General features: G+C 56.5%; 39 protein-coding genes, 2 tRNA genes and 1 rRNA gene. 24 read left to right on the top strand and 18 right to left on the bottom strand.

The window, feature by feature from the left end; all coding sequences use genetic code 11:
• The 4 genes from rrf to C1A08_RS05995 form a co-directional block, all read left to right on the top strand.
• A 5S ribosomal RNA gene (gene rrf / locus C1A08_RS05980) occupies nt 1-93 on the top strand; the annotation flags it as partial.
• Nucleotides 94-1,156: 1,063 nt separating this feature from the next.
• Entirely contained in the window at nt 1,157-1,339 is a 183-nt protein-coding gene (locus C1A08_RS05985) for a YtxH domain-containing protein (protein WP_055205672.1), read from the top strand.
• A 13-nt stretch (nt 1,340-1,352) separates the two neighbouring features.
• Nucleotides 1,353-1,724 carry a hypothetical protein gene (locus tag C1A08_RS05990; RefSeq protein ID WP_055205673.1) on the top strand — a complete coding sequence of 124 codons (372 nt, stop codon included), beginning with the start codon at nt 1,353-1,355 and terminating at the stop codon, nt 1,722-1,724.
• Entirely contained in the window at nt 1,717-2,019 is a 303-nt protein-coding gene (locus C1A08_RS05995; RefSeq protein WP_101572086.1) for a hypothetical protein, read from the top strand. Before C1A08_RS05990 ends, C1A08_RS05995 begins: the two co-directional genes overlap by 8 nt.
• A gap of 224 nt (nt 2,020-2,243) precedes the next feature.
• Here the strand turns inward: C1A08_RS05995 and C1A08_RS06000 are convergent, their stop codons facing one another.
• Complete coding sequence (locus C1A08_RS06000) at nt 2,244-3,254, bottom strand: hypothetical protein (RefSeq protein WP_101572088.1); 1,011 nt, start codon at nt 3,252-3,254, stop codon at nt 2,244-2,246.
• 452 nt (nt 3,255-3,706) lie between these two features.
• Here C1A08_RS06000 and C1A08_RS06005 point away from each other — a divergent pair, with 452 nt between their 5' ends.
• Nucleotides 3,707-4,813: a BF3164 family lipoprotein gene (locus C1A08_RS06005; RefSeq protein WP_145996526.1), complete on the top strand. Its 1,107-nt coding sequence runs from the start codon at nt 3,707-3,709 to the stop codon at nt 4,811-4,813.
• 144 nt (nt 4,814-4,957) lie between these two features.
• Here C1A08_RS06005 and C1A08_RS06010 read toward each other — a convergent pair.
• Nucleotides 4,958-5,031, bottom strand: a tRNA-Met gene (locus tag C1A08_RS06010).
• A gap of 173 nt (nt 5,032-5,204) precedes the next feature.
• Here C1A08_RS06010 and C1A08_RS06015 point away from each other — a divergent pair.
• Nucleotides 5,205-6,335 carry an alkaline phosphatase gene (locus C1A08_RS06015; protein ID WP_101572092.1) on the top strand — a complete coding sequence of 377 codons (1,131 nt, stop codon included), beginning with the start codon at nt 5,205-5,207 and terminating at the stop codon, nt 6,333-6,335.
• A 62-nt stretch (nt 6,336-6,397) separates the two neighbouring features.
• Here C1A08_RS06015 and C1A08_RS06020 read toward each other — a convergent pair whose 3' ends face one another.
• The 3 genes from C1A08_RS06020 to C1A08_RS06030 form a co-directional block, all read right to left on the bottom strand.
• A complete protein-coding gene (locus C1A08_RS06020) occupies nt 6,398-8,659 on the bottom strand; it encodes a heavy metal translocating P-type ATPase (protein WP_101572094.1) in 2,262 nt (753 codons plus the stop codon).
• 110 nt (nt 8,660-8,769) lie between these two features.
• Nucleotides 8,770-9,867, bottom strand: coding sequence for an NAD(P)H-dependent flavin oxidoreductase (locus C1A08_RS06025; protein WP_055205679.1), 1,098 nt, complete (start codon nt 9,865-9,867; stop codon nt 8,770-8,772).
• A 171-nt stretch (nt 9,868-10,038) separates the two neighbouring features.
• Nucleotides 10,039-10,872, bottom strand: coding sequence for a GIN domain-containing protein (locus tag C1A08_RS06030; protein ID WP_101572097.1), 834 nt, complete (start codon nt 10,870-10,872; stop codon nt 10,039-10,041).
• 186 nt (nt 10,873-11,058) lie between these two features.
• Between C1A08_RS06030 and pdxA the strand changes: the two genes are divergently transcribed.
• From pdxA to C1A08_RS06065, 7 genes are all read left to right on the top strand, one after another.
• Nucleotides 11,059-12,153, top strand: coding sequence for a 4-hydroxythreonine-4-phosphate dehydrogenase PdxA (gene pdxA / locus C1A08_RS06035; RefSeq protein ID WP_101572099.1), 1,095 nt, complete (start codon nt 11,059-11,061; stop codon nt 12,151-12,153).
• Between the two features lie 53 nt (nt 12,154-12,206).
• Nucleotides 12,207-14,150, top strand: coding sequence for a threonine--tRNA ligase (thrS, locus tag C1A08_RS06040; RefSeq protein WP_101572393.1), 1,944 nt, complete (start codon nt 12,207-12,209; stop codon nt 14,148-14,150).
• Nucleotides 14,151-14,286: 136 nt separating this feature from the next.
• Entirely contained in the window at nt 14,287-14,823 is a 537-nt protein-coding gene (gene infC, locus C1A08_RS06045) for a translation initiation factor IF-3 (RefSeq protein WP_055205682.1), read from the top strand.
• Between the two features lie 103 nt (nt 14,824-14,926).
• Complete coding sequence (locus C1A08_RS06050) at nt 14,927-15,709, top strand: hypothetical protein (protein ID WP_145996527.1); 783 nt, start codon at nt 14,927-14,929, stop codon at nt 15,707-15,709.
• Nucleotides 15,710-15,748: 39 nt separating this feature from the next.
• A complete protein-coding gene (locus C1A08_RS06055; RefSeq protein ID WP_101572103.1) occupies nt 15,749-16,798 on the top strand; it encodes a hypothetical protein in 1,050 nt (349 codons plus the stop codon).
• A gap of 51 nt (nt 16,799-16,849) precedes the next feature.
• Nucleotides 16,850-18,607: a beta-L-arabinofuranosidase domain-containing protein gene (locus C1A08_RS06060; RefSeq protein ID WP_101572105.1), complete on the top strand. Its 1,758-nt coding sequence runs from the start codon at nt 16,850-16,852 to the stop codon at nt 18,605-18,607.
• A gap of 19 nt (nt 18,608-18,626) precedes the next feature.
• A complete protein-coding gene (locus tag C1A08_RS06065) occupies nt 18,627-18,833 on the top strand; it encodes a heavy-metal-associated domain-containing protein (RefSeq protein WP_055205686.1) in 207 nt (68 codons plus the stop codon).
• 67 nt (nt 18,834-18,900) lie between these two features.
• Here C1A08_RS06065 and C1A08_RS06070 read toward each other — a convergent pair whose 3' ends face one another.
• The 5 genes from C1A08_RS06070 to C1A08_RS06090 form a co-directional block, all read right to left on the bottom strand.
• Nucleotides 18,901-20,430, bottom strand: a complete 1,530-nt coding sequence (locus C1A08_RS06070; RefSeq protein WP_101572106.1) for a DUF4832 domain-containing protein — start codon at nt 20,428-20,430, stop codon at nt 18,901-18,903.
• A gap of 108 nt (nt 20,431-20,538) precedes the next feature.
• Entirely contained in the window at nt 20,539-21,696 is a 1,158-nt protein-coding gene (locus tag C1A08_RS06075; protein ID WP_101572396.1) for an MFS transporter, read from the bottom strand.
• Between the two features lie 153 nt (nt 21,697-21,849).
• On the bottom strand, nt 21,850-22,845 hold the full coding sequence (locus C1A08_RS06080) for a cation diffusion facilitator family transporter (RefSeq protein ID WP_055205688.1): 996 nt from the start codon (nt 22,843-22,845) through the stop codon (nt 21,850-21,852).
• Between the two features lie 135 nt (nt 22,846-22,980).
• A complete protein-coding gene (locus C1A08_RS06085; protein WP_101572108.1) occupies nt 22,981-24,366 on the bottom strand; it encodes a cytochrome-c peroxidase in 1,386 nt (461 codons plus the stop codon).
• A 111-nt stretch (nt 24,367-24,477) separates the two neighbouring features.
• A complete protein-coding gene (locus C1A08_RS06090; RefSeq protein WP_180951532.1) occupies nt 24,478-26,790 on the bottom strand; it encodes a glycosyl hydrolase family 28-related protein in 2,313 nt (770 codons plus the stop codon).
• A gap of 402 nt (nt 26,791-27,192) precedes the next feature.
• Here C1A08_RS06090 and C1A08_RS06095 point away from each other — a divergent pair, with 402 nt between their 5' ends.
• The 5 genes from C1A08_RS06095 (at nt 27,193) to C1A08_RS06115 (ending at nt 33,904) form a co-directional block, all read left to right on the top strand.
• Nucleotides 27,193-27,447, top strand: a complete 255-nt coding sequence (locus C1A08_RS06095) for a hypothetical protein (RefSeq protein ID WP_055205691.1) — start codon at nt 27,193-27,195, stop codon at nt 27,445-27,447.
• A gap of 276 nt (nt 27,448-27,723) precedes the next feature.
• Nucleotides 27,724-30,768 carry a protein translocase subunit SecDF gene (secDF, locus tag C1A08_RS06100; RefSeq protein ID WP_101572113.1) on the top strand — a complete coding sequence of 1,015 codons (3,045 nt, stop codon included), beginning with the start codon at nt 27,724-27,726 and terminating at the stop codon, nt 30,766-30,768.
• 88 nt (nt 30,769-30,856) lie between these two features.
• Nucleotides 30,857-31,645, top strand: a complete 789-nt coding sequence (gene cdaA, locus C1A08_RS06105; protein WP_055205792.1) for a diadenylate cyclase CdaA — start codon at nt 30,857-30,859, stop codon at nt 31,643-31,645.
• A 28-nt stretch (nt 31,646-31,673) separates the two neighbouring features.
• A complete protein-coding gene (locus tag C1A08_RS06110; RefSeq protein WP_055205693.1) occupies nt 31,674-33,401 on the top strand; it encodes a hypothetical protein in 1,728 nt (575 codons plus the stop codon).
• A 17-nt stretch (nt 33,402-33,418) separates the two neighbouring features.
• A complete protein-coding gene (locus C1A08_RS06115; RefSeq protein WP_101572116.1) occupies nt 33,419-33,904 on the top strand; it encodes a copper resistance protein NlpE N-terminal domain-containing protein in 486 nt (161 codons plus the stop codon).
• A gap of 48 nt (nt 33,905-33,952) precedes the next feature.
• On the opposite strand, the gene C1A08_RS06120 is transcribed toward C1A08_RS06115, so the two are convergent.
• Nucleotides 33,953-34,798 (bottom strand): phospholipase A, encoded by an 846-nt coding sequence (locus C1A08_RS06120; RefSeq protein ID WP_055205795.1) that lies wholly within the window; start codon nt 34,796-34,798, stop codon nt 33,953-33,955.
• Between the two features lie 377 nt (nt 34,799-35,175).
• Here C1A08_RS06120 and C1A08_RS06130 point away from each other — a divergent pair, with 377 nt between their 5' ends.
• Nucleotides 35,176-36,060: a helix-turn-helix domain-containing protein gene (locus C1A08_RS06130; RefSeq protein ID WP_101572120.1), complete on the top strand. Its 885-nt coding sequence runs from the start codon at nt 35,176-35,178 to the stop codon at nt 36,058-36,060.
• 91 nt (nt 36,061-36,151) lie between these two features.
• Here C1A08_RS06130 and C1A08_RS06135 read toward each other — a convergent pair whose 3' ends face one another.
• From C1A08_RS06135 to C1A08_RS06160, 6 genes are all read right to left on the bottom strand, one after another.
• Complete coding sequence (locus tag C1A08_RS06135; RefSeq protein ID WP_216645976.1) at nt 36,152-37,522, bottom strand: glucoamylase family protein; 1,371 nt, start codon at nt 37,520-37,522, stop codon at nt 36,152-36,154.
• An 82-nt stretch (nt 37,523-37,604) separates the two neighbouring features.
• Nucleotides 37,605-39,248 (bottom strand): hypothetical protein, encoded by a 1,644-nt coding sequence (locus C1A08_RS06140; protein WP_172970808.1) that lies wholly within the window; start codon nt 39,246-39,248, stop codon nt 37,605-37,607.
• A gap of 33 nt (nt 39,249-39,281) precedes the next feature.
• Complete coding sequence (locus C1A08_RS06145) at nt 39,282-41,561, bottom strand: glycoside hydrolase family 3 N-terminal domain-containing protein (RefSeq protein ID WP_228385815.1); 2,280 nt, start codon at nt 41,559-41,561, stop codon at nt 39,282-39,284.
• Between the two features lie 5 nt (nt 41,562-41,566).
• Entirely contained in the window at nt 41,567-43,189 is a 1,623-nt protein-coding gene (locus C1A08_RS06150; RefSeq protein WP_101572126.1) for a glucoamylase family protein, read from the bottom strand.
• 10 nt (nt 43,190-43,199) lie between these two features.
• Nucleotides 43,200-44,846: a RagB/SusD family nutrient uptake outer membrane protein gene (locus C1A08_RS06155; RefSeq protein WP_055205698.1), complete on the bottom strand. Its 1,647-nt coding sequence runs from the start codon at nt 44,844-44,846 to the stop codon at nt 43,200-43,202.
• 20 nt (nt 44,847-44,866) lie between these two features.
• Nucleotides 44,867-47,911 carry a SusC/RagA family TonB-linked outer membrane protein gene (locus C1A08_RS06160; protein ID WP_101572128.1) on the bottom strand — a complete coding sequence of 1,015 codons (3,045 nt, stop codon included), beginning with the start codon at nt 47,909-47,911 and terminating at the stop codon, nt 44,867-44,869.
• A 191-nt stretch (nt 47,912-48,102) separates the two neighbouring features.
• Between C1A08_RS06160 and C1A08_RS06165 the strand changes: the two genes are divergently transcribed.
• On the top strand, nt 48,103-49,941 hold the full coding sequence (locus C1A08_RS06165; RefSeq protein ID WP_101572400.1) for an outer membrane protein assembly factor BamB family protein: 1,839 nt from the start codon (nt 48,103-48,105) through the stop codon (nt 49,939-49,941).
• A gap of 84 nt (nt 49,942-50,025) precedes the next feature.
• Here C1A08_RS06165 and rbr read toward each other — a convergent pair whose 3' ends face one another.
• Complete coding sequence (gene rbr, locus C1A08_RS06170) at nt 50,026-50,604, bottom strand: rubrerythrin (protein WP_101572130.1); 579 nt, start codon at nt 50,602-50,604, stop codon at nt 50,026-50,028.
• Nucleotides 50,605-51,386: 782 nt separating this feature from the next.
• Between rbr and C1A08_RS06180 the strand changes: the two genes are divergently transcribed.
• From C1A08_RS06180 to mgtE, 4 genes are all read left to right on the top strand, one after another.
• Nucleotides 51,387-53,291 (top strand): class II glutamine amidotransferase, encoded by a 1,905-nt coding sequence (locus C1A08_RS06180; RefSeq protein ID WP_101572134.1) that lies wholly within the window; start codon nt 51,387-51,389, stop codon nt 53,289-53,291.
• Nucleotides 53,292-53,367: 76 nt separating this feature from the next.
• Nucleotides 53,368-55,512, top strand: coding sequence for a cytochrome c biogenesis protein CcdA (locus C1A08_RS06185; protein WP_101572402.1), 2,145 nt, complete (start codon nt 53,368-53,370; stop codon nt 55,510-55,512).
• Nucleotides 55,513-55,692: 180 nt separating this feature from the next.
• Nucleotides 55,693-55,766, top strand: a tRNA-Ile gene (locus C1A08_RS06190).
• A gap of 396 nt (nt 55,767-56,162) precedes the next feature.
• Complete coding sequence (mgtE, locus tag C1A08_RS06195; protein ID WP_153498338.1) at nt 56,163-57,548, top strand: magnesium transporter; 1,386 nt, start codon at nt 56,163-56,165, stop codon at nt 57,546-57,548.
• The last annotated feature ends 123 nt before the right edge of the window (nt 57,549-57,671 follow it).

A 57,671-nucleotide genomic window follows, 5' to 3' on the forward strand; every position in this document is an offset into this window, starting at 1 on the left:
GGTTCCACCTCTTCCCATTCCGAACAGAGAAGTTAAGCCCGTTCACGCCGATGGTACTGCAGTAACATGTGGGAGAGTAGGTAGCCGCCTCCTTAGAGTCCTCCGAGCATTCGGGGGACTCTTTTTTTATGCGGCAAAAGGGTTGAATCAAGGGGCCATCGGTGACCGATACTACTTGTCCGTTTTTGAAGGTTACTCGTATAACGGGCGCTTCGTCTCGTTCGAACGAAAAATGGTTTGAGGATCGGAGTGTTGTACGGAATCCCGGGCTTGCAGGTTTCCAATAGCTGAATTTATTTCGGCGAACAAACAAATACTATAAATCATTGGTTATTTGCATATTGGTCGGAATGGACGTTCTCATTAAATAAGAACGCACATTTAATCGTAGAAATTGGCTGCGTTAAAAAAGTTAGTTCCGGAATTTATGGCAATGGCAGTAACCGGTTGGTTCGTAATTGGATCTAATGTTTGTAAAGTTTGTGCAAAACTTGTTCCCCTGCCTGTACTTCCATAGTTTGCAGCACTTATGGGTACATTTGAATTGATACTGACCATCGCCCCCATCGCCCTAAGAACCGCATTTTGTTGTCCCGACTCTGCCGTGTTCAGACTCGTGGAATTTTGTCGCAAGCTTAAAGACGAATATCCGTTATTCATTAATGTCGTTTTGTCTTCGATGATTCGTGCATTATCCCCGGTCCTATGCTTTCGAGCCGGTTGGTAGATGCGACGTAATACCAGTCTCCGCCGATTACCGCGCTTTTCTCGTCTTCTTCCATGTAGCTACCATGGCAAATTTTTCAAGGTTCAGTTTTTTTAGCATGGTCGATTGTCTTTAGGTTTGCTTTGGGGGATATTCGCAATTTATACGAAAATAATAATATCATTAAAATAGCAATATCGGCTCTGTTTTTTTAGGGGGAAGGAGTTGTGCGGATGATGCGTGTCTGGGGCCCGGATTTGTAAATTTCCTTATGGCGGGGGGAGCGGTATTTCTGAGAAAGCTCCGTTTTTATTTTTGGCCGGATTGCCGGAAAGTCCGCAATTTTTCCGTGAAATGGGAATTGTGGTTTGTTTTTTGTTAAAACCGAATACGGAACACTGTAATCCGGTATTTCAGAAATTATTTTTCAAACCTTAAAAAATTAAAATCATGAAAGGTCAATGCTTTTTTTCGTTTCTGGGCGGAGCTGCCATCGGTGCGGTCGTAGCCCTGCTGCTGGCTCCCGATTCGGGGCAGAACACGCGTCACAAAATCGTCGATAAGATCAAACACGGCGAGCAGAAGGTAAAGGATGCCGTAGAGGAGGAATTGTACGCCCACAAACAACAGTAAATCCGCCGTAGGTATGGAAAACAACGACAGGGGCCGGATCGGACAGGCGACTCGGGATGTGAAGGATTATGCGGCGCTCTATGCGGATCGTCTGCGGCTCGGCCTGATCGAGAATCTTTCGACCTTTTTCAACGCGCTGTTCGGCGTGGTCGTCCTGATTGTTTTGCTGTGGATCGCCGCGATGTTCTTTGCCGTGGCCCTGACGTGGGTGATCGGCATGTTAATCGGGTCGATGCTCGGCGCCATACTGTTGATGGGAGGGCTGTTCGTCGTGCTGGCGGCGATCGTATATGCGGTACGCCGCAGGCTGATCGTCGATCAGATGGCCAGGATGTTCGGCAAAATGGTGTATGACATGCGTAAAAAACATTCGGACGATGAGTAAAGTACATTATCAGCGGATCCGTTCGCTGCAGGACGTCAAGATCGAACGCTTGCGCGTGGAAAATGAATTGGACGCGGTCGAACGGAGGTTGCGGGACGATTACCGCGGGATCTCGAAGATGTTCTCGGTGGGCTACCTGATGGAGCAGATCACCGGGAAGGCCAACCTGATCTATAACATCGTGCAATGGAGTATGTCCGGGTATAACTTCGTCCATTCGATGATCGACAAGTACAAAGCCATGAATGCCGAACGCTCCGGTAAAAATTCCGGGGAGACTGAAAACGACTCCTGACCGGAAATCTGCCGGAAGAAAATAAGCGTAGAACGGCTGCAATTGTTTGCGGCTGCTCCACGCTTTTGGAAACGCTCCGAAAGAGCGTTTCCGAATTTATTTTAGCATATAAAAAGGTTCGGAAATTCTCCGAACCTTTTTATGTATATCTCCCGACGGTGAAAAATCGGGATACGGGCCGCTTGCCGGTATGGATGTTCGAAAGCGGATGTAACTTCTTATTGTTATTTGTCCCGGTTCGAAAGATATTCTTTTACTACATTGTAATAATCGTCCGGTTTTTCTCCGTTGGGATAGCGTTTGTGGGCCGTTTTGCTCTCTTTGGTGTCGGCAATTCCCCAGAAGATCGCATCGCACGTGTCGTCGTATGAGCCGAAGATGCAGTATTCGGACGCTTCGCCTGCCCAGGCTACTTTCTCTTTCCATTGATCCAGCGTGCTGCGTTTCCAGTCTGCGGGAGCCACTCCTTCGTTCGGGCAGACGAACCGCACCGTGTTATCCGAACTCGAAGAGCGGTTGCGGTAACCCCATCCGTCCGAAGCGACGAAATCCATCGGGGAGTTGACCTGGCAGGTGCCGATCCGGAATTTAGCCAGGTAGTCTTTCTCGTTGTCCGGCGCGGCGTCGTACATTTCCCGGAAGTTTTCGCCCATGTAGAAAACCACCAGCATCGGCCGGTCGTCTCCGTAGCCGTATTTGCGGTAAACATCCTTCTGGGCCCAGTTTTCCCAGATGCGTTTGGCGATGCCGTTCCAGTAGGCCAACGTGTGGGCCGCCGGGTTGCCGATGAACATGATGAACTGCATCCCCAGTTCGTTGCACACCGTTTCGATGGTTTCGAGCTGGTACTTGGTATCCACGTCCCACAGGGCGTTTTCGTTGGGCTGGCATCCCGGCCAGCTCGCGGGAACGGTCGCCCATTGGCTGGGATTGGTCAGGTCGATGATCACGTTGTTGATGCCGGCCTGTTGGATCGTGGAAAGGATCGCGCGGGCCTGGTCGATGTTTTTGTAATCGTGATCGGTGATCCACTTGTCGCCTACCTTGAACTTGATGACTCCTTCGTTCGCGCTGCGGCAGCAAATCAGGATATGGGTCATCGGGACGGGGCCTTCGGTTACGGAGGTCGAGTCGGTGCCGGAATTAGAACCGGCATTGCCTTTGGACGGGTTTTCGGCGCATCCGAACCAGGCCAGGGTTGCCGCCAGAAGGCAGCATGTCAAGAAACGTTTCATAATAATGTGGGGTTAGTTGGTAATGATACGAGTTTTGTAAATGGTTGTCGGTACGTTCGATTCAGCGAGTTTTTTGAGACTTTTTTCGGAGTGTCATCTTCCGTGTTTGATACAAATATAACGATTCATTCGGGAATCGAATCCATTTTATATAAGGAAAATGAATTCGGTTTCGATTTCGGAATCGGCGATCTTGTCGATAGTCATGCTGAATTAGGAGTATGAAAAGAATAAAAATGCGATGAGAATTGAACTTTAAATAGTAAATTTGGATAAAATATCTTCGCTGATGAGGATTTAATATAGGAAAAAATTAGGTTGAGCCGGTGTTCCGTTGCGGATCACGTAGTTTTGTGGAATATGTCGTTCCAAATGCACATGGTACGGTCGGGGTAAGTGTTCCAAATAATTGTTGATTTGTAAATAAGAGCGGAGTTTTAATAGGATTGGGTATGAATAAACGATGTGTTGTTTCGGTCGTAGCGTTTTCTTTTTTTGTTTCAGCCTGCCGACAGGTTGTCGTTCCTTCGGCGGATTACATGATTCTGGACGAGGTCGCATATGTCGATACGTTTCCGCAAACTTTTACGATCGGCCAGGGGACGCTTTTCGATCCGGATGTAATCGGGGTATCGAGTATTGTTATTCGGGATTCATTGCTGCTCATTTCCACATCCGATAATAAGGGGTACTGGTCGCTTGTCTCATTGCCCGAATATAAGCATTTGGGGAAATATTTGATGAAGGGAAACGGACCCAACGAACTGTTGTCTTCGCCTTGGGTGAAGCAGCAAAATTTTCTGAAAGAGCAAGGCCGGCTCAAAGCTATTATATACAGTTTTCCGACAGGGAAATCCTATAAAATGGACTTATCTGAAACGATAAAAAACAAGGCGCTTCGTATGAGAATGATGCAAGATTCTTTTCCTCGGAATCTGACGGCGTTTATCGTATTGGACAGTACGACTTTTTTATGTAAAGAGATTAATGAAGAGCATACCCGACAAATAAGATACATTCTGCATAAAGGAGAAAAAACGATTCCGGAGAATCTCGAAAAGTTAAATTTTTCTTCCGTGCGTGCGGGAGAAGATTTTAATATTCTGTCGACGGCAACGAAATGCAATGCCGACGGTAGCCGGATTGTCGAAGCTCCTAACAGATTAAATCAGATTAACGTATATTCTCCGGACGGCTCTTTCGGGAAAACGATTTGTGTCGGCAGACAGTTGGATCGTATCGGCGACGTGCAAGATCTCGATCCCCAAAGCAGAAAGCGCACTTATATGGATCTGGTCGCATTCCCTGATTTTTTCGGCGCTTTGTACCTGGGTGAGAAAAGAGAAAATATCGGAAAGGAGATGTCGAAAAAGCCGGTGATTCAGTTTTTCGACTGGGATGGGAATCCATTGGCCGAAGTGAAATTGGATCGGTTTGTTTCTGCGTATGCCGTCGATTTGATCAACGGGGATTTGTATGCGCTGAATTATAATATGGAGGAGATGTATAAATATGATTTTAAAGAAATTCTGGAGAAATTGAATAAGCGGAGCGATTAGGTGTGACTGTTTGATTTGATAGCATCGATATCCGTCGATAAAGCGAAGCGGATGTCGCATCGCTTTATGGGTATGTGTGTAACTCGCGATTTTACTAAGTTGATAAACGAAAAAGGTTATGACGGAAGTCATAACCTTTTATAGTAGCGGGACGGGGACTTGAACCCCGGACCTCATGATTATGAATCATGCGCTCTAACCAGCTGAGCTATCCCGCCGTCATTCGGCGTTTGCGAGTGCAAAAGTAGCAAATATTTCGTTTCGCACAAATTATCCGTCCGCATTTTTTGCTCGAAAATCATTTTAACGGGAACTTAACCGCTACCTTCGGGTAAAAATCGTATCTTTGTTAAGCGAAAAACAGATTTTGTCAACTTAAAAATAGAAGAAGATGAAAAAAATTGTCTTGGGACTGCTTGTCGTATGGATGGCCGCATTGACGGCGGATTTGTCGGCCAAATCCGGACCGGGCCCGAAAAAAAGCGGAAAATGCGCGGTAAAGAATGTGATTTACATGATTGGCGACGGGATGGGATTGTCGCAAGTGTCGATGATGATGCTTGAGAACGGCTACCGGCCCACGGCGTTCGACCGCAGCGGGAACATCGCCCTGATTAAGACCTATTCGGCGAACAACCGCGTAACCGATTCGGCCGCTGCCGGGACCGCTCTGGCATCGGGGAACAAAACCGATAACGGTATGCTCGGAATGGGGCCCGACGGGCAGATTTTCAAATCGATTATGGAGCGGGCCAAAGAGGAGGGATACCAGACCGGTTTGGTCGTAACCGTCTACCTACAACATGCGACTCCGGGCGCTTTCTTCGCACACGTGCCCAGCCGCGGCGATCTGGACGTAATTTCCGAGCAGTTCGTCGAAAGCGGCGTGGACGTTGCGTTGGGCGGCGGCAAGAAGTTCCTGCAGGAAGGACAGAAGGACGGCAAGCCGCTGATCGACGCGCTGAAAACGAAGGACTACCGCGTCGTGTACGATATGAACGAACTGAACGGGGTGGACCGCGGCAAGGTGGTCGGACTGTTCGCCGACGAGTACATGCCGACGGTGATGAAGGGCCGCGACGAAAACTACCTGTGCAATGCGACCAAAAAGGCGCTCGAAATCCTGTCGAACAATGCGGCCGGCTCCAAAAAGGGTTTCATGGTGATGATCGAAGGATCGCAGATCGATTCGGAAGGGCACGCCAACAATGCGGAAGGCATCCTGGCCGAGACGCGCGATTTCGAACGGGCTGTCGGCGCTGCGATGGATTTTGCCGACACCCATCCCGGCACGCTGGTCGTCGTGACGGCAGATCACGAAACTTCCGGACTGTCGATCACGAGCAACAAGACCGATTTCACGCTCTCCGAAAGCGGGATCGGATACCAGTTCGGCACGACCGGACATACCGGTACGTTGGTGCCCGTTTACCTGTACGGCGCGTGCGCCGACCGGATCAACGGGATCATGGACAACACCGACCTGCCGAAAGAAATCGCAGCGTTGATGCGGCTGAAATAGTACCTGCGGATTTTATCCGATATGCAGAACGCTCTCCCCGACCGGGGAGAGCGTTCTGTGTTTTAATCGGCGCGAACGTTGTTCGGGCGGCCGGACGAAAGAGGCGGCGTTCCTGTGGACATCCATTTCAGACGCAGGCTGTTGGCGACTACCGATACGGAACTGAACGCCATGGCGGCTCCGGCCAGCATCGGATTCATCAGGATGCCGTACAGCGGGTAGAGCACGCCGGCCGCGATCGGGATGCCGATCAGGTTGTAAATAAACGCCCAGAACAGGTTCTGCCGGATCAGCCGGACGGTTTTGCGCGACAGAACGTAGGCTTTCGGCAGCAGCAGCAAGTCGGAATTCATCAGCGTGACCATCGCGACGTCCATTGCGATGTCGGTGCCGTGCCCCATTGCGATGCTGACGTCGGCGCGAGCCAGCGCTTGCGAGTCGTTGATGCCGTCGCCGACCATCGCTACGCGCTTACCTTCCCGCTGCAATTGCTGGATGTATTTGTCTTTGTCGTCGGGCAACACTTCGGCCCGGTAATGGCGGATGCCGAGCCGTTCGGCCAGCGCGGCCGCTGTCTTACGGCTGTCTCCGGTCAGCATGGCGATGTCGATGTGCAGCCTGCGCAGTTGGTCGAGGGCGGGCGGCGTGGTCGCTTTCAGCGTATCGTTGATAACGATGACGGCCAGCAGTCGGTCGGCCGTGCCGAAATAGACGATGCTTGCGCCAGTCTGCTGGGCCGTTTCGATCCGCACGTCCGTTTCTTCGGCCGGCGCGGCGCCTTGTTCGGCCATCAGGTTGCGGCTGCCGAGCCAGTAGTCCGCGTTGCCGGCCGTAAAACGGATTCCACGCCCGGTCAGACTGACGAACGAGGTCACTTCGCAGGGTTGCGCTTCGTGTGCCGACAGGTAGTTTACGATGGCGCTGGCCAGCGGATGTTCGGATTTCATTTCGGCGGCGCAGATCATGTTTCGGTACTCCGGCAGGTCGGGGCCTGCGGCGATCCAGTCGACGACCGAAGGGCGCCCTTCGGTCAGCGTACCGGTCTTGTCCATGACGACGGTATCGATCCGGCACAGTTGTTCGAGGGCCGTCGCGTCCTTGATTAGGATCTGGTTCTCGGCTCCTTTGCCGATGCCGACCATCAGCGCGGTCGGCGTAGCCAGTCCCAGCGCGCAGGGACAGGCGATGACCAGCACCGAGACGGCCGATAGCAGGGCATACGAAAAATAGTCCATGCCGCCGATGGCTAGCCACAGCGCGAAGGTCAGCAGCGCGATGCCGATGACCGTCGGCACGAAAACCGCGGCGATCCGGTCGGCGATGCGCTGCACGGGGGCTTTGCTGCCCTGGGCTTGTTGTACCATGCGGATGATCCGGGCCAGCAGCGTGTCGCTGCCGACTCCGGTGGTTTCGAGAACGAACGTCCCGCGCGAATTGATCGTGCCGGCCACCACTTTGTCCCCGGCCTCTTTGCCGACGGGCAGCGGTTCGCCGGTGATCATGCTTTCGTCTACGTACGACGATCCGTCGCGAACGACGCCGTCCACCGGGATTTTTTCGCCCGGGCGTACCGAAACCCGGTCGCCCACCTGCAATGCGGAGATCGGAACGTCCTCTTCGTGATCGCCCCTCACGAGCCGGGCGGTGGTCGGCTGCAGGCCGATCAGTCTTTTAATGGCGGACGATGTGTTGCTTTTGGCGCGTTCCTCGAGCAGTTTGCCGACCAGCACGAATGCGATGATTACGCAGGCGGCTTCGTAATAGACGTGCGGTTCGAGTCCGCGCCGGAGCCAGAACTGCGGGTAAACGGTGTTGAACAGGCTGAACAGGAAAGCGATCGACGTGCTGAGGGCCACCAGCGTATCCATGTTGGCCTGCCGGTGGCGCAGTTGTTTCCATCCGTTGACGAAAAAGCCGCGCCCGAAAAAAAACAATACCGGCAGCGACAGTACGAGCATGATCCAGTTGCCGTAAGGCATGTGCATGAACAGCATGGCGATCACGACGATCGGCAGCGAGAACAGCCACGCTCCGATCGTGCCGTACCGCAGGCGCAGGTAGCGGTTGCGTTCGGCCTGCTGCTGTTTGACCTCTCCGCCCTGTTCGTCGATGATCAGGTCGTATCCCGAAGCCTGGACGGCGGCGCGGATTTGCTGCGGCGTGATCTGCGATTCGTCGAATCCGACCGACAGCCGGTTGGATGCGAAATTCACCGATGCGTCGGTGACTCCGGGCAGTTTCCGCACGGTTTGTTCGACGCTCATGGCGCAGGACGCGCAGCTCATTTCCAGTACCGGGTAATTTTTGCGAACGGTTTCCTTCATAACTTAAATTTCGATTAATCGACAGGTATCAAACAAAAACGATACCCAAAGATAGGAAATATCTCCGAATACCGTTTTGAAAACAGGCGGCCGCCCGTCCCTGTCTGGCGTTATACCGACAGCGGGCCGCGTTTGCGGCGCAGTTCCGCCGCGCGGAACTCGGCCTGTAGCGAAGCGATCGTTTCGCGGACGCTCGTGATCTTTTTGGACAGGAACGCATTGGCTCCTGCGAAAGCGTATCCGCGGGACAGGTTGCCTTTGGCCGCATTGTACAGCGCCATGATAATGCAGTAGGGACTTTTGGTGTAGTCGCAGGTCTTGATGCAGTGGAACGGACATTTCTTCGGACGGGTCAGCCCTTCGCGCACCCGGCGGATGAACTCCCCGGCGATCGCGCGCCCCGGCATTCCTACCGGGCTGGCGATGATTTCGATGTCTTCCTCGCGGGAATTGATATAAGTGTCCTTGAACGCCTGCGACGCGTCGCATTCTTCGGTCGTCACGAACTTGCTGCCGAGCTGCACCCCGTCGGCGCCGAGTTCCATGATCCGGTAGATGTCTTCGCCGGTATAGAGTCCTCCGGCGGCGATCACCGGGATGCGGCGGCCGTAGAGCTTTTCGAAATGCCGCGCTTCGGCGACCACTTCCGGAACGATGTGTTCCAGCGAGTAGTTGGCGTCGTCGATCTGGTTGTTTTTATAGCCGAGGTGACCGCCCGCTTTCGGACCTTCGACGACGATGGCGTCGGGCAGGTAGTCGTAGTTCGCTTTCCATTTTTCGCAGATGATCTTCGCCGCGCGGGCCGAAGAGACGATGGGCACCAGTTTCGTGGTGCTCTCCCGCTGTAAGTAGGACGGCAGGTCGAGCGGCAGTCCCGCGCCGGAGAAGATGATATCGGCCTTCTCCGCGATCGATGTTTTGACCATGTCCGAGAAGTTGCTCAGCGCGACCATGACGTTGACCCCGATCACGCCGCGCGTTTTTGCGCGCGCCTTGCGGATCTCTTCTTTGAGACCCATTATGCTGTTCGTCAGATAGTCTTTCGAGAATTTCGGGTACAGCAGGCCCATTCCGGCGCACGAGATCACTCCGACGCCTCCTTCGTTGGCTACGGCCGAGGCCAGTCCCGAGAGGGAAATGCCTACTCCCATACCGCCTTGGATGATAGGCAGTTTGATGGTAAGATCTCCGATTTTAAAGGATTTCATTCATTCAGGTTTAGAATTACGTCGCAAATATAATTTATTTATGACGTGTTCCGTCAAAATAAATTGTAAATATACGATGTCTAAATGCAAAAAAGACGAAGCCGCCCAACTCAAGGGGCGGCCCGTCCAACAAAACAAAACTAATCCTAATCTAATTATGCAGTTGACTTGTCAGAGTGCTTTTTTTATCGACGATGCGGAAGAGATGGTGATGCTCCGGATCGTCGGGTCTCCTTTGTAAGTGATGCTGGAGGCGCTGTTTCCGTTGGCCGTCAGGTCTCCCAGTACGGTTCCGGTGTTTACTTTCGACGCCGAGGACGCTTCGATCCGGCAATCCCGCGAACTGAGTTGCTGCCCGTCGAAATTCGAAGCTCCGCTGGCCTTGATGTCGGCGATCCCGGCGTTGCCGGCCATGCGGATGCGCGAGGCCCCGGAGATATCGCAGAACAGGTTGCCGCTGAACTCCCGGATATCGGCTTTCGAGGCCCCGTTCAGGATGCCGTTCAATTCCCGGCAGTTGATCGCGGCGTCGGTCATCCGGCTGGCTCCGCTGCATTGCAGGTTTACCTCTCCGGTGACCGCGATCTCCGGCCCGTTGAGTTTGGCCGCTCCGTTCAGTTCGATCTGCAGGGCGTTGCTTTCGAAACCGCCGCTGCAAACGATGCTGGCCGCTCCCGACCCGTGAATGAATTCGGGGTGCGGCAGATAGATTCTGGCGCGGCAAACCAGGTTGTTTTCGAAACGGAGCGGAGCGTTCGTCCTGAATCCGACCGTGACTACGCCCCGACCGTCCAACTCGAACAGCAGGATATCCTCGTATTCGGCGTTGACCTCTACGACGGCATACGTCCGGTCGGAGCGGATCAACTCCACGTTGAAAGAGCCGGAGGCCGCTACGCCGACGATCGGTTTCCCTTCGAAACGGGTCAGCCGTACCATCTGGGTCTGGGCTGCCAGAGCGATTCCCGGGACGAGCAATGCGAACAAAAAGAGTATTTTTCTCATAACGGGTCGTGATTATCCGGAACGGAATCCTGTGAAATTATTTATACAACGGGAAAGATGTGTAAAAGTTACAGTTGCAGTGCGATATTTATTCGAGATAGTTTTATATCTTTGCATATTCTATTTTCGAACGGCGGTTGTCTGCGGGTTTTAGCCGGAGACGCCGGAATTTCAAATAAATGACGTATGAGTGATTCCAAAATACGGATCGGTATTACGCAGGGCGATGTGAACGGCATCGGATACGAGGTGATTATCAAGACGCTTTGCGATCCGCGAATGTGCGAATTGTGCACGCCGATCGTTTACGGTTCGGCCAAGGCGGCTTCTTTTTATAAAAAACAGATCGACGCGGCGGAAAACTTCGGATTCAGTACGGTTGTGTCGGCCCGCGAGGCCGCTCCGAAACGGATCAGCCTGGTCGATTGCGTGTCCGGCGACTTGCGCGTCGAACCGGGCGTGCTGAGCGCGGCGGCCGGCGAGGCTTCCGTCGCTGCGCTCCGGGCTGCGGCCGCCGACCTGAAAGCCGGCCTGATCGACGCGGTGGTTACGGCTCCGATCTGCAAGGAGAACGTGCAGGGCGAACAGTTCGGCTTTACCGGGCATACCGAATTTTTCGCGCACGAATTCGGCGGCGATCCGCTGATGCTGATGTGCAGCGATCTGCTGAAGGTGGGGCTGGTAACCATTCATATCCCGGTTTCGGAGGTCAGCGCATCGGTTACCAAACAGCGGATCGTGACCAAGTTGCGCGAGCTCCGGCAGTCGCTGATCCAGGATTTCTCGGTGCGCGAACCGCGCATCGCCGTACTGAGTCTCAATCCGCATGCCGGCGACGGAGGATTGATCGGCAGCGAGGAGAAGGAGATCATCGTTCCGGCCATTCAGGCTGCTTCCCAGCAGAAAATACTGGCTTTCGGACCGTTTGCCGCTGACGGCTTTTTCGCTTCGGCCGGTTATATGAAATACGACGCCGTGCTGGCGATGTACCACGATCAGGGACTCGCTCCATTCAAGGCGCTCAGTTGCGGCGGGGTGAACTTTACGGCGGGGTTGCCGGTCGTCCGTACCAGTCCGGCGCACGGCGTGGGCTTCGACATCGCCGGGGAGAACCGGGCCGACGAGAGCGCAATGCGCGATGCGATCTACCTCGCGCTCGACGTAGTGCGCAGCCGCCGCCTATACGCGGCGATTACGGCGAACCCGTTGCAGAAATACAAACGGGACAGCGGCGCCGACGTGTCGGCATCCGAGCTGCCCGATGAACCGGAAAAAGCATAACGAATACCAGCCGGCGCAGCTCGTATTGCGCCGGATAAACGAATAGATTCATGATGATAAAAGTAACTTTTCCCGACGGCGGCATTCGTGAGTACGCCCAGGGAACGACCGCAATGCAAATTGCGGAGAGCATCAGCCCGCGCCTGGCGCAGGAGGTGTTGTCGGCTTCGGTCAACGGCGAGATCGTCGATCTGAACCGCCCGATCAACGAAGATTCGTCGGTCAAATTGCACAAATGGGAAGATCCCGAAGGCAAGAAAGCGTTCTGGCACTCTTCGTCGCATCTGTTGGCCGAGGCGCTCGAAGCGCTCTATCCGGGGATCAAGTTCGGGATTGGGCCGAGCATCGAGAACGGCTTTTACTACGATGTGGACAGTCCGACGCCGATCACCGAAGGCGATCTGCCGAAGATCGAGAAAAAGATGGAAGAACTGGCGCGTACGAAGGAGGCGATCTGTCGCCGCGAGGTCAGCAAGTCCGAGGCGATGAAGACCTATACCGAAAAAGGCGACCAGTATAAAGTGGAATTGATCGAGGGGCTCGAAGACGGGACGATCAGTTTCTATACGAACGGTAATTTTACCGATTTGTGCCGCGGGCCGCACCTGCCGCACATGGGGTACGTGAAGGCGATCAAGCTGACTTCGGTGGCCGGGGCCTACTGGCGCGGCAACGAGAACAACAAGATGCTGACCCGTATCTACGGAATCACGTTTCCGAAAAAATCGATGCTCGACGAATACCTGGCGATGCTCGAGGAGGCCAAGAAGCGCGACCACCGCAAGCTCGGCAAGGAGCTCGAACTGTTTTGTTTCTCGCCGCGCGTGGGAGCGGGCTTGCCGTTGTGGCTGCCGAAAGGCGCTGCGCTCAGAGATCGTTTGGAACACTTTTTGAGGAACGTGCAGAAGCAGTATGGGTACCTACAGGTAATCACGCCGCACATCGGGATGAAAGACCTGTACGTTACTTCGGGGCATTACGCCAAGTACGGGAAAGACTCGTTCCAGCCGATCCATACGCCGGATGACAGCGAGGAGTTTCTGCTCAAGCCGATGAACTGCCCGCACCACTGCGAAATCTACAAATTCAAACCGCGTTCTTACAAAGATCTGCCGTTGCGTTTCGCCGAATTCGGCACCGTGTACCGCTACGAACAGAGCGGCGAGTTGCACGGGCTGACCCGGGTGCGCGGGTTTACGCAGGACGACGCCCACATCTTTTGCCGTCCCGACCAGTTGAAGGACGAGTTCATGAAGGTGATCGACATCGTGCTGTATATTTTCAAGACGTTGAGTTTCGATAAATTTACCGCACAGGTGTCGCTGCGCGATCCGAACAACAAGGAGAAGTACATCGGCTCGGACGAAAACTGGCACAAGGCCGAACAGGCGATCATCGAGGCGGCCGCCGAAAAGGGACTGAATACGACCGTCGAACTCGGTGAGGCCGCCTTCTACGGGCCGAAGCTGGACTTCATGGTGCGCGATGCGATCGGCCGCCAGTGGCAGCTCGGAACAATCCAGGTGGATTACAACCTGCCCGAACGTTTCGACCTGACTTACAAAGGGTCGGACGACAAGGAGCATCGCCCGATCATGATCCACCGCGCGCCGTTCGGCTCGATGGAGCGTTTCGTGGCCGTCCTGCTTGAGCATACCGGCGGAAAATTCCCGTTGTGGCTGTCTCCCGACCAGGTGGTCGTGCTGCCGATCAGCGAAAAATTCAACGATTATGCGAAAAAAGTTTCAGATTTTCTAAATAATTCCGATATTCGTGCTCAGGTGGACGACCGTAACGAGAAGATCGGACGGAAGATCCGGGACAACGAACTGAAACGGATTCCGTTCCTGCTGATCGTCGGGGAAAAGGAGGAACAGGAAGGCACGGTGGCTGTCCGCGCCCAGGGCGAAGGCGACAAGGGCGTGATGACGAAGGACGATTTCGTCGGACTGATCCGCAAGATGGTCGCCGACGAGATTCAGAAGTTGAATAAATAGAAAAGGATGAAAACGGGAGGCGGATGCCGCGCCGGAACCGGAGCCGCAAACGGCTCCCGTTTTTACAGATAAAATTTTGTTTCACTAACGTAAGGAGGACAAAACTATAATTACGAAACCACAATCGAGACCCTACATGAGGGGAAGAATGCCGGAAAAAGAGGCCGCGCATAAGATCAATAATTTTATTACGGCGCCGCAGGTCAGGGTGGTCGGCGACAATATCGAGCAGCCGGAGGTGATGTCGCTGCGCGATGCGCTGAACAAAGCCGACGAGATGGGCCTGGATCTGGTGGAGATCTCTCCGAAGGCCGATCCGCCCGTATGCCGGATCGTCGATTATTCGAAATTCCTTTATCAGCAGAAGAAAAAGGCGAAAGAGATCAAATCGAAGATCGTCAAGGTGGTGGTCAAGGAGATCCGTTTCGGGCCCAATACCGACGACCACGATTACGATTTTAAACTGAAACACGCCGAGAACTTCCTGAAAGAGGGGGCTAAGGTGAAAGCCTACGTCTTTTTCAGAGGACGCCAGATCGTGTTCAAGGATCAGGGCGAAATCTTGTTGCTGCGTTTCGCGACCGATCTGGAAGAGCTGGCCAAAGTGGAGCAGATGCCGCGCCTCGAAGGGAAGCGGATGATCCTGATTCTGGCTCCGAAGCCGAAGAAGTAGCGTTTCTTCCCGGCCCCGATCGGGCCTGCAAACAAGCCCGGAGAGAATCAGGTTTCTTTCCGGGAATTTGTGTTTTTAAGAGAACTGACCTAAAACTGACCGAATGATGAAAAGATGGTTGCTCGTTTTCTGCGCGTTTCTGTGCGCCGGGAGTTTCGTTTCCTGCGGCGTGCAGCGTTATCGGGTCGATTCCGCGAGCCGGGTCGTCGACACCGCCGGCACTTTCCGGAACGACCGGTTGGGATTGTCGTTCTACTTCGGCAGTTTTTATACGCAGCATGGGAGTTGCCCGCTGGATCGGGCGGCGGCCCGTATGCTGGCTGCCTGCGAGATCGACCCGAAAACCGATACGGTTCTGTTCGGCGGCGGGATGATGTTCTGCGTTCTTCGCTATTCGCGTCCGTCTTACCTGAATGAGACGAAAAAACATCCGCTCAGTTGGGAGCATCACCGGAATTGTTCGGTTTATCCGTTGCTCGATACGGTACAGAACCGGCCCTCCGGCTTTGTCGCGGAGCAGAAATGCCTGTTCTCGAACGAGAACCTGCGGAAATATTGTACGCCCGAAGAGATCGAACTGTTGACGACTTCGTCGTTTACCCGCAAAGTGAAAGTCTGCAAACGCGCCAAAACGGTGCTGATCGAAGACCTGATTCCCTGGAAGGGACATGCCGTTTCGATGATCTATGTCCTGAAAATGTGGAACGGTAAGGACTGGGACGAATTCCAGACCTGGAAAGGGGGCGGCCACTTGTCCGATCCGTCGGCTCCGGACAATATGATGAGCTATTGGCGCCGGCCGCAGAGCGATTTCGACCTGCGGCTGACTCGCGAGAACGGTATGCGGATGAAGCTGCCTTCCCGCATACCGGAGCAGCCGGAATAACGAAAAACCATTTCCAACCTAACTAACTGATTCAAAACGATGAAAAAAAGAACGATTCGATTCGGAGCGCTTGCGGCAATCCTGATCCTGACGGCCGGAACGCTTTGCTGCGCGGACGTTTCCGGCGGAAAAGACAACCGGAAAGTTACTCCTGTTCCGCCGTCCGAGCGCGAGGTGGGCATCGCCTACACTTCTTGGATGGATAACGATATTTGGGGAAATACGTGGGGGATGCCGGCGCTGGGCCGGTACGATTCGCGTGACCGCCGCGTCATGCGCAAACATGCCGAGTGGCTGACCGATGCGGGCGTCGACTTTATCTGGCTCGACTGGTCGAACAACGTGACTTACGATCCCGACGAATTTTGGGTAGGCGGGAAGCAGGATTTGATCGAGGACGCTACGGCCATCCTGTTCGACGAGTACTACAAGATGGGCAAAGTAAGGATGAAACATCCGAAGATCAGTATTTTCATCGGGGTGACCGGGGCTCCGGAAGCCGCTGACGACGGCCGGTTGCAGAAGAAGGCCGACCAGGTGTACGACATGTACGCCAACAATCCGAAATACAAGGACATGATGCAGCTATACCTGGGTAAGCCGCTGTTGGTGGTGTATGTCGATACGCCGTCGCCGTGGCAGAACGGAACCCCGGAGTGGAACGACGACCGTTTCACGGTACGCTGGATGACCGGGTACGTCTCGGAACAGCCGTCGCTGCGCACCGAAGACCGGGTCAGCAAATACGGTTACTGGGCATGGGAAGACCGCGGCGAGCAGACCTATCCGATCTACGACGGGAAACCCGAGACGATGGTCGTCTGCGCTGCGACCCGCAAGCAGGGCGATCCGGGCGATGCCGGTTACATTCCGGAAAAAGGACGCCGCGACGGGCAAACGCTCCGAGAGCAGTTCGCCCGCGCCCGGGAGATCGGAACCCGTTTTGCGATGGTCGTGTCGTGGAACGAATGGACGACCGGCGAACAGCCGAGCGTCGAGGTCAGCAAGGATATCGAGCCCTCCGTGGAGCACGGCGACAAATATTTGAAAATATTGAAGGAAGAGATCCGCAGGTTCAAGTCCGAGTGACGGATGTTTGGCAGCGGGAATTAGAACTACTGAATCAAAATCGAAGAACCGATGAAAGGAAAATTTTGGAGTTATCTGGCAGTGTTCTGCTCAGCCGGTTTTATGGCGGGTTGCTTGCAGGACGGGGATCGGACGCTGGCTCCGGCCGGATTCGAGAACGTTACGGTCGGCGGTGAATTGGGCGATCGCCTGAGCCGCAATTTCGACCGGATGGAAACCGAACTGTATCAGCCGGAACAGGTCTATTGGACCGAACAGGAGTCGGGCGGATGGCCCGGCGACAAGGAGGGGCGGACGATTCTCGCCCTGGTGCTCGACGGACGCGCTTCGCATCGCGAGCCGAAATACCTCGGCGAACTGATCCGCCTGCTGCCCGAACACCTGAACGCCAAAGGCTATCTCGGTTCGATCCACGAAGGGGAGGTCGACGAACAGCAGTTGTCCGGGCATGGCTGGCTGTTGCGCGGGCTGTGCGAATATTATGCGTGGAAACAGGATCCGCAGGCACTGGAAATCGCGCGGACGATCGTGGACAGCTTGTTCATTCCGATCGCGCCGTTCGTCGACAAATATCCGCTCAGCGACAAGGAGCGAATTGCCGGTACGGGAGACATGTCCGGCAGCGTGCAGAATACGGTTGGCGGCTGGCGGCTGTCGTCGGATATCGGCTGCGTATTCATCGGGATGGAAGGATTGATCCATTCGTACCAGTATGTTCCGTCGGAGCAGTCCAAGGCATTGATAGAAAAGCTGATCGCTCTTTTTGAGAGAATGGATCTGGTGGGAATCAAGGCGCAGACTCATGCGTCGTTGACCGCCATGCGCGGGATGTTGCGCTATGCGGCCCTGACCGGGGATACGACGCTGATTTCTAAGGTCGAGACACGCTGGAAATTGTATAAAGAGTTCGGCATGACCGAAAATTACGAGAACTACAACTGGTTCGAGCGTTACGATACCTGGACGGAGCCTTGCGCGATCATCGATTCTTATCTGGTCGCCACGCAGTTGTGGGCTGTTACGCGGAATCCGCAGTACCTCGAGGACGCCGATAAGATCTACCTGAACGGGATAGCCGCTACGCAGCGTGCCAACGGCGGATTCGGGTGCGACCGGCCGGTGGGCGTCGTGTCGCCCGACTTGGCGATCCATGCCGACGAGGCGACCTGGTGCTGCACGATGCGCGGCGGAGAGGGATTGGGCCGCGCTGCGGAATACGCCTATTTCGTAGAGGCGGATACGGTGTACGTTCCGTTCTATCACGAGAGTACGCTCGCGCTGCCCGACCGAAACATCGCGCTCTCGCAACATACCGGTTACCCGTTCGGGAACCGGGTCGAGTTCATCGTGACCGAAGCGCCGAAGCGCGTCGTGACCCTTGCGCTGGCGGTGCCGTCTTACCTTCGTCCCGATTCGGTGCAACTGCCGTCGCATTCGGATGTTTCGGCACATTTCGTGCAGGGATTCCTGCGGGTGAGCGGGCATTTCGACGCCGGCGATACGGTGGCGCTGAATTACGGCTTCGAACCCCGCTGGGTGCCGCTCGAGAACCGGGATATTGCCGATAAAACGCTTTATAAGGCGATGTATGGGCCGTTGGTGCTCGGTTATGAAGCGGACGCTCCGCTGGAACTGGCCGGGAAAGAATTCCCGATCGTCGCCGACGGACCGGATGCTTTCCGGATTGAAGGTACGGAGTTCCGGCTTACGCCGCTGTACCATCTGCTTGACCCGGCCGTTTCGTCCGGAGCGAATTACCACCGGATGGTGACCGTGAAAATGGATACCGCGACAGTTTGTCTCGAATAGAATATAGAATGAAGAAGATATGAAAACAGCAAGATTCAAAACTAACGCCAAGTGCGGCGGATGCGTCGCCCGCATCGGGGAGGCGCTGAACAAGATCGTGCCGGCCGAAAGCTGGTCGATCGATTTGAGCACGCCCGAGAGAATATTGACCGTAACGTCCGACCTGTCCGACGGGGAGATCGTCCGGACGGTGGAGCAGGCCGGATACAAGGCCGAAGTTCTGTAAAAGCATCTATGACACGACGAAGGGGTTCCGCTTTGAAAAGCGGAACCCCTTCGTCGTGTCCGTCGGTTTATTCGCTAACCGTAATCCGTCCCAGTTTATAGCGTCGCCGTCCGTCATTGCCGTTGTAGGGCAGTTCGTAGACCGGGGTGCCGTCGCGCATACCGGCCGAGACGTACAGGTCGTAAACGCCCGGTTTGCACGCGCGGAAAAAAGTGCCCGCTTTGTCGGCATAGCGCGGAGCGATCCGGAACGTCGAAACGATTTGCCGTTCTTCGGTTTTTCCCGCTTCGCAAACCGGAAGCGAGCGCAGGTCGAAATCGTCGACCACCAGCGCCGATACGATTCCCCCTTTGTCGTCTTTCAACGTGAAACACGGGTGGCCGCCGCGGTAGCAGGGGGCTACGCCCGCATTGCTCCATGCGGAACGGATTTCCAACGGTTCGCCCATTTTTACGCTTTCGGGCCACGATATTCCGGATACCTGCAGGCGGTAACCTATCCGGCGGTTGATCCGGTCGATCGCGTCGCGGTTCTCTTCGAGCAGGATGCGCGGCCACCAGTGAATCGACATGAACGAGGCGTGGTAATCCTCGACGGACTTGACCAGCAGATTTTTGTCCCAACTGCCGCGCTCTTTCGATCCGCCGTAGTGTTCGTGTTCGAGGATTACCGGCAGCGTCGGCCAGAAGAGCTGAGCCATTTCGCTGTGGTACCACGAATGAGGCGGCGGTTGCACCAGGATGCTGTCGTCGCGGATGGTCACGCCGCGCGAGAAGGCGTAATCGGTGATCGGGAAACGGCTGCCCGGCGCGTCGTGCCCGGCAAAGTCGTCCGAGATGCAAAGTTGGGTGTTTTTGAAATGCTTGCAGTACAGGTCGATGTGTTTTTTCTGGGTTTCCAGGCCCCATGAACGGCCGTGCTTCGGCGTGCTCATGACCGTATGGCCCTCGCCCCACATCCCGAAGTGTCCGACGTCCACGAAGGCGACGTGCGGGTTGCGGTCGTAGCGTTCGGCCATCGCCCGCAAAAAGTTTTCCACCTTCTCTATGAATACCGGGTCTTCGTAGTCGGGTTCGAGGTAATGACCTTCGACGTCGTATCCCGTCGCTCCGGCGTCGAATACCCATTTCGGCGTGGCGTGGTACAGCCAGCTTTCGGTCGCGCTGACGCGGAAGGCGACGTATTTGCCTTTGTCGATCCAGCGCTGCGCCGGGGTGTCGAGCAGTTCCCAGACGAATTTGCCTTCCTCGGGTTCGAGAAAGGCCCACGGAACCCGCAGGTAGACGGTGCTCAGCCCCGGAAAATCGTCCAGCGTATCGGACGGTTCGAGCTGCGATCCGTAGTTGGAGAGGATGTTCGAGTAAAAATGCATCGTCCAGCCCATGCCCGGGTTGGTCAGCGCCCGGCCGTGATCCCGAAGCGCGGCGGTGAACCGGCCGTTTTCGGAAGTGATGTCGTCGGTTGCCGCTGAGGGTAGGCTTCCGGCGGCCGTGCCGCTCGACGGCCGCGCTGCGACCTGATCGTACATTCCCGCGGCGAGGGCGGCGGTTACGAGTCCCGCCTGCTGCAAAAAAGTGCGTCGGTTGATTTTTTTCATATCGGTATCGTTTGATACGTTTCGTTCAAATATAGCGAAAAAAATCGTATGCGATACTTCTCGGAAGGGGATTTCGGCCGCCTGTTCCGGCGGAGCGGAAGCCCGGAACTATTTCTGTCGCAGCATCGGGGCGGCGACGGTCGTCGTGAGGCCGATCAGGGCGATCAGCGCGAACGACCAACGCAGATTCAACGCGTGGGCGATGAAGCCGATTACCGGCGGGCCGAGCAGAAACCCGAAAAATCCGATCGTCGAGACGGTCGCCAGCGCCACCCCCGGCAGCATCGTTTTCGACCGCCCGGCCAAGCTGTAACACAACGGCACGACCGACGACGTCCCGAATCCGACCAGCAAAAATCCCAGCGTGGCGGTAGTCAGGTGCGGGAACAGCACCGACAGCAGCAACCCGGTCGCGATGACGATGCCGCTGGCGCGGATCACCCGGATCGCCCCGAACCGCGTTACGAGCCGGTCGGCGGTGAACCGGCCGCAGGCCATCGTGCACATGAAGGCGATGTAGCCGAGCCGGATCAGCTCTTTCGGAGGTCGGATGACCGTTTCGAAATAGACGCCGCTCCAGTCGAACATGGTTCCCTCGCAGGCCATGCTGCCGAAAGCGATCAGTCCGAGCAGCAGGATGTAACGGTCGGGACGGACGAAAACCTTTTTCGTTTTTTTTTCGTCGGCCGGCTTGGCGTCGCGCGGCAGCATCGAGCCGCGCATCGTGACGAGCACCGCGAATGTAACCGCATAAATGATGCAGAAATGCATCAGCGGCGGAATGTCGTAACCGACCATCAGCGTGCTGACCAGCCCTCCGCAGAATCCGGCCAGCGACCACAAGCCGTGGAACGACGCCATGATACTGCGGTTGTAGAGCCGTTCGACGCCGACTCCCTGCGTGTTGACGGCGATGTTGCACAGGTTGGCCGTGATGCCGAACAGGAAGAGTCCCAGCGTGAGCTGTCCGATCGACGAGGCCGCTCCGAGCCCGACCAGCGCGGCCGGGTAGAGCAACGCTGCTACGGTCAGTACCAGCTTGCTGCCGTAGCGGCTGACCAGGTAGCCCGACAGCGCCATTGCGGAGAGTTGTCCGACCGGTAGTGCGAACAGCACCGATCCGAGCACCGCTTCGTTCAGGTGCAGGGCGTCTTTGATGTCGGGGATGCGGCTGGCCCAGCTCGAAAATACCAGGCCCTGAATAAAGAAAAAAGCGCTGACCGAGATCCGGTAGTATTTCGTAGCGCTCAGTGACAATGTTCCCATCGTAAAAATTTTCCCTCGAAATTTCCGCGGCAAATGTACGGAATTTTTGAAAACGGCTGTCGTTTTCGAAAAAGAGTTTTGCGGGGATGTTTCCGGACCGGTTTTGTGAGCGACGGCCGGCGTCGTTGCGGAGAGGTGGGGGAGCCGAAACGGTTACTCGTCGCGGTCTTCGTCCGTTTCGGTCAGTTCCCGCAGCGTGTAGATCAATGGAGCCGCAAACCGTTCGCGGCGGTACGGGCAGTCGCCGACGGCGCAGTGGCTACAGTGTTTTTCGTCGCACGAATCGGTGTGAATCGACAGCAGCACCCGGTCGGAGAATCCTTTTCGGATGGTTTCCCGCAGTTCGGTGCAGGCCGCGTGTCCCTGACGGATGTTGTAATACCACGGCAGCGTCAGGTCGCAGTCGATGTAGAAGTAACTGCCGTATTGGATCATTTTCAAGTTATGGATGTCGATCCAGTCCGGGTGCGGGTTTTCCGCGATGGTCGTCCGCATTTTTTCGAGGTATTCGCGGTCGGCTTCGTCGGTCAGATTGGCCACGGTTTTACGCAGGATCGAAAAGCCCGTCCAGACGATAATGCCGCCGAAGATCAGCGCCAGCGCGCTGTCGATCCAGCCGATGCGGGTTACGTACAGCAGCAACAGGCCTGCGACCAGGCCGATCGACGAATAGGTGTCCGATTGCAAGTGCCGGCCCCCGGCCACCAGCGCGATCGAATCGTATCGGCGGCCCGTGCGGATGCTGTACCGGCCGAGCAGGTAGTTGACCGCTCCGGCCGCGGCTACCAATACGATACCGATATCCAGTTTTTCGATCGCGGCCGGTTCGAAAAGCCGCCTGACGCCTTCGAAAATGATGATCCCGCCCGCCACGGCGATCAGCAGTCCTTCGACCGATGCCGAGATCAGTTCGATTTTCCCGTGTCCGAACGGGTGGTTTTCGTCTTTCGGTTTGGCGGCCCGGTACAGGCTGTACAGACTGATGAATCCGGCGATTACGTTGACGATGCTTTCCATCGCGTCGGTCAGGATACCCACCGAATTGGTCAGGGCGAACGCCAGAAATTTGCCGCCCATCAGCAGTACCGAACAGGCGATAATCCGCCGTTGTACCCGTTGTTTGATTTCGCTTTCGGTTCTGCTTTTCATGTTTCGTCGTTTTTTGGTTTGGTGCGGAGTGCGTTTTGCCGGGTCGAACGACGGTCGTGTGGCGCGTTCCGTATTCCGGGAAATGAAAAATTCCGCCGACAGCGGAATTTTTCAAGGTATTTCTCCGTCGAAGGATCAGTTCAGGGCGCTGCCGTCCGTGAGCGGCAGCCCGTTGAGCTTTCCGGTCAGGGTTTCGAGGAATGCGGTCAGGTCGTTCACGTCGCTTTCGGGCAGCGTTTTCCCGACCTGGTATTTCGCCATGTCGCTGACCGCCTCGTCCAGCGTCTGACGCGTCCCGTCGTGATAGTAGGGAGCCGTCAACGCTACGTTCCGCAGTCCGGGAACTTTGAATCGGTGCAGGTCGTAGTCCGTTTTGGTTTGCTTGTGGCGGCCGTTGTCTTCTTCGGTCATTTCCGTTCCGCGGTCGGCGAAGTAGTCGCCGTAGAGTCCCATCAGTTCGTAGGACTGTCCGCCGAGCGTCGGGCCGACGTGACAGGTCGCGCAGCGGTTCTCTTTGAAAAGTTCGTATCCGTGAAGCTCCTCCGCGCTCAACGCCGTCGAATCGCCTTTCAGGTAGAGGTCGAACCGCGAATCGGGCGTGAGCAGCGTTTTTTCGTATTCGGCGATGGCGTCCGTGATGGTTTCGCCCGAGTAGCCTTCCGGGTAAACGGCGGTGAAAGCGTTCGTAAAGATTTTGTCCGCTTTCAATTTCCCGATGATTTCGTCCCACGACGCGCTGGCCATTTCGACCGGGTTCAACGGCGGGCCGCCGGCCTGTTCGGCAAGATCCGCCGCCCGGCCGTCCCAGAACTGCACGAAGTTGTAGACGGCATTGAACACGGTCGGGGCGTTGACGCCGCCGAGTTGCTTGCCCACTCCTTCCGAGTACGCTTTGTTGTCGACGCCGCCGGTTTGCAGGTTATGGCACGACGCGCACGAAACCGTGTTGTCCGACGACAGCCGCGGATCGTTGTACAGCATTTCGCCGAGTGCGACTTTGCGGATGTCCACCGGGATCGAATCGGCGATCGGTTGGATGGGTTCGTTGGCGAAAACGGTCGCCGACAGGTTATTCGGATAGTGTTCCGCCCGGTGTTTTTTCACCCAATCGAGCAGGATCTCCTTTTTGGCGTCGGTAAGCGACGATCCCCAGTGCACGAGGTAGTATTTGGCCATCGGCATCGAGCCGTCGGCAACCGATTTTTCGATTTTCGACAGGGTGACTTCGCCGACCGGCCTGCCGTCCGAAAGCGCCCGGTACGCTTCCGTCAGGTCGGTGTGTTTGAGCGCCTCGGATACGTCTTTCTTGACGATATCGCCTGCGACCGGCAGGCTGGCATAGAAGGGCAGGTTCGGTGTCGCGCTGTGGCAGTCCAGACAGCCGCCGTCGTCGAAGATCGCTTTTACCCGCATTTCGGCCGTCAGTTCGGGAGCCGGAATCCGGTTCACCGCATGATAGGTGATCGTCAGCGCGATAGCGATTACCGCCAGCGCCAGAATGACTTTTACGCTTTTTTTCATTTTTTGTTCGGGTTTATTGCCGTAAATCCGGTTTGCAAATACGGACTTATGGGGTAAAGATAAGCAGGTTGTCTGAAATTTCAAACAAAAAAATCATTTCCTTCGGAAAGATCAGTCGACGGCGGCTTTTCGGATCCGCGCGCCGTTTCCGTCGATTCCCAGGGCGTAAGTGCCGTCTTCGGGAATATCGACCGTCAACGTCCGTTGCGTCCATGTTTCGGAACTGAAATCCGCTCGTGCGACCGGCACGCTCTCTTCGAACAGGCTTAGTCTGTCGGCGTAGAGCGATCCGTCGCCCTGTACTTCCGCCGTGAAGGTGTGCCTGCCGCGGGTCAGATAAAGCCCTTCGTACAGACGTCCTCCGTCGGCGTAGCCGCAGCCGTCCCGGACGCCCGCGTCGCCCCGCATCGTCCAGTAGGCGCGGCCGTGTTCGAAGTTTCCGTTCTGGAACGTGCCGCTGCTGCGGATGCCGCAGTCGGAGATGAAATTGGTCGGCCGGATGCAGAGCAAGTCGCAAGGACTGAGGTAGCTGTTGCGGTAGATGCGGACGTTTTTGATCGGCGAGTAGTCGTCCTGCTCGGTGTTGTCGAACGGTTGTTTGCCGAAATAGGGATTGTCGGGCCAGGTGCCGACCGCATATCCCCCTTTGAGGACGCAATCGTAGACCGTGATGCTGTCGATTTCGGTGTCGCCCCAGTCCGGGTTGTCGGTTCCCCACGGGATGAAGGCGATCGCCTTGCCGCCGCCCGAATTGATGTAGCTGTGGCAGGCGGTTACATTGCGGATCGAATTGTCGGCGTCCGGCCGCGCCCACCACCACAGGATGCCGCGCGGGTCGTCGTAAGCGGTCCACAGCACCACGCCGTCGTCGTTCGATTCGAGGAACGCGCGGACGATCTTGACGTTGTGCGTTCCGACGCCGAGTCCCAGGCCGTCGCCGCTGACGCACTGAACCTCGTGCATCTTCAGGTTGCCGATGAAGACGTTCTCGCAGGCGTAAAACGCCGTGTGGTAGTTGTTCGAACGGACGATGTCGAGGTTCGACACTTCGATGTTGCGCACGTTCCACAGCCCGATCGGAATGACGTGGATGCGGTCGGCGCAGTAACGCTGGTAATCTTCCTCGGCGTAGCGCTCGTCCTGGCATTCGGGATCCATCGAACGGATCTTGCCGGGGCCGGTGATCTTGATGTTTTCGATGCTTTTGCCCTGGAGCAGCGGCAGGTTCGAAACGTGCATGTTGTGCGTCCAGTTGATGCCGGGGATCGACCCTTCGTGCCCGTAGGCCGGTTTATACTTGTAATCGCGCGCGTCCTGCGACTGCCAAAGGATCGCGCCTTCGGCGATGTGCAGTTCGATGTTGCTTTTCAGCAGGATGTTGGTCGCGACATAGCGTTTGCCGTAAAACGAGCCGTCGCCGTCGAGCACGACCCGTCCGCCCCCCTTCGCGGCAGCGTCGTCGATCGCCGCCTGGATGGCGTCGGTATCGTCGGTGAATCCGTCTCCCTTGGCTCCGTAGTCGGTAGCGTGAACCGTGAGCGAAGGCAATGCGAAAGCGTAGGGATTCTCTTCGAAATCGTTCCAGTTGTCGATGTAGAAGCGCGGCCCGATCTTTAGAAAATTGCCTTTGTCGTCTTTGACGACCGCCAGGAACTGGCTGCTCAGCCGCGTCATGTCGCCATTGCGCATCGGGATGCCTGCGATGCGGAATTCCGGAGTCAGTTCGCCTTCGTACAATTCGGTCATCCGGTCGATATCGTCTTCGGGTTGTAGCATCGAAGTTTCGTAAATCGCGATTCGGGAGTATCGATTGCGGTATTTCGGGTCGATGCTGCCGGTGACCGCGATCTCATGCGGCGTGGCGGTGCAGCCGTCGATCCGGCCGGCCTGCGGTTCGAGCGCGGCCTCCTGCTCGAACGTGATCCGGTCGATTCGGAGCATGCCCTTGCCGCCGAGCGGTTCGATCCGGAAACCCTTCAGGCGGCCTTTGGCGTGCGGGTTGTCCGACAGGTTGAGGTAGCAGGTTTTTTTCGGCGAATTCGGTTCGATTTCGAAAATCTTGGATTTCGCTTCGTCATAGGTGCTGTCCCGGTCGGTGATGAAACGGAGTCGCAGCCGGGTCGCGGAACTCCGGTTCTCCATCAGCAGGAGTACCGTGTTGCGTTTTTCGAGCGTCGGATTGTAGAGCAGGTGCCGGCTGTCCGCCAGCGGCGGCGAGCTGAGCGAAGAACCTTTGCGGAACGTGTATTCCAACGCTCCGTCTCGGGTCGCCACGCTGCCGTTTACGGCGGTAAACCGTTCGGCAGAGCCGGGTTGTTCGAAAGTCAGCCCGGGAGTCGGGCCCGGCTGGGCCGGGGCCTGTCCGGTCAGCGACAAGGCGGCGCAAAGCAGCAGGCTGCGAAAAGGGGAGATTTTTTTGGGCATACGGTCGGTTTTGGGTTCATATCGAAAACGGTTGTCCGGCGGAAACGGGAAGGATTTCGTCCCGCCGCGTTGCCGGCGCCTGCCGGATCGTGCGGACGGACGTATCATTCCGGACTAAAATTATGGAAAATTTTTGTTTTTCGAAAAATTTCCCGTACGAATTCGGAAAAAGGGGAGACGTAAACGTTTTTTGCAAATCCGGACAGGGGCCGGGACAACCGTTCCGGAAAGCGTAAAAAAACATTAATATGTTGTTTGTTGATTCGTTATGCGGTGAATCGGAAAAAAACGGAGGGATTCCTTTTGAATTGAATTTTATTTTTTATACCTTTAAAACTGGATTGATCGTTGTATGGAATTTATTGACAGATCTTGCATAACTTAAACTAAACCTTAAGGATTATGGTAATTACATTTAACGAGCTGCGCCGAATCAAGGACAAACTGCCCAGCGGCAGTTCGCAGCGTATTGCGGATGAATTGAACATAGACGTTAACGTTGTGCGGAATTATTTCGGCGGGACGCATTTCAAGGAAGGCGGCCCGGTGGGCATTCATCTCGAGAAAGGTCCTGACGGGGGAGTGGTGACTTTAGACGATGCTTCGATCCTGGAGTGCGCGATGCGTATTATCGCCGAGCAGAAGGATCAGCAGTAACGTGGCGGAAATCGGGCGGCAGGGAGATCGAAAACGGTCTCCCTGCCGTTTTGCGAGCGGGGCGAAACGTGTTTCCGTGTATGTCGGGCGGCTCCGTATCGCGTTGACGCGCAGCTGTCGTAAGATACTAAAGGATAAATTAACGGTTTAAAACGGCCGTTTGTTGTATTTCGCAAAAAAATATGTAGCTTTGCAATCCAAATGCGGTTATCATAGCCGAACGCAGGGAATATCAGCGGGTCAGTAAAAACGAAAATATATAAAACTTTTGAACAAATGCAGAATAAAGGTGCACTGAAATTTTTGGCTATCGCGCTCGCGGTCGCCTGTGCGTATCAACTCTCATTTACTTTTGTTACGCGGCACGTGGAGAACAAGGCGGCCCAGTACGCTGCCGGAGACGCGGTCAAGGAGCAAAATTATTTGGATTCGATCAAATCGCAGACTGTCTACAACCTCGGGTTCATAAAGTTCAATTACAAGCAGTGCAAGGAGAAAGAGATCAACCTCGGTCTCGACCTGCGCGGCGGTATGAACGTCATGCTGGAGATCTCGATCGAGGATGTGATCCGGGCGCTTTCGAACGACAGCAAGGATCCCGGTTTCAACCAGGCGCTGGCGCAGGCCCGCGAAGAGCAGAAAAACAGTACGAAGGATTATATCACGCTTTTTGCCGAAGCCTACGAAAAGATTTCGAACGGCGGTCGGCTGAGCTATATTTTCAATACGCCGGAACTGCGCGAACAGATCACCCCGAACAGTACGAACGCCGAAGTGATCAAAGTGCTCCGGTCGTCGGCCGAAGGCGCGATCGAAAACTCGTTCAACGTGCTTCGCAACCGTATCGACAAGTTCGGCGTGACGCAGCCCAATATCCAGCGTCTTGAAAATTCGGGACGGATACTGGTGGAACTGCCGGGCGTCAAGGAGCCGGAACGCGTCCGCAAACTGTTGCAGGGGACGGCCAGCCTCGAATTCTGGGCCACTTACGAAAACCAGGAGATCTATCCGGCGCTGGTGCAGGCCAATGACGTGATCAAAGAACTGCAGGATGCGGGCGAAATCGTTGCGGAAACCGGCGGCGCGTCGACTGTTGCCGCCGCTGCGGACAGCCTGGTCGCCGCTACCGTCGCTGCGGACAGCACGATGCTGGCGAATGCCGACAGCGCCGCCGCAGCGGGCAATTCGACGCTGATTTCGCAGCTCGATAGCACCGATGCTTCTCATGTGGAAACCGACGAACAGGCGATGATTTCCAAATTCCCGCTGTTCGCGAAGCTGCGTCCGGTGGCCGACGAGCAGGGACAGGTCGGCAGGGGGCCGGTGATCGGATGGGCCAAGTCGTTCGATACGGCCGCCGTGAACCGTTATATGAGTCTTCCGCAGGTGAAAGCGCTGCTGCCCCGCGATATCAAGCTGATGTGGGGCGTCAAAGCCATCGATCCGCAGGAGACGACGTTCGCGCTCTATGCTATCAAGGCCAATACGCGCGACGGCAAAGCCCCGTTGGACGGCGGATCGGTCGTCGAGGCGCGCGAAGGATATGCGCAGCACGGATCGAGCGCCGAAGTGTCGATGACGATGAACGCTTCCGGAGCGCGGACATGGGCCCGTCTGACGGCCGACAACGTCGATCGGTGCATTGCGATCGTGCTCGACGGTTACGTTTATTCGGCTCCCGTGGTTCACGGGGAGATTTCCGGCGGACAGTCGTCGATTTCCGGACAATTTACGATCAACGAAGCGCGCGACCTGGCCAATGTGTTGAAGTCGGGTAAGCTGCCCGCTCCGGCGCGGATTACGCAGGATACCGTCGTCGGCCCGTCGCTCGGTCAGGAGTCGATCAACGCCGGTATGATGTCGTTTATCCTGGCATTCGTGCTCGTGCTGATCTATATGATCTTCTACTATAACAGAGCCGGTTGGGTGGCAAGCGTCGCGCTGATATGCAATTTGTTCTTCCTGTTCGGCGTGCTGGTTTCGTTCGGAGCCGTGCTGACGCTGCCCGGTATCGCCGGTATCGTGCTGACGATGGGTATGGCGGTGGACGCCAACGTGATTATTTACGAGCGTATCAAGGAGGAACTCCGCATGGGCAAGACGCTCGCCATGTCCGTGGCCGAGGGGTACAAGAATGCCATGTCCGCCATTATCGACGGTAACGTTACTACGCTGATTACCGGTATCGTGCTGTTCATCTTCGGCACCGGCCCGGTGCAGGGATTCGCCACGACGCTGATCATCGGTATCATCACTTCGCTGTTCACCGCGATCCTGATCACCCGGTTGATTTTCGTGGGTATGCTGAACCGCGAACGCAAGATTACCTTCTCGAACAAATTCACCGAAAATTTCCTGGCCAACACCAAGTTCAACTTTATCGACAAGCGCAAGATCACTTATGTCATTTCGGGTATCATGCTGTTGATAACGCTCGTTTCGCTGGGCGTGCGCGGGATGAGTTACGGCGTGGATTTCTCCGGCGGCCGCGCTTTCGTGGTGCGTTTCGACCAGCCGGTCACCGCGAACGAAGTGCGTGAAGCGCTGGGCGATGTCTTCACGGGCACCGGTTACGAAGTGAAACAGTTCGGTCAGGACAACCAGATGCGTATCGTTACGCAGTATAAATACGACGACGAGGGGGACAACGTGACCGCCGAAATCGAAGACATGTTGTACAAGGCGCTCTCGCCGCTGATGACCGCGCAGCTTACCGAAGCCGAATTCCTGACGACGGCGCAGAATCCGTACGGGATCATCAGTTCCGACAAAGTGGGGCCGAGCGTGGCGCACGACATCAAGGTCGATTCGGTTATCGCCGTGCTGTTCAGTCTGGTCGCTATCGCGCTTTATATTATTATCCGGTTCAAACGCTGGCAGTGGGGTGTCGGCAGCGTGATTTCGCTGACCCTGGACGCCCTGTTCACGATCGGTCTGTTCTCGTTGCTGCACGGCTTGCTGCCGTTCAACCTCGAAGTCGACCAGTCGTTCATCGCCGCGATCCTGACGATCATCGGTTACTCGATCAACGACAAGGTGGTGATTTTCGACCGTATCCGCGAGTACCAGACGCTCTATCCGAAACGCAACATCAAGGACAACATCAATAATGCGATCAACTCGACGCTGACCCGCACGATCAATACTTCCGGTACGACGCTGGTCGTGTTGCTGGCCATCTTCCTGTTCGGCGGCGAAGTGATCCGCGGGTTCGTCTTCGCGCTGCTGTTCGGCGTGCTGATCAGTACTTACTCGACGGTATTCACCGCGACCCCGATCGCATACGACCTGATTCGCCGCAAAGAGCCTGCTGCGAAGTAAGCGTGCGCAGATCTTTTGGAGCATGATAAAACGGCGGCTGTGAAAACAGTTGCCGTTTTGTCATTCTTTTATTACCTTTGTTTCTGCTATGGGCTTCGGATTTCTGGATATTACGCTGGTCGATATTATCGATATCTTCGTGGTGGCGCTGATTATGTTTCAGGTGTATCGGCTGACACGGGGGACGAATGCGTTGCGCATCGTTGTCGGCATCCTGATTATCTACCTGCTGTGGATCGTGACCCGCGTGTTGAATATGGAACTGCTCAGTATGATACTCGGGCAGATCATCGGCGTGGGGGTAATCGCGCTGATTATCGTGTTCCAGCAGGAGATCCGGCGTTTTTTGATCCTGCTCGGCACGCAGTATACGAACCGACGGGTGTCGTTTATGGCCCGGTTGTTCCGTCCGCGCGGACGGAAAGTGAAGGTCGTTGGGCAGGAATGGATCGATACGGTGGTCGGAGCCTGCGCCGATATGGCGAAGACCAAGACCGGCGCGTTGATCGTGATTGCCCGTAAAGTGAACCTGTTGCCTTTTATCGAGCAGGGAGAGCGTATCGATGCGCTGATTTCCGCCTCGCTGATCAAAAATATCTTTTTCAAGAATTCGCCGTTGCACGACGGGGCGATGGTGATCGCCGACGATCGGATCGCGGCGGCGCGGTGCGTATTGCCGTCCACCGAGCGCGAGGTTCCCATGGAGTTCGGGATGCGCCACCGCGCGGCGCTCGGCGCTTCCGAGATAACCGATGCGCTGGTGATCGTCGTATCCGAAGAGCGCGGAACGATCTCCATCGCCCGCAAAGGACACATCAGCCGAGATATCTCCCCGGCCCACCTGCAAGTGCTGTTGCGCAAGGGGCTTTCCGTTTAATGCATACCGACTAAAACCCGATATAGCTATGACCAATTTATTCAGAGCGCTCCGAACCGGTGTTCTCTTGTCGTTTTGTTTCCCGTGTTTCGCTGCGGGACAGATGATTTATGTGGATCGCGTCGATCCGCAGTATGTTGTCGAACCGCTGGTCAAAAACGACCGCGGCGCGGCGCAGTCCAATACCAAACGCATTGCAGCCATTATGCAGCGGGCCCCGCAGGGGGCGACGCTGTTTTTTCCGGGCGGAGATTACTATTTCGCCGGTTCGGCGGCGCCGAATCGCGGAACGATCGAGTCTACGGCGACCGGACAGGTATTTCGCGGAGAGGGCGCGGGGACGACCCGTATTTTCCAGACCGATGCGCGCCGGGATTTCGGCTTTGTCTGCCGCGAGGATCTGAAGCGGGTTCCCGCCGCGACGATCCGCATCCGGCATAAAGGGTGCGTGATCGACGGGATGACCGTAGCGCTCGACCGGCAGACGCCGTCGAAGACGATCGCCGGAACCGCCGCGATCCAGATCGCCCACATTGCTTATCATCCCGATAACAATGTCGGAATCATCGAAACGACCGGCCGCGGCGCAGACTTTTTGCTGGACCACGTGATCGTTTCGCGGGTTAACGTCGGGGAGCAGCTCGGCTCGGGTATCCTTTCCGATAAGTTTTTTGAGGTAGGGATCGATATCATAGGTTCCGGCGGTCATGTGCGGGTATCGGACGTTAATCGACTGGACGCCCGCACCGGGATCCGGCTCGATAACGGCAACCATTGCGGACAAGGCGAGTACCAGTTCGAGTCGATCTATTGTATGGGTAATCCGGCCGTGTTCCGCGACGGGGTGTTCTTCGATTGGGTAGGCGGGCAGGCTCCGTCGATCCACAACAGTTCCTGTTCGTTTACCAGCGGAATCTTCGCCGGTCCGCGCGGCAAGTTCGGCGACCGGCTGAATCCGTATCCGGAAGCCGAAGTGGTCAGACGGCCGGGGCGCGATTGGGACTGGCTGACGTTGCACGGCCACTCGGTCGTCGACGATCCGAATCCGGCGCAGCGTACCGAGTGGTACGGACTGCCGCGTTATGCCGAAGTGGTGCGGATCGGCAGCGAACCGGCCGTCGGCGGCCGGGAGTGGGTTGCGGGCAAAGATTTCGACGTGGTACGGGTCGAGGGCGGCGACTGCGACGCGGCCTCGCGGATCGTCTGGAAAGGCGGCGACCGACCGGCTGCCGGCAGCGTTTACTACGTGACATTCCGCCAGCCGGCCGAATACCGGGTGCATGATCTGGAGTGGGGCAATGCGATCAACGTGTCGATGCAGGAAGCCAACCAGAGCGACGGTTTCGCAGTCAAGTTTTCCGACCAGGGGGTCGGACACCTGAATCCCGACTTCCGGTTCGGAGTGGGGTATAATTTCCTGTTTTCCGGCATGTTCGTGATCAACGGGGATTTTATCTTCGACGGGGACGTCGACCTGGTCAACATTACGGGGCTGACTTCGGGCGTTTGCAACATCCGTTTGCAGGGAGCCGACGCCAATCGGAAGTGTCGCCGCATATCGGTCAACAACAGTACGTTGAATTACTTGCGTCTCGGAGATTTTACCGAGAATATCCGCAGTTCGAACAATTTTATGGACAACGTCTGCCAGGTATTGTCCGCCGATCCGCAGGCGCTGCCAGAGTTGATTCGAGCGCGGAAATATGTGCTGGACGGACAGACGCCGGTCGAGGCCGTTCCGTCTTTCGAGAAATAAACTAAAACAGAGACAGCATGAAAACAGGATTGATTTTAGGAATCTCCGTACTGGTTGCAGCATGCGGCGGCCAGACGGGTAGGCAGGCCGCCGCCGGGCAGGATACGGCGACAATTGCCGCGGATTCGGGAATGCAGGTGCGCTATTACGAAGGCACGCTGCCTACGGCCGACGGCACTCCGATCAATTACGAGCTGGAACTTAAAAACGAAGAGTTCAGCGGCGACGGTTCGTACGATCTGACGATGATTTATCCGAAGGCTGATAAGGGAAAGGATAAGAAGTTCCGGATGATAGGACGGTGGGGAACGTTGCGCGGTTCGGCCGAAAATCCCGATGCGACCGTGTACCAGCTTAATTTCGGGGATACGACCCTCGAACAGATTAACTTCCTCTATTACCCTGACAGTCTGGTTTTGCTGAACCGGCACCAGGCGCGTCTGAAACCGGGGCCGAATTATGCGCTGAAGCAGGTGGACGCGCTCTCGTCCGCCGCGGAGTAATTTTCGCGGGACGATTCGTTGCGTCCGCCCCGCCGCGGGATCGAAAGGTCAGAAGATCGAAAAATGTTTCGGTTTGATGGCGAACCCGATGCGCAGGTAGCTGTGAAACCGGTCGTAATCGATCATGCTTTCGGCGTAGCCGTTGTAGTATTGCAGGTAGATATACTGGTTGCTGATTTTCGACAGCCGGAAAGCGGCGTCCATCTGGAAATTCGCATTCAGATTCCAGCCGCCCCGTTTAACGACGAGCATCGAAAAGCGGAACCGCTCGTTACGGGTCTTGTAGGTTCCGGCGACCTGTCCGTAGCCGGCGTAGCGGACGATGTGCGGATTGTCCGACAGCGCGAACGGGATCCAGAATTTGGCCTGTACCGTGAAATGCGGATCGATCTCGTAAATCGCCTGAAGGGTGATTCGGTTCCAGCTGCGCGACCAAATGCTGTCGCGCCCGTTCGATTCGTGTTCGAACTGTAGGAAACCTACTCCGACCACTTTGTCGCCCCGGGTGATCGGCATCCCGAAACCGAGCGTCGGGTTATAATTGTTTTCGTAAAACGGTTTCGAATCCTTGTAGATCTCCCAGAACGATTTTTGCGTATAGGTCAGAAACAGGTAGGTGTGCAGCGGGAGGATGCTTTTGATCAGCCGGTGCCGCAGGCTGATCTGGAATTTGGCGTCCGAATTGTCTTTCGTGACGCGGCCTCCCGAAAAACTGGTTCCGGTGACGATGTAGTTGTCTTTGTAGATGCCGAACGGCGGGATCGATTCCACAGCCCGGTAAAGGCTGTCTTTGTCGGGGTACCAATCGGGTATTTGCCGCGGTTTCTTGGCTTCGGCGATCTGCGCGATCGTCAGCGCGGCGGGCAGCAGCAGCGCCAGGAGTTTATTGGTCATGTCGTTTCGGTTGCGGATTTGCCGGCGATATATTCCTGTCCGGAAGCGTTTTCGGGATCGTTGCGCCTGATATGGGCAAAGGCGGTGCCGTATTGTGAGAATTGCCGGTACCGTGAAATAGGCTTGTCTGGAGTCTTTTCCTGCATGAAATTATCCTTTTTTACACCGCTCCGGATGCGGTAATACGGCGTTTGTAATCGTGTCGGCTGCATTATATGCCTGTCAGTAAAAAAAATGCGTATAAAACATTTTGCAAATGTGGATAAACGGCCCGGTTTGAAAAGTTCGTTTTCGCCGAATAATTGTTCTGAAAGTCGTTTTCGAACAGGCGTACGGAATATAATTATAATTTTGCAAAATATAAATGAAGGCGCGGTATGAAAGAAGAGGGTGTAAAGAAAGTCAATATGTCGATACTGGAGACCGAAATCGATCTTATCACATCGATCAAGAACGATTTCGCCATTTTTGAAAATTCCAGCGACCTGCCGGTGCTCGATTATCCGAGCCGGCTCGAAATGGGAATGATGGCGATTTGCCTCCGGGGAACTACGCGGATGAGCATCGACCTGAAAGAGTATACGTTCGGAGCGAACGACATGGTGATTGTCCTGGCCGACCAGATCGTCCAGCAACACCAGCGGAGCGACGATTTTTTGTGTTGCGTGTTCGCCGTTTCGATCAAGTTCGCCCAGGAAGCGATCCTGTCTTACCGGCAGTTCCTGCCGACCCTGTTGCGGATCAAAGAAGATCCCCGGATTCCGCTGAAACCCGAAGAGGTGGTTTCCGTTCTGGAATACTGTTCGTTCTTGCGCCAGAGAGTCAACATGCGAGACAACTGTTTCCGTCGCGAGATCGCCAAGAGCCTGTTCCATGCTCTTTTTTACGAATTGGGCAATATCATGAACCGTCATGCTCCCGCCGTCGGACGGCAGGTGAAAACGCGTCGGGACGAAGTGTTCGAACAGTTCATTCATCTGGTCCGGGATCATTATAAAGCCCAGCGTAGTGTGACCTTTTATGCCGACAAACTTTGTCTGACGCCAAAGCATCTGTCGAACGTGGTTAAGGGACTTACCGGAAAATCGGCCGGCGCGTGGATCGACGATTATGTGATTCTCGAAGCCAAGGCCTTGCTGAAATCGACCACTTTGACGATCCTGCAAGTGTCCGAAGCGCTGAATTTCGCGAACCAGTCTTTTTTCGGCAAATATTTCAAGCAGCATACCGGAGTCTCTCCGACCCAGTACCGGCGGATGTAGGCGGAATGCCGTTAAAAATATCCGGGCCCATCGGCCCGGATATTTTTTGAGAACGGAAACGGGCACCGTTTCCCGGCGGGAGATCGTGCCGTCAGTTCAACCATCCGCCGGTGAATCCGGCTCCTTTCAATCCGTTTACGATGTAGGCGTTCTTTTTCATCAGTTTCCAGATCAGTTGCGTGCGGTAGTTTTCGAGCATGACCAGGATCGGGCCCTGATCGATGCCGAGCCACCATCCGTCGATCCAATCTTCACTCGGATTGAACGAGTCGAGAAAGCCGTAGTCGGTGTAGAGCGCCCCGTTTTTGTAGCTTTTCATCGCTTTCAGCGCGGCGTAGGATTCCGTCGGAGTAAACGGGAACGATCCGCCGGCTGCCGTCGGGGCGATCGTGCCGTCGTCGGCGATGCCGGCGGCCGAAGCTCCGCGGGCGTGGTACGCCCATTTGCCGTAGGTGCCGGCTCCCGGCCCGTCGCAGGCGGTGAGTCCCCAGATATCGGCGCCGTATCCGACGTATTTACTCGGATTTTCGATGCAGTAGCTACGGTTGGCCAGCGTGGCTCGCCGGGAATTTTCGAAATAATCGAGACCCGGTTTGGAGCGCATGAAGGCGTCCTTGATCCCTGCGAAATCGATCCACATGTGCGAATACTGGTGCCCGAACAGCGGCGAGAAGTTCACCATCTCGTAGTTCTGGAAACTGCTGTAATTGTAGGTAGCCGTCCAGCGGTTCCATACGCTGCCGTCGAGTTTTTTGTCGGTCTCGGGCGAGCCGATTGCGAGGATGTAGAGGATCATGGCTTCGTTGTAACCCTGCCAGGTGTACGGTTGGAAGCCGGATTCGGGAGTCCAGCCGAGACTCATCAGTTCGCCCTCGTTCATCGCCCATTTCCAGTCCACTGCGCGGTACAGTTCGTCGGCCAACCGCCGGATTTCGTTTTCTACGGCATTGTCCCGGTCGTAATAGGTCTGGGCGGACAGGATACCGGCCATCAGCAGTCCGGTGTCGATCGTCGAGAGTTCGTTCTGTCCTTCCCGGAGACTGGTGTTCCGGTTCAGAAAATGATAGAAGAATCCCTTGTATCCGGCCGAAAATACCGGGTCGGTGCCTTTCGGCGCATCGTTGAACGTCCGTAGCGTGACGACCGTCCGTTGGGCCGCTTCGTCGCGCGTGACGAAGCCGCGTTCGACGCCGACGATGTAGGCCGTCAGGCCGAATCCGGTGGCGGCGATGCTGCTCATCGCTTCGTTGTTCGTCGCGCTGGCCCGGTCGGGAACCAGTCCGTTCGCCGTGTTGGTCAGTTTCCAGAAGAAGTTGAAATGCGTGCGCTGGAGATCGTTCAGCAGCGTTTCGTCCATGTCGGGCGGAGTGGGGGGCGGGATAAATCCTTCCGAATCGTCTTTCGAGCAGGCTGCGGCCAGCAGCAGCGACAGGACGACCCCCGTTTTTTGCAAAATATTCATTTTTCAGTGTTTTTTAGCGGTTGAAACGAAGAGAGACGATCCTTGCGGGCCATCCCTCTTCGCTGTATTTTTCCGGTAAGGCTTATTTCTTGATGCAGCGTACCGGCAATTGCCAGGCCGCATCGGCCCAGTTGGCTCCGGTATTCGACGCCGAACTGTTGTTGATATCGACTTTCCACGGGGCGGTGTTGCTGCCCTTGCTCGACGTCCAGTAAGCGGCCGCTTCGCCGTAAGCCTGCGGCTGCGTGTCGCCGTTGGTCAGCCAACCGCCAATCGGCAGCTTCATCACGGAGTTCATCAGCGTCAGCGTGATGCCTGCGTTGCCCGAAACCCCGTTGCCGCTGATCGTTCCTCCGGTTACTTTCGCGATGGCGGCGTTGAACTGATCCAGTGTCGGTACGGCGTACCCTTCCGGGCAGACCGTCCATTCGCCGATAGCGTCGTAATCGATCTGGTAGGAAGCGTCGAATGCGGTGGCTCCGTACGGCTTGCCGTATTGCAACATCTGGCCGATCGAAGCGGCGTTGATGCCGTCGGCGCCGTAAGCGCCCGGATCGGCCGAAGCGGCTCCGATGTTGCGGTCGAGCCAGACGTCGCCCGGATCGACGTAGCCGTTACCGTTGACGTCGATGAAGATGGTGGTGTATTCGAGTCCCTGGTAAGTGAAGGTCTCCGGTTCGAACGGAATGCCCGGAACATCGGACAGGACGGTGACCGGAATGGTCGCGGTGTAATTCGTCGAGCCGATCTTAACGATGACCACGAGGTTCGTTACACCGTCCGAAACCGGAGTTCCGGACAACGGCACGTCCACCGTTCCGTCTTCGGCAGCCGGCAGCGTCGCGTCGAATGCGCTGCAACTGATGCCGTTGGTCAGGTCGATGCTGATCGTCGCCTGCTGCTCTTCGGCGGCCGTGTAATGCAGCGCGATTTTGACGTCGGAGAGTTCGACGCCTTTCGACAGGGTGCCGGTTACGGTACTGCCGGCGGCGTCGAGTGCGATATCGCCCGCGATTTCGACCGGAATGTCCGCCGTATAGGTGTTATCTCCCTGCGTCATAGTTATTTTCAGGGTCTTCGTTCCGTAGTCGGACGGCGTTCCTGTTACCGGGACGTCGAGCGTGCCGCCCGAAGGCGCAGCCGGTAGCGATGCGGTGAACTCCGCGATTGAAATACCGGATACCTCGTCTGCCGAAACGGTTACTTCCTGGTTCGCATACGACGTATAGTGCAGCGCGATGTTGCCGTTGGCGATGGCCTGTCCGATGCGGAACGTGCCGGTAACGACGCTTGCCGCGGCGTCGAGCGCAATGGCCGGCGTTACGGTCGCGGGGATCGAGATGAACACTTCGTATTCGCCGACGCGGATCACCGGCCGCAGGTTCATGCTGCCCGATGCAGTCGGGGTTCCCGAGACGGGGATCTCGACGGTTCCGTTCCCGTTGTCCGAAGAGGTCGGCGAAGCCAGCCGCACGTCGATCGGATCGCAGTACAGTCCGTTGACCTCCGGCAGCAGCACTTGGGCGCTCTTACCGAGACCGTTGGTATAGGCCAGCGTGATTTTGGTGCCCTGTGCGACCGCCTGACCTTGTGTCAAGCTGCCCTGGAACGAGCTTGCGGCCGAGTTGATATAGACCGTATTGTAAACCTTGTCTATTTTGGGGTCTTTGCCGCAGCCGGCCGCCAGAACCAGCGCGCAGATCGCAAGTAGTCTGAATGTTTTCATAATATTCATTTTAAATAGGAGTGGATTGTTTGCTTATTTCGTGATTTCGAAGGAACCCTCGAGCGCGGCGTCCGAGCTGCCGCCGGCCCATACTTTGAAGTCGCCGGGCTCGTAGCCGAAGCTCATGTCCTGCCGGTAAAAGCCGACCGCGTCGGACGTAATCGTGAAGCTGACTTCGCGGCTTTCGCCCGGCTCCAGCGTTACCCGTTCGAACCCTTTCAACTGCCGCGTCGGACGGGTTACGCTGGCTACCAGGTCGCGCACGTAGAGCTGTACGACCTCCGTGCCGCGTACCTTGCCGGTGTTCTTGACCGTAACGGTTACGGCTACGGGCTGTTTCATGTCGGTCTTTTCCGGAGCGACCTTCAGGTCGGAGTATTCGAACGTCGTGTAGCTGAGGCCGTAGCCGAACGGATACAGCGGCGTGGCGGTCGGTTCGTTCAGGTAGCGCGAAACGTAGTGTTGTTCGCCCTGTCCCGGCGTGTACGGCCGGCCGGTATTTTTCGCGTCGTAATGGATCGGCACCTGACCGAGGTTGCGCGGGAAGGTCATCGTCAGTTTGCCGCAGGGATTGAAGTCGCCCGACAGCACGTCGGCTACGGCATGTCCCCCTTCGGTACCCGGATACCACGCTTCGACGATCGCGTCGGCTACGGTGCTTTCCCACGACAGGTCGAGCGGACGTCCGTTCAGCAGGACGAGGATCAGCGGTTTGCCGCTTTGGGCGACTTCCCGGATCAATTCCTGCTGGATAGCCGGGATCCGAATGGAAGTCAGGCTCGTCGCCTCGCCGCTCCAGAAGCCCGGATGGCCCACCGCCATTACGACTTTATCGGCCGAACGGGCGGCATTGAGCGCGGCGGCGAATCCGCTGCGGTCGTCCTTATCGGGTTCGGAACCTTTCGTATAAATCACCTTGTCGGCCCCGAAACGCTCTTTAAGTCCGGTAAGAATCGAAACGACCTTGTCGGCTTGTCCCTGTCCGTACCACGATCCGAGCAGGTCGAGCCGGGCGTCGGCGAACGGTCCGATCAACGCGATCTTTTTCCCTGCGGCGATCGGCAGCGCTTCCTTGTCGTTCTTCAGCAGCACCATCGACTTGCAGGCCATGTCGCGGGCCGCTGCGAGGTTCGCCGGTTTGTAAAATTCTTTTTCGGCTGCTTGCAGGTCGTGGTATTTGTACGGATCGTCGAAAAGACCGAGCGCGAATTTCACGCGCAGCACTTCGGCGCACATGATGTCGACCTGTTTCTGCGGAACCATGCCCGTTTCGACGAGCCATTTCAGGAAACGGTGGTAAACGTCGCCCTGCAGATCCATGTTGATCCCGGCCTCGATCGCCAGTTGGCCGGCCAGCGAGCTGTCGGCCGCTACGCCGTGCGGAACCAGTTCGTTGATCCCGGTGAAGTCCGACACCACGAAACCGTTGAATCCCCACTCTTTGCGCAGGATCTGCTGCATCAGGTATTGGCTGGCGTGGGCCGGCACGGCGTCGATATCGTTGAATGCGGCCATCACCGTTCCTACGCCTGCGTCTACGGCCGCCTTATACGGAGGCAGGTAGGTTTCGCGCAGCGTGCGGTCGGTGAGATCCACCGTATTGTAATCGCGCCCCGCTTCCGGAGCTCCGTAGGCGGCGAAATGTTTTACGCAGGCCAGGATCGTCGTGTCGGAGGCGAGCGCCTCGGGAGTCGTTCCCTGGTAGCCCTGTACCATCGCGATCGCGATCAACGATCCGAGGTAGGTGTCTTCGCCCGATCCTTCCGAAACGCGTCCCCAGCGCGGATCGCGGGTGATGTCCACCATCGGCGAGAACGTCCAGTTCAGCCCCGATGCGATCGCCTCGCGCGCCGCTACGCGGGCCGAGTTTTCGATACCTTGCAGATCCCACGAGCACGACATGCCGAGGTTGATCGGGAAGATCGTTTTCATGCCGTGGATCACGTCGTAGCCGAACAGCAGCGGAATGTGCATCCGCGTTTCCTCGACGGCAACCCGTTGCAGTTCCCGGTTGTATTCGGGAACGTGCGCGTTGAAAATATTGCCGCAGGTGCCGTTGCGGATCGCCTCTTCGACGTTCTTGGGCAGTGTCGGGCCGGTCGTGGTGAAATGGCTCGAATAGAGTACGAGCTGACCGATCTTCTCGTCGAGCGTCATCAGGCGCATCACCGAATCGACCCGGCGGTCGATCTGCCGGTCGGCGAAGAAATGCCGCGCTCCGTCGGTCGATATGCCGCGATCGGCAGTCATGTGACAGCCCTGCGTCAGCAGCGCCGCGCAGGCGGTAAACAGGATATTTTTCAGGTTGGTCATAAGTTTCATTTTGTGTATTCGATGGTTTTGTGGTTGATCGTAAAGCCGAGCCGGTCGAGTCCGCGCCGGATGTCGTTCTTTTTCATAAAGGCGTTCCAAACGGTCGCGTTGCGGTGGTTTTCGATCATCACCAGGATCGGACCCTGGTCGATGGCGATGTAGCTTTCCGTCGAACGGGGTTCGCCGAGGCTCAGATTCACCGCGTCGTAGAATCCCATGATTCCGAACGCGACGGACCCGAGGTTGCGGTAGAGGTTTTTGAGGACGGCCATCGACTCTTCGGGCGTGTACGGCATCGACGACAAGGCGGCGGTAGGTGCGATCGTCCCGAAGTCCTCGCCGACGCCGGGCGTGTGCGCCCGGTAGCCTTCCGGCAGCGCGTCGCATGCGGTCAGGCCCCAGAAATCGGGGCCGTATCCCACCCAACGGTACGGGTTGTCGATGCAGTAGGCGCGGTCGACCAGCGTATAGCGGCGGTTCTGTTCCCAGTAGTTTGCAAACCGGTCGGCCAGCCCGCGCGGGTCGAGTCCCGTGTACGAGTAGTGCACCCAGAACAGCGGCCCGCCCATCTGCGCCCGTTTGCCGAGCGGCAGCATGATGCCGTAGAAATCGGTCGCGCAGAAGAACTCGCCCTCCTTGCGGTTGACCCAGCAGTCGTCGTAGACCTTCTTGTCGATCGGAAAGGTCGGCGATGCGGCTGCAAGGATGTAGGTGACGAACGTTTCGTCGTACCCTTTGATCGGATGGTTCATTGCGAAGCCGTAGTCCGGCGACCAATGCCAGTACAGGGCGTTCTGTCCCTGCGTATAATGGCTCCATTCCACCTCGCGCCACAGTTGTTCGATCCGGTCGCGCAACGCTTTCTCTGCGGCGTCGTTGCCGTCGAAATAGCCTTGTGCGGCCAGCAATCCCTGTACGAGAAACGCCGTTTCGACCAGGTCGCCGCCGTTGTCCTTTTCGCTGAAATGGTACGGCTGTCCGGTGCGTGTGTTATACCAGTGCGCCCATGCGCCGTGGAAACGCGGCAGTTTTTCGAGCGCCCCGACGATTTTCGTAAGCCGTGCGACTGCCTCCGGACGTGTTACGAACCCGTTGCGTACGCCCGCTACGATCCCCATGACGCCGAAACCGGAGCCGCCGGTGGTGATGCAGTCCGCCCGTTTGTCGTTCGAACGTTCGTAGGCGAGGCCGGTCAGCGGATCGGCGAAATCCCAGAAATAGCGGAACGTGTAACGCTGCACCATTTGTTGGAGCTGTTCGTCCGAAAAGTCCGAGATCGCGGCCGAAACCTGCGGGGTTTCCGAAAGCTGTTTTCCGTCGGCGCCGAGCGCCGCCACACGGTACGTATAGACTGCGTTGCGGCCGAGTCCGGCGACGAAGTCGAGGTAATAGAGGTTCGGGGTCTCTCCGCGCAGCGACTTTTTGCCGTCGCGCAGCAGGTATACCGCGTAGCTTTCCGCGCCGGATACCGCCGGCCAGCGCAGTTCCACGTGCGAGTCGTACCCCGCGGCCTCGATCCGGCCGACGGCCGGAAGGAAACTGCGCAAGTCGGTCTGCACCGGAGTCTGCGCCGCGCCGCAGTACCACAGCAGCGTCAGCAACGACAGCAGGAGTCCCGTTTTTTTCATCGATGTCCGATTAATAGCCGTCATTCTGTTTGAGGTTGTTCATCAGCAGGATCTGTTCGTTCGGCACCGGCATTACGTAATTTTTCGGAACGACTACGGGCGAAGCCGGCGGCAGCGGCAGCGTGGTCGATGCCGGGGCCAAGCCTTGCGCTTTCATCTCTTCGAGGCCCTGTTGTTCGGACTGGATTTTGGCCCATACCTTCGCGGCGAAATAGCCCGGTTGCATCTTGTCGATCCGTACCAGGTCGAAGTAACGGTCGCGTTCCATCGACAGTTCGATCCGCTTCTCTTCCCAAATGTTTTCGAGCGTCGGCTCTTTCGAGGCGAGTCCCGCGCGGGTGCGGACGGCGTTGTACCAGGTCGACGCTTTCGCGTCGCCGGTACGGACGGCCGCTTCGGCGCCGATCAGCAGCACTTCGGCCCAGCGCATCATTCGGATGTTGCCGCCGTAGTTTTCGTTACCCCCTACGACCGGCCGCGGCTGGTAGCCTTTGCGGCAGAAGCGGTTCGGGTAGCCGTTGCTGACCGAGTTCGGGTCGCTTTCGCTGTAGGCGCCGATGATTGTCGTGCCGTCGATCACGCTTTGGGTCTGTACCATGCCGCTGTATATGGTCGTTTTGCCATAGATGATGTCGTTGTCTTTGCGTTTGTCGCCCGGTTCGTACGATTGTACGAGGTTCAGCGACGGCGCGATGTATCCCCAACCCCAGTTCGGTTCGCCGCGGGTGCCGAGCAACTGCCAGCCCTGGTATGCTCCGTCGGAGGTCGTGAAGCTGGCCGCCCCGATTTCGAATACCGATTCGACGCTGTATTCGCCCGCTTTCGTAAAGATGTTATCGACGGCGATCAGGTCGTATCCGTCGGTCGAAGATTCCATGTCTTTGACTATCTGTACGATCTGTTGATAATATTGCATGGCGTTGGCCGGATCGTCGGCGGCGCGGTACAGCAGCACTTTGGCCAGCAGTCCCTGAGCCGAGCCCTTGTGGGCGCGGCCGTACCACGAGGTCGGATACCATTTGGCGGATTCGGCTTTGTCGGGCATTTTCAGCGCGATTTGCAGATCGGCTACGATGGTGTCGTACAGCGCCGTGCGGTCGGAAATTTTCAGAGCGGCCTGTTCGGCGCCGGAGAGCGTTTCGAGCGGAACGATCGGGCCTTTACCCCATAGTTTCAGCACGACGAAGTAGAACCATGCGCGATTGAAGCAGGCTTCGCCCTGCAGGATCTCTTTTTGTCGTGGGGCGAGCCCTTCGAACGTGTCGATGGTTCTCAGCGCGGTGTTGGCCCGGCCGATGCCGGTATAGGCGTTCAGCCACAGCCAGTTCAGAAAGGCGGAACTTCCGGTGAGTCCGGACAGGTTCTGGAACTGGTTGGTGCCGTTGTTGTAGATCGTGCCGCCGCCGTCGGACATCGAACTGCCGCGCAGCGCGTTGTCCGAGCACAGGTCGCCGATCCACGAACCGGTCGTTTCGTAGGTGCTTCCTTCGCGGTAGGTCGCATAGATGCTGTTGGTCAGGCTCGCAGCGGAATTGCTGTTGCCGAGAAAGTCGCCTTCGGTCATCTGCCCCTGCGCCGGTTGGTCGAGGAAGCCGTCGCAGGAACTCAGGCTCAGCCCTGCGGCCAGTATGGATAAATAGATGGTAATCCTTTTCATTGTTTCCTGTTTTTAAGAGGTTAAATACCGATGCTGATACCGAACGAATACATGCGCGAAGGCGGATAAGTGCCGTCGAAACTGTCGATACCGGCACCGTTGGGCGGACCCGATATTTCAGGCGAGTACGAGGTTGCATTGGTCGCCGTCCACAGGTTGTGCACTGAGAAGTAGACTCTTAGGTTGCGCATCTTCATTTTGGACGAGATCCGCTGCGGGAACGTGTAACCGAGGGTCAGGTTCCGGATCTTGAAATAGCTGCCGTTTTCTACGTAATACTGGCTGTATTGGTTGTTCGTCCCGGGGCCGTCGAGCAGTACGCGCGTGGTCTTGTTGGTCGATCCTTCGCCGACCCACGAGTGCAGGTAGTCGGTCGTCACGTTGTACGGCGAGACGCCGAGCGTCTGACGGCGGGTGCTGTAAATTTTGTTCCCGAGGCTCGAATAGAGATCCATTTCGAGGTCGACGCCCTTGTAGGCGAAGCGCATGTTCAGCCCGAGAGTCACTTTCGGCAGGTAGCTGCCCATGTAGATACGGTCGTCCTTGTCGATCACGCCGTCGCCGTTTTGATCCTTGTACCACAGGTCGCCGGGCGTCGCGCCGTCGATCGACGCGGTCTCTTCGATGATCTGCTTGTTCTGGTAGATGCCGAGCACCTCGTAGCCCCAGAAACCGCCGATCGGGTAGCCGACCTTCGTGACGTTCGCGCCGTTTTCGAGCGGCGGCAGGTTCTGGTTCACCGAAACGACCTTGTTTTTCAGCGTCGTCCCGATCAGCGACAGGTCGTACGAGAAGTCGCCCCGGTTTTCGCGCCATCCGATGTTGAATTCGATGCCGGTGTTACGCGCCTTGGCGATGTTCGACAGCGGCGAGTAGGTCGAACCGCTGATGCCCGGCAGCGTGATGTTGGTCAGGATATTGGCCGTCGTTTTGATATAATAGTCGAATTCCAGCGTCAGGCGGTTGTTCAGCGCGCGGAAATCGAGCCCGAGGTCGAACTGCCGCGCCTCTTCCCAGTGCAGGCCGTAGTCGATCACCATATCGAGCACTTCCGAAGTGGTCACGCTCGCGGGATCGCGGCCGAATACGCCGTTGACCCGGTTCACGTAAGCCGTCTGAATATTGTTCGGGATACCGGCGTCGGAGCCTACCACGCCGTAGCTGGAGCGCAGTTTCAACTGGTTCAGCCAGCCGACGTTTTTCAGCCAGTTCTCTTCGTGCATCGCCCAGCCGACGCCGACGGCCGGGAACGTTCCGTAGCGACCGTTGACCGGAAAGCGCGACGATCCGTCGGTACGCACCGTGGCGGTTATCAGGTATTTGTTGTCATAGTTGTAATTGACGCGAGCCAGATACGAAAGGTAGGTGAAAACCGCGCCGCCGGTGGTTCCGGTCAGCGTAGAGGCTTGTCCGAGCCCGGTGTACCACAGGTCGCGGTTTTTCCATGCCACGTCGGGCATGCCCAGAATCTTCTGACTCTGATCTTGCGAGGTGGTTTTCTGGAAGGTGATGCCGACCAGCGCGCTGAACGCATGTTTGTTCTTTTCGAACGAGTAGGAGAGCGTATTTTCGTTCAACCAGTTGAACGTGCGGCTCTGGTTGACGCTCAGTTCGTTGTCGGTACGCCGTTGGTCGACGTTGACTTCGTATTTCGGCAGGAAGCTTTTGCCCTCGGAGTTGGAATTGTTCAGCGTATAAGAGGATTGGAAAACGAGGTTCTTGACCGGTTCCAGCTTGACGAAAAAGTTGGCGATCGTCTTGTAATAGTTCGTATAGTTGTCGCTGTTGTAGTACAGGTTGGCTACCGGATTGCCCGATTTTCCGATCTCGTCGACCGGGCCGAAGAATTTCGACGGGTCGTCCGGGTCCATCACCGGAGCCGTCGGCAGGGCGCGCAGCGCGCTCGCGAGATTCGATCCCTGGCTGTTGCGCCGTTCGTAGATGTAGGAGATATTGCTTCCGATGGTCGCCCATTTGGTCAGGTCGTAAGTGTTCGACAGCTTGACGTTGGCCCGTTCGTACCCGGAGCTTTTCATCACGCCTTCCTGATTGAAATAACCCGAAGAGAGGCCGTAGGTCGTTTTTTCGCCGCCGCCCACCAAGTTGACGTTGTAGTTCTGCGTTACGGCCAGTTGCGTGATTTCGCGCTGCCAGTCCGTTCCGCGTCCGGCCGCGTCGATTTGCTGCTGCGTGTAGGGCAGGGAGATCGAAGTCCCGTCGGCGGCGTTCTGCGCCATCACCCTGCGGTTCTGCAGGTAGAGGTATTGCCCTGCGTCGGCGTAGTCGAGGTAGCGTTCCATCTGCGATACGCTGACGTTGGCGTCCATGGTCAGTTGCACGGGTTGGTTCTTGCGGCCCTGTTTGGTGGTGATGATGATCACGCCGTTGGCGCCGCGCGAACCGTAGATCGCCGTTGCCGAAGCGTCTTTGAGCACCTCCATCGACTCGACCTCGTTCGGGTTGAGGAACGAGATATTGTCCATGATCAGACCGTCCACGACGTAGCACGGATCGGAGTTGGTGAACGAACTGACGCCGCGCACGCGGATTTGCGGCGCGCCGCCCGGCGCGCTGTTCTGCACCACTTCGACGCCGGCCACCTTGCCCTGCAGGCCTTGCAGCGGGTTGGCCGCCGCAACGGTCGTCGCCAGTTCGCTTCCTTTGATCGACGCGATGGAACCCGTCACGTCTCGCTTGCGCTGTACGCCGTATCCTACGACTACCACGGCGTCCAGGTCGGTGGCGCTGTCCTGGAGTGTCACGTTGAGCGAGGCTTGTCCCGTGTAAGGGATTTCTTGCTCTTTGTACCCGATGTACGAAAATACCAGGACGTCGCCCGGTTTTACGTCGAGGGAGAAGGTTCCGTCCGCGCCGGCGTACGTGCCCCGGTTGATGTCGCCCTTGATCAGAACGCTGGCCCCGATCAGGGGTTGCCCCTGGGTATCCGTTACGCGGCCGGTCAACAGTTTTGCGTCGCCCTGCGCATACGCCGCCAGGGAACAGCAAAAAATTAGGGCTGACAGCACGATCAGCCTAACCGGTTTTAAAAAGTCGAATACTTTCATAGAAACAGATTTAGTTTGGTTCGATTGTATTTGTTGACAGACAGGTACAAAGCAGATGCCAAGAATCGTATTCCGGTGTTTTTGCGCCTGAATGAGCCTAATTCGGCGAATCCCGTATTTTTTCGTTCGTTTCTCCGGCGAAAATGCCCGGAATCCGTTACCTTTGTAGAAGGTTTAAAATATTGCGGGTTATGAAAAGAATGTTGTTTGCCGTTTTGTTGCTGGCCGTTGTGTCGGCCCGTGCGGAAGGATTCCGTTTTGCGCTGATGAGCGATCTGCACGTCACGGCCGATTCGCTGGCCGCCAACGACTTGCGACATGCCGTCGATCAGATCAATGCGACGCCGGGACTGAGCTTCGTAATCGTTTCGGGCGATTTCACCGATTACGGAGACGATGCCTCGCTGCGGAAAGCCAAAGCGATCCTCGACGGGCTGAAACTGAAATATTACGTTACTTCCGGGAATCACGAAACCAAGTGGAGCGAGTCCGGAGCGACCGCTTTCGGGCGCATTTTCGGTTCCGACCGTTTCCGGTTCGAGTACGGGGATTACCTGTTTCTTGGGTTCAATACGGGGCCGGTGATCCGGATGGCCGAAGGGCACGTCGCGCCGCAGGACGTTAGCTGGCTCGAAAAGGAGCTTGCGGACTACGGAACCGAACGGCCGGTTTTTCTGGTTACGCATTACCCGATGATGAAGGGCGACGTCGATAATTGGTACACGGTGACCGATGCCGTCCGCAAATACGATATCCGGGCGTTTATCGGCGGGCATTACCATACCAACCGGCTGGCCGATTACGACGGTATTCCGGCTTTCATCTGCCGTTCGACGCTACGGGGCGGCGAGCCGTTCGGCGGATATTCGGAATTCGAAGTGACGGCCGATTCGGTGATCGTTTACGAGCGGAAGATCGGGGCCGGACCCCAGCGATGGGGCGCGTATTCGTTGAAAGATACCTATTTTACCGCAGATACCGCCGGATATGTGCGCCCCGACTTTTCGATCAACGCGCGGTACGGCAGAGTGAAAGAGACGTGGATGACCCCGATCGGCAATGCGATCTATTCGTCGCCGGTGCTTTGCGACGGGCGGGTGTACGTGGGCGACGACCTCGGACTGTTGAATTGCCTCGATGCCGCGGATGGCAGGCTGCTGTGGCGGTTCGCCGCGAAAAATCGGATCATCGGAACGCCGGCCGCAGCCGACGGAACGGTCGTGTTCGGGTCTGCCGACGGCAATATTTACGGAATAGACGCGAAAAAGGGGAAATTGCGCTGGAAGGTCGAAACTTCGGAAGCGGTGCTCGGCGCCGTGACGATCGACGGCGGAGTAGCCTACATCGGTTGCAGCGACCGGACGTTCCGGGCGATCGACGTGCGTACGGGCCGGGAGGTATGGACGTTTACCGGGACGAACGGATACGTCGAAACGCGTCCGTTGGTTTACGACGGCAAAGTGATTTTCGGAGCCTGGGACGACCGCCTGTATGCGTTGGACCGTTCCGACGGACGCTTACTGTGGTCATGGAGCGACGGGCGTCGTGGTATGCACTATTCGCCCGCCGCGGTCTGGCCGGTGGCAACCGCCGGACGGATTTTCATAGCGGCTCCCGACCGGGTGTTGTCGGCGATCGACGCTTCGACCGGCCGGACGCTGTGGCGTACCGCCGAATCGACCGTGCGCGAAACCGTAGGGCTCTCCGAAGATTCGTCGAAAGTGTACAGCAAAACGATGCGGGACAGCGTCGTATGCTTTTCCACACGCGGCGACCGGCCTGAAAAACGGTGGGCGTCGTACGTGGGTTTCGGTTATGAAATCGCGCCGTCGATGCCGCAGGAAAAAGACGGGGTCGTCTTCGGAAGCACGATGAACGGGGAGGTCTATGCGCTCGACGCGTCGGACGGCAGCGTGCTGTGGCGGCATAAGGTCGATAACTCGCTGATCAGTACGGTCGTGCCGCTCGATCGGAACCGTTGCCTGTTCACCAGTTCGGCCGGGATCGTCGGGTTGCTGGAAGCGCGGTGACGGATGCTTCGGGAAAAAGAATAAAAACGGCGGAGAATCCTCGGATTCTCCGCCGTTTTGTACGAGATTCGTACGAACCGTCGATTAATAATTGTTCTTTTTCGGTTCGAAGTAGGCTTGCGGGTGAGCGCAGGAAGGGCAGCTTGCGGGCGCTTTCTTGCCTTTGTGGATGTAACCGCAGTTGCGGCACTGCCATTCGATCTCTTCGTCGCGTTCGAAAACTTTGTCGGCTTCGACGCGGGCCAACAGCGCGCGGTAGCGTTTTTCGTGCTCGGCTTCGACGGTGGCAATCGAGCGGAAAACGGCGGCGATCACCGGGAATCCTTCCTGATCGGCCACATCGGCGAACGTCGGGTAGAGATCCGTCCACTCTTCGTTTTCTCCGGCTGCCGCGGCTGCGAGATTCTCTTTAGTTGTTCCGATTACGCCGGCCGGATAACTCGCCGTAATCTCGACCATGCCTCCTTCCAGGAATTTGAAGAATCGCTTGGCGTGTTCCTTTTCCTGTTCGGCCGTTTCGGCGAATACGCCGGCGATCTGTTCGAAGCCCTCTTTTTTGGCTACGCTTGCGAAAAATACGTAACGGTTCCGTGCCTGCGACTCCCCGGCGAAAGATTTCAACAGGTTCTGTTCGGTTTTCGTGCCTTTGATACTTTTTCCCATTTCTTTAAGCTTTTATAGTAAATGATTTCGTTATGTCTCTGCTTTCCAGTACAAAGATACGCGGAGATCGGAAAAATAGCAAACGATCCGCGATCATAAATATTTATAACCGTATAAGTTTATGTGATCCGTCGCGAGGCCGAAGACATCGCATATGCCGGAGCCGCCCGACAGGTTTTCAGCCGTATGCCGCAAAAAGAGTTTTTTGTAGGTACGGCTTTTCTTCGAAAAACGGCGGATTACGACGTCCAATCGGGTTTGGACGGTAAATTTCCCGAATTTTTCTTTTGAAATAACGTCTATCAAAATATATCCTCCTAAGTAATCTTTCGGCGGGTTTTTAATATGTTTTTCTCTTTATCTTCGCAAGCGCATAATACGAACGGAGCAAACCAGCTATAAAACTCGGAATTTTTTCATGCGAACAGTTTTATCGGTGCCGACCGACTAAAATTAATATTTTATTCGCTGTTTTCAAAACAAAGTCTCCGCCGTATCCCGGCCCGTTCCGGTGCGCGATACGGCCCCGTGCCGGAAACGGGGAGCGTCGTGCGGAAAATGAAATTTTGTTCCGGGACAGAGCCGGTTCCGGCGTTTGCAAAACGTGTGCGTAAGCGCAATCGGTTCGCAGGGAGAAAAGTCGCCGCAATTTTTGGCCGGCGTGAAACGTTTATCCGACAACGGGGTATTGTTTGTCAAGTCAAAAATAAATACCTTTGACGCGTGTCTATCCGCGGATTTCGCGGGTTTTCCACAGGAACCCGATTTATTTATACGACATTATGAGCGATTCGATCAAACACGAGTGCGGCATTGCCTTTATCCGCCTGCTCAAGCCGGCCGATTACTACCTGAAAAAGTACGGCACCTCGTTCTACGGACTTAACAAAATGCATATCCTGATGGAGAAGCAGCACAACCGGGGACAGGACGGCGCGGGAGTGGCCAACATCAAGCTGTACCCGGAACCCGGATGCGTTTATATCAACCGGGTGCGTTCGAACGGAGCCGCTCCGATCAAGGATATTTTTCAGCAGATCGACGTCCGGATCAACGAAGCGGTCGCGAAGAACCCGCAGGTGCTGCAAGATCCGCTGCTGCTGAAAAAACAGGTGGAGTTTACCGGCGAGATTTTTCTGGGACACCTGCGTTACGGGACTTTCGGCAAAAACGACATCGAGAACGTGCACCCGGTCTCGCGCGAGAACAACTGGATGACGCGGAGCCTGGTGCTGGCCGGGAATTTTAACCTGACCAATATCGACGAATTGTTCGACCGGCTGATCGAGTTGGGGCAATATCCGCCCGCAAAAACCGATACGGTGACGATTCTCGAGCGCATCGGTCATTTCCTCGATCGTGAAAACGACGATAAGTACCGCTATTTTAAAGATAAAGGCTATTCGAAGCACGACGTCACCGAAATGCTGGCCAAGCACATCGACCTTAAGGAAGTATTGTCGCTGTCGGCCCGCCGTTGGGACGGGGGATATGCGATGGCGGGGGTGATCGGCCATGGCGACGCGTTTATCATGCGGGACCCGTCCGGAATCCGTCCGGCGTTCTACTATTGCGACGACGAGATCGTCGTCGCCGCTTCGGAGCGCGCGGTGATTCAGACGACATTCAACCTCGGGTACGAAGATATCCGGGAGCTGACGCCGGGCCACGCTTTGATCGTGCGACGCGACGGAGATGTATCGGTCGATCCGTTTACCGCGCCGCGGCCGATCCGGCCCTGTTCGTTCGAGCGGATCTATTTCTCGCGGGGCAGCGACCAAGATATTTACCGCGAGCGCAAGCAGCTCGGACGGCAGCTTGTGCCGCAGATTTTGAAAAGTATTGATTACGACATCGAAAATACGGTGTTTTCCTATATTCCGAATACGGCCGAGAGCGCTTTTTTCGGCCTGGTCGAAGGACTGGACGAATACTGCCAGGGCGTCCGTGCGCAACATATTCTGGAAGAGAACGGCAGGCTGACCGAAGCCCGGCTCAAGGAGATCCTGCGTTTCAAGCCCCGGATCGAAAAGGTGGCGATCAAGGATGTCAAGATGCGGACGTTCATCACGCAGGACAACGAGCGCGACGACCTGGTGGCGCACGTTTACGACATCACCTATGGCACGATCCGTGCCGGGGTGGACAATCTGGTGATCATCGACGATTCGATCGTGCGCGGGACGACGCTGCGGCAGAGCATCATTCGGATACTCGACCGGCTGAAACCGAAAAAGATCGTGGTATGTTCGTCGGCGCCCCAGATCCGTTATCCGGACTGCTACGGGATCGACATGTCGCGCCTGAGCGACTTCGTGGCGTTCCGGGCCGTAATCGAACTGCTGCGCGAACGCGGGATGGAGCATGTGATCGAAGACGTTTACCGCAAGGCCGTCGCCGAGCTTCAAAAAGGCGACCGCTCCGAGACGGTGAACTGCGTTACCGAGATTTACGATCGTTTCACCGATGAGGAGATATCGGCCAAAATCGCGGAGATCGTTACGGTTCCGGAGATACAGGCTCGCGTCGAGGTGATCTACCAGACGGTCGCCGATATGCACAAAGCCATTCCGATCCATAATGGGGACTGGTATTTTACGGGAGACTATCCGACTCCGGGCGGAAACGTCGTCTCGAACAAAGCATTTGTCAACTTCTACGAGAACCGGAACGAGCGAGCGTATTGATTTTCGGGTGCGAATGAGCAAGCGGGGGTCCGCCCGGTCGGAAGGAGCGGTTGATCCTAAAATTTAAGATCGCATGATGAACCTGTCACTTCTGAAAAAAATCGTTTGCCTGTCGGCCTTGCTGCTGGCGGCGCTGCATGGAACCGCTCAGCCGGCCGATCCGGTCAGTTGGTCGGTTGCCGTCGCCGAGTCCGGCGACGGGATTTCCAGGATTGTTTTTAAGGCCCGGATCGCGGAACCGTGGCACATGTACGATACGGGCCCTTACGACGGCGGCCCGAATGCGACGGCTTTTACGTTCGAACCGAATGCGGACGTTACGTTGCTCGGAGGGATCGAACAGCTTTCGAAACCCGTACGAGTGTACGATTCGCTGTTCGCGATGGAGATCGGTTATTTCGAGAAAAGCGCCGAATTCGTTCAGAAAGTGCGGGTCGCCTCGGGCCGCGAAACGACGCTGAAAGCCGTGGTGGAATGGATGGCTTGCGACGACGAGAGTTGCCTGCCGCCCGCCGACCGTACTTTTTCGATTCCTCTGAAGGCAGCCGCCGTACAGACGGCCGCAGGAGGGGCGTCTGCGACGCCTGCGGCACCGGTTTCCGCTACGGGTAATTCGTCCGCGGTTGCGCAAGCCGGGGATATGACAACGACCGACACGGCAGCGGATACGGCCGTAAATGCGGTTCCGGATGCGGATTCGGCGGCGGTGTCGCAGCCGCTGTTGCAGCCGGACGCCCCGGTCGGCGGCGGAACGCTGTGGAGCGCGATTATCGAAGCGATCCTGTGGGGATTCGCCGCGCTGCTGACGCCCTGCGTGTTTCCGATGATTCCGATGACCGTGTCGTTTTTCCTGAAAGGGAGCGGGAACCGTGCGCGCGGACGCCTGATGGCAGCCTTGTACGGCGTGTGCATTGTCGCGCTGTATACGCTGCCGATTGCAGTTATCATTCTGATAACGAAACTGGTAGGCGGAGATGCCGTTACGGCCGATATTTTCAACTGGCTGGCGACGCACTGGATTCCGAACGTGATTTTCTTCCTCGTATTCATGGTTTTCGCGGCGTCGTTTTTCGGCGCGTTCGAGATTACGCTGCCCGGATGGCTGGTCAATAAGAGCGACAGCAAGGCCGACAAAGGCGGTTTGGTCGGTCTGTTCTTCATGGCGCTGACCCTCGTGTTGGTTTCGTTCTCCTGCACCGGCCCGATCGTCGGTTCGGTACTGATCAAATCCACTTCCGGAGAGGTGTGGGCGCCGGTAATCACGATGTTCGCTTTTTCGGTGGCTTTTGCGCTGCCGTTCACGCTGTTCGCGCTGTTCCCATCCGTGCTGAACAACCTGCCCAAAAGCGGCGGATGGCTCAACTCTGTAAAGGTGGTGCTCGGGTTTCTCGAACTGGCGCTGGGGCTGAAATTTCTCAGCGTGGCCGATCAGACCTACCATTGGGGCATCCTCGACCGGGAGGTTTATCTGGCGCTGTGGATCGTTATCTTTACGCTGCTCGGGTTTTACCTGCTGGGCAAGATCCGGTTCAAACACGACAGCGAAGTACAGTCGGTCGGAGTGACGCGGCTGTTGCTCGCGATCGTTACCTTTTCGTTCGTCGTTTACCTGTTGCCCGGAATGTGGGGAGCGCCGTTGCGCGGATTGTCGGGTTACTTGCCGCCGTTGCATACGCAGGATTTCGTGCTGGATGCGGCCGAATCGCCTGCCGGAAATTCCGGCGGCGGAAAGGCCGGCGACGCTTTCCCCGTCGCCAGGCACAGCGATATACTGAACCTACCGCACGGATTGAACGGCTTTTTCGACTACGACGAGGCGCTGGCCTATGCCCGCAAAGTGCATAAGCCGCTTTTTGTCGATTATACGGGTCACGGGTGCGTCAACTGTCGGGAAATGGAGGCGCGCGTATGGGCCGATCCGCAGGTGCTGCAACTGCTGCGGAACGATTTCGTGATCGTGGCGCTCTATTCGGACGACAAAAAGGAACTGCCCGAAAACGAATGGGTGACCGCCGAAACGGGCCGCGTGCTCAAAAGCATCGGCAAGATCAACGCTTACCTTGCACACAAGCGGTTCGGGATCAATTCGCAGCCCTATTACATGATTCTGGGCCCGGACGGCGAACAATTGGCTCCGGGGCGCGGGTATAATCTGGATGTGGATCAGTTCGTCGCTTTCTTGAGGCAGGGATTGCGTAATTACCCGGTCGGAGCGGAGTAGTCCGAATGCTCGGTATGGACGGGAGTTACGGGGATGGCGGTTTTGCGCTGTAATTTTGCGTATTTGGAAAGATTTTCTACCTTTGCAAACGAAAAAATGGGCGTTTGTCTTGCGGAAACCGATCTGCGTATGCGGAGTGTTTCCGTTGCGGGGGAAGGGCGTCCGTTGTATTGAAGAGCAGGGCCCATAGCTCAGTTGGTTAGAGCGGCAGACTCATAATCTGAAGGTCGGGGGATCATGCCCCTCTGGGCCCACTTTCGAATCCGAACACTTGCAGTCTCTGCAAGTGTTTTTTATGCGTCGGGGACGGTTTACGGCGCCGAATCCGCTGTATTTCGATTTTGCGCCGGCGACCGGACAGCCGGGAATACGATCCCGAACCGGTTTGACAAACAGACCGCGAACGGCAATCGGGCGCGCTGCAACCTCTCCGGCTTCACGGCCCCGTTCCGTTTTAAAATTGGATATTGGGAAACTAATCGTACCTTTGCATCCGCATACCGTGTGCGTTCCGTATGCGACGATCCTTTATAAACTAAAATCATTACGATGGACGAAGGCCCTTATTGTCGACAGACGACCCCGATTGTTTAACCGACCGCAGAAGCCTTCCGAGTCTCCTGCGGTGTAAATTCGCAAGGAGAGACCGTATGATCAATGAAATCAAAAACCGGTTCGGGCAATTGATTGCCGACAAGAACTGGAAAATCCTTAAAAGCGAGCTCAGCGATCTCGAGCCGTTTCAGATCGCCGAAGCGATCGGCGAACTTCCCAAATCCGACCGGACGATTCCGTTCCGGTTGCTTTCGCGCGAGTCGGCGAAAGAGACCTTCAAACATCTCTCGCACGATCAGCGCGAGGAGATTATCGACGGACTGGCCGCCCACATCGATAAGATGACCGACCTGCTCAATGACCTGGATCCCGACGACCGCACGGCGTTTTTCGAAGAGTTGCCCGGCGAAGTGAGCCAGCGGCTCGTGCAGATGTTGTCGCAGGAAGAGCGCGAGGTCGCCATGAGGCTGCTCGGCTATCCGGAAGACAGCATCGGTCGGCTGATGACCCCCGAATACGTGGCCGTCCGACCGTATTTCACGGTCGCTCAAGCATTGGAGCATATCCGCCGTTACGGTCGCGATTCCGAGACGCTCGACGTGATTTATGTTGTCGACGAGCATTGGAAGTTGATCGACGACATCCGGATCAAGGAGGTCATTCTCGCGTCGCCGGCTCGTAACGTGTCGGAGATTACCGACAACCGTTTTGTCGCGCTTCGCGCCGAAGACGATCAGGAAGTGGCCGTCCGCGCCTTTCAGGACAACAATCGCACGGCATTGCCCGTCATCGGCGGCGACGGCACCCTGCTGGGTATCGTGACCGTCGACGACGTGATGAACGTGGCCGAGCAGGAAAGTACCGAGGACTTCCAGAAGTTCGGCGGTACGGAGGGGCTGGATCTCTCTTATACGCGGACCCCGCTGGCCGAAATGGTGCGCAAACGCGCCGGCTGGCTCGTTATTCTTTTTTTTGGCGAAATGTTGACGGCATCGGCGATGGGCTATTTCGACGACGAGATCGCGCGGGCCGTCGTGCTCGCACTGTTCGTGCCATTGATCATATCGAGCGGCGGGAACTCGGGCTCGCAGGCGGCCAGCCTGATCATTCGTTCGTTGGCGCTTGGCGAGTTGAAGTTGCGTAATTGGTGGTACGTGATGCGCAAAGAAATTTTCTCGGGGCTGATCCTCGGAGCGATTCTGGGGATCATCGGATTCGTGCGGATTTTCATCTGGCAGGAGGCCGGACTGTACGACTACGGGACGCATTGGCCGTGGATCGCCGCCAGCGTGTCGGTTTCGCTCGTTTTTATCGTGCTGTGGGGTACGCTGTCGGGCTCGATGATTCCTTTTATCCTGAAAAAGTGCGGACTCGACCCTGCCACGGCCTCGGCGCCTTTCGTCGCGACGCTCGTGGACGTAACGGGGTTGATTATCTATTTCTCGATCGCGGCGCTGTTCCTGACCGGAAAGATTCTTTGATGGGGTTTGCTTTTCCCGTTCGGTAAATAAACGAATACAATCTTTAGTGCGACCGTACTAAAGATTGTATTTTTATGAAAAAGCGAAACGAAAAACCGGGAAAGGGCCCCGAATGTGCGAAAC

Source organism: Alistipes sp. cv1 (genome assembly GCF_900240235.1).
Taxonomy (GTDB): Bacteria; Bacteroidota; Bacteroidia; order Bacteroidales; family Rikenellaceae; genus Alistipes_A; species Alistipes_A hominis.

Bases quoted from the DNA above. Each gene is read 5' to 3' on its own strand.
- C1A08_RS05985 (WP_055205672.1), top strand. From the start codon at position 1,157: ATGAAAGGTCAATGCTTTTTTTCGTTTCTGGGCGGAGCTGCCATCGGT.
- C1A08_RS05990 (WP_055205673.1), top strand. From the start codon at position 1,353: ATGGAAAACAACGACAGGGGCCGGATCGGACAGGCGACTCGGGATGTG.
- C1A08_RS05995 (WP_101572086.1), top strand. From the start codon at position 1,717: ATGAGTAAAGTACATTATCAGCGGATCCGTTCGCTGCAGGACGTCAAG.
- C1A08_RS06000 (WP_101572088.1), bottom strand. From the start codon at position 3,254: ATGAAACGTTTCTTGACATGCTGCCTTCTGGCGGCAACCCTGGCCTGG.
- C1A08_RS06005 (WP_145996526.1), top strand. From the start codon at position 3,707: ATGAATAAACGATGTGTTGTTTCGGTCGTAGCGTTTTCTTTTTTTGTT.
- C1A08_RS06015 (WP_101572092.1), top strand. From the start codon at position 5,205: ATGAAAAAAATTGTCTTGGGACTGCTTGTCGTATGGATGGCCGCATTG.
- C1A08_RS06020 (WP_101572094.1), bottom strand. From the start codon at position 8,659: ATGAAGGAAACCGTTCGCAAAAATTACCCGGTACTGGAAATGAGCTGC.
- C1A08_RS06025 (WP_055205679.1), bottom strand. From the start codon at position 9,867: ATGAAATCCTTTAAAATCGGAGATCTTACCATCAAACTGCCTATCATC.
- C1A08_RS06030 (WP_101572097.1), bottom strand. From the start codon at position 10,872: ATGAGAAAAATACTCTTTTTGTTCGCATTGCTCGTCCCGGGAATCGCT.
- pdxA (WP_101572099.1), top strand. From the start codon at position 11,059: ATGAGTGATTCCAAAATACGGATCGGTATTACGCAGGGCGATGTGAAC.
- thrS (WP_101572393.1), top strand. From the start codon at position 12,207: ATGATAAAAGTAACTTTTCCCGACGGCGGCATTCGTGAGTACGCCCAG.
- infC (WP_055205682.1), top strand. From the start codon at position 14,287: ATGAGGGGAAGAATGCCGGAAAAAGAGGCCGCGCATAAGATCAATAAT.
- C1A08_RS06050 (WP_145996527.1), top strand. From the start codon at position 14,927: ATGATGAAAAGATGGTTGCTCGTTTTCTGCGCGTTTCTGTGCGCCGGG.
- C1A08_RS06055 (WP_101572103.1), top strand. From the start codon at position 15,749: ATGAAAAAAAGAACGATTCGATTCGGAGCGCTTGCGGCAATCCTGATC.
- C1A08_RS06060 (WP_101572105.1), top strand. From the start codon at position 16,850: ATGAAAGGAAAATTTTGGAGTTATCTGGCAGTGTTCTGCTCAGCCGGT.
- C1A08_RS06065 (WP_055205686.1), top strand. From the start codon at position 18,627: ATGAAAACAGCAAGATTCAAAACTAACGCCAAGTGCGGCGGATGCGTC.
- C1A08_RS06070 (WP_101572106.1), bottom strand. From the start codon at position 20,430: ATGAAAAAAATCAACCGACGCACTTTTTTGCAGCAGGCGGGACTCGTA.
- C1A08_RS06075 (WP_101572396.1), bottom strand. From the start codon at position 21,696: ATGGGAACATTGTCACTGAGCGCTACGAAATACTACCGGATCTCGGTC.
- C1A08_RS06080 (WP_055205688.1), bottom strand. From the start codon at position 22,845: ATGAAAAGCAGAACCGAAAGCGAAATCAAACAACGGGTACAACGGCGG.
- C1A08_RS06085 (WP_101572108.1), bottom strand. From the start codon at position 24,366: ATGAAAAAAAGCGTAAAAGTCATTCTGGCGCTGGCGGTAATCGCTATC.
- C1A08_RS06090 (WP_180951532.1), bottom strand. From the start codon at position 26,790: ATGCCCAAAAAAATCTCCCCTTTTCGCAGCCTGCTGCTTTGCGCCGCC.
- C1A08_RS06095 (WP_055205691.1), top strand. From the start codon at position 27,193: ATGGTAATTACATTTAACGAGCTGCGCCGAATCAAGGACAAACTGCCC.
- secDF (WP_101572113.1), top strand. From the start codon at position 27,724: ATGCAGAATAAAGGTGCACTGAAATTTTTGGCTATCGCGCTCGCGGTC.
- cdaA (WP_055205792.1), top strand. From the start codon at position 30,857: ATGGGCTTCGGATTTCTGGATATTACGCTGGTCGATATTATCGATATC.
- C1A08_RS06110 (WP_055205693.1), top strand. From the start codon at position 31,674: ATGACCAATTTATTCAGAGCGCTCCGAACCGGTGTTCTCTTGTCGTTT.
- C1A08_RS06115 (WP_101572116.1), top strand. From the start codon at position 33,419: ATGAAAACAGGATTGATTTTAGGAATCTCCGTACTGGTTGCAGCATGC.
- C1A08_RS06120 (WP_055205795.1), bottom strand. From the start codon at position 34,798: ATGACCAATAAACTCCTGGCGCTGCTGCTGCCCGCCGCGCTGACGATC.
- C1A08_RS06130 (WP_101572120.1), top strand. From the start codon at position 35,176: ATGAAAGAAGAGGGTGTAAAGAAAGTCAATATGTCGATACTGGAGACC.
- C1A08_RS06135 (WP_216645976.1), bottom strand. From the start codon at position 37,522: ATGAATATTTTGCAAAAAACGGGGGTCGTCCTGTCGCTGCTGCTGGCC.
- C1A08_RS06140 (WP_172970808.1), bottom strand. From the start codon at position 39,248: ATGAAAACATTCAGACTACTTGCGATCTGCGCGCTGGTTCTGGCGGCC.
- C1A08_RS06145 (WP_228385815.1), bottom strand. From the start codon at position 41,561: ATGACCAACCTGAAAAATATCCTGTTTACCGCCTGCGCGGCGCTGCTG.
- C1A08_RS06150 (WP_101572126.1), bottom strand. From the start codon at position 43,189: ATGAAAAAAACGGGACTCCTGCTGTCGTTGCTGACGCTGCTGTGGTAC.
- C1A08_RS06155 (WP_055205698.1), bottom strand. From the start codon at position 44,846: ATGAAAAGGATTACCATCTATTTATCCATACTGGCCGCAGGGCTGAGC.
- C1A08_RS06160 (WP_101572128.1), bottom strand. From the start codon at position 47,911: ATGAAAGTATTCGACTTTTTAAAACCGGTTAGGCTGATCGTGCTGTCA.
- C1A08_RS06165 (WP_101572400.1), top strand. From the start codon at position 48,103: ATGAAAAGAATGTTGTTTGCCGTTTTGTTGCTGGCCGTTGTGTCGGCC.
- rbr (WP_101572130.1), bottom strand. From the start codon at position 50,604: ATGGGAAAAAGTATCAAAGGCACGAAAACCGAACAGAACCTGTTGAAA.
- C1A08_RS06180 (WP_101572134.1), top strand. From the start codon at position 51,387: ATGAGCGATTCGATCAAACACGAGTGCGGCATTGCCTTTATCCGCCTG.
- C1A08_RS06185 (WP_101572402.1), top strand. From the start codon at position 53,368: ATGAACCTGTCACTTCTGAAAAAAATCGTTTGCCTGTCGGCCTTGCTG.
- mgtE (WP_153498338.1), top strand. From the start codon at position 56,163: ATGATCAATGAAATCAAAAACCGGTTCGGGCAATTGATTGCCGACAAG.